General features: G+C 51.1%; 44 protein-coding genes, 1 tRNA gene and 2 pseudogenes. 28 read left to right on the top strand and 19 right to left on the bottom strand.

Translation table 11 applies throughout. The annotated features are described in order from the left end of the window. Nucleotides 1-155: 155 nt before the first annotated feature. Nucleotides 156-246: transfer RNA gene (locus FCL42_RS21060), tRNA-Ser, on the bottom strand. 411 nt (nt 247-657) lie between these two features. Between FCL42_RS21060 and FCL42_RS21055 the strand changes: the two genes are divergently transcribed. The 5 genes from FCL42_RS21055 (at nt 658) to FCL42_RS21035 (ending at nt 2,730) form a co-directional block, all read left to right on the top strand. Next, nucleotides 658-1,317, top strand: a complete 660-nt coding sequence (locus FCL42_RS21055; RefSeq protein ID WP_136865393.1) for a Bax inhibitor-1/YccA family protein — start codon at nt 658-660, stop codon at nt 1,315-1,317. A 61-nt stretch (nt 1,318-1,378) separates the two neighbouring features. Continuing rightward, nucleotides 1,379-1,768: a sulfurtransferase complex subunit TusD gene (tusD, locus tag FCL42_RS21050; protein WP_136865392.1), complete on the top strand. Its 390-nt coding sequence runs from the start codon at nt 1,379-1,381 to the stop codon at nt 1,766-1,768. Beyond that, nucleotides 1,768-2,124, top strand: a complete 357-nt coding sequence (gene tusC / locus FCL42_RS21045; protein ID WP_136865391.1) for a sulfurtransferase complex subunit TusC — start codon at nt 1,768-1,770, stop codon at nt 2,122-2,124. The genes tusD and tusC overlap by 1 nt, the downstream gene beginning before the upstream one ends. Continuing rightward, nucleotides 2,121-2,399, top strand: a complete 279-nt coding sequence (gene tusB / locus FCL42_RS21040) for a sulfurtransferase complex subunit TusB (protein ID WP_136865390.1) — start codon at nt 2,121-2,123, stop codon at nt 2,397-2,399. The genes tusC and tusB overlap by 4 nt, the downstream gene beginning before the upstream one ends. A gap of 1 nt (nt 2,400) precedes the next feature. Next, nucleotides 2,401-2,730 (top strand): TusE/DsrC/DsvC family sulfur relay protein, encoded by a 330-nt coding sequence (locus tag FCL42_RS21035; protein ID WP_136865389.1) that lies wholly within the window; start codon nt 2,401-2,403, stop codon nt 2,728-2,730. 236 nt (nt 2,731-2,966) lie between these two features. On the opposite strand, the gene FCL42_RS21030 is transcribed toward FCL42_RS21035, so the two are convergent. Beyond that, a complete protein-coding gene (locus FCL42_RS21030) occupies nt 2,967-4,394 on the bottom strand; it encodes a glyceraldehyde-3-phosphate dehydrogenase (protein WP_136865388.1) in 1,428 nt (475 codons plus the stop codon). Between the two features lie 223 nt (nt 4,395-4,617). On the opposite strand from FCL42_RS21030, the gene FCL42_RS21025 reads away from it, so the two are divergent. The 3 genes from FCL42_RS21025 to FCL42_RS21015 all read left to right on the top strand — a co-directional run bounded on the left by FCL42_RS21025 (nt 4,618) and on the right by FCL42_RS21015 (nt 8,264). Further along, nucleotides 4,618-5,406 carry a DUF2989 domain-containing protein gene (locus tag FCL42_RS21025; protein WP_136865387.1) on the top strand — a complete coding sequence of 263 codons (789 nt, stop codon included), beginning with the start codon at nt 4,618-4,620 and terminating at the stop codon, nt 5,404-5,406. 237 nt (nt 5,407-5,643) lie between these two features. Beyond that, on the top strand, nt 5,644-6,651 hold the full coding sequence (gene gap, locus FCL42_RS21020) for a type I glyceraldehyde-3-phosphate dehydrogenase (RefSeq protein ID WP_136865386.1): 1,008 nt from the start codon (nt 5,644-5,646) through the stop codon (nt 6,649-6,651). Nucleotides 6,652-7,160: 509 nt separating this feature from the next. After that, entirely contained in the window at nt 7,161-8,264 is a 1,104-nt protein-coding gene (locus tag FCL42_RS21015; RefSeq protein ID WP_136865385.1) for a phosphoribosylaminoimidazolesuccinocarboxamide synthase, read from the top strand. Nucleotides 8,265-8,500: 236 nt separating this feature from the next. Here FCL42_RS21015 and FCL42_RS21010 read toward each other — a convergent pair whose 3' ends face one another. Both FCL42_RS21010 and bioA read right to left on the bottom strand, forming a co-directional pair. After that, nucleotides 8,501-9,670, bottom strand: a complete 1,170-nt coding sequence (locus FCL42_RS21010; RefSeq protein ID WP_136865384.1) for a lysozyme inhibitor LprI family protein — start codon at nt 9,668-9,670, stop codon at nt 8,501-8,503. Nucleotides 9,671-10,151: 481 nt separating this feature from the next. Continuing rightward, nucleotides 10,152-11,417 (bottom strand): adenosylmethionine--8-amino-7-oxononanoate transaminase, encoded by a 1,266-nt coding sequence (gene bioA, locus FCL42_RS21005; RefSeq protein WP_136865383.1) that lies wholly within the window; start codon nt 11,415-11,417, stop codon nt 10,152-10,154. 108 nt (nt 11,418-11,525) lie between these two features. Here bioA and bioB point away from each other — a divergent pair, with 108 nt between their 5' ends. The 4 genes from bioB to bioD are packed head-to-tail and all read left to right on the top strand — an operon-like array spanning nt 11,526 to nt 15,307. Continuing rightward, on the top strand, nt 11,526-12,575 hold the full coding sequence (bioB, locus tag FCL42_RS21000; protein WP_136865382.1) for a biotin synthase BioB: 1,050 nt from the start codon (nt 11,526-11,528) through the stop codon (nt 12,573-12,575). After that, nucleotides 12,562-13,749 (top strand): 8-amino-7-oxononanoate synthase, encoded by a 1,188-nt coding sequence (bioF, locus tag FCL42_RS20995; protein WP_136865381.1) that lies wholly within the window; start codon nt 12,562-12,564, stop codon nt 13,747-13,749. The genes bioB and bioF overlap by 14 nt, the downstream gene beginning before the upstream one ends. A 2-nt stretch (nt 13,750-13,751) precedes the next feature. Further along, nucleotides 13,752-14,576, top strand: coding sequence for a malonyl-ACP O-methyltransferase BioC (bioC, locus tag FCL42_RS20990; RefSeq protein ID WP_136865380.1), 825 nt, complete (start codon nt 13,752-13,754; stop codon nt 14,574-14,576). A 50-nt stretch (nt 14,577-14,626) separates the two neighbouring features. Next, nucleotides 14,627-15,307, top strand: coding sequence for a dethiobiotin synthase (gene bioD / locus FCL42_RS20985; RefSeq protein WP_136865379.1), 681 nt, complete (start codon nt 14,627-14,629; stop codon nt 15,305-15,307). On the opposite strand, the gene FCL42_RS20980 is transcribed toward bioD, so the two are convergent. From FCL42_RS20980 to FCL42_RS20955, 6 genes are all read right to left on the bottom strand, one after another. Further along, nucleotides 15,304-15,576, bottom strand: a complete 273-nt coding sequence (locus FCL42_RS20980) for a DksA/TraR family C4-type zinc finger protein (RefSeq protein WP_136865378.1) — start codon at nt 15,574-15,576, stop codon at nt 15,304-15,306. The genes bioD and FCL42_RS20980 overlap by 4 nt on opposite strands. Nucleotides 15,577-15,642: 66 nt before the next feature. Beyond that, nucleotides 15,643-16,932 carry an NAD(P)/FAD-dependent oxidoreductase gene (locus tag FCL42_RS20975; RefSeq protein WP_136865377.1) on the bottom strand — a complete coding sequence of 430 codons (1,290 nt, stop codon included), beginning with the start codon at nt 16,930-16,932 and terminating at the stop codon, nt 15,643-15,645. Between the two features lie 96 nt (nt 16,933-17,028). Beyond that, nucleotides 17,029-17,355: a DMT family transporter gene (locus FCL42_RS20970; RefSeq protein WP_136865376.1), complete on the bottom strand. Its 327-nt coding sequence runs from the start codon at nt 17,353-17,355 to the stop codon at nt 17,029-17,031. Nucleotides 17,356-17,524: 169 nt separating this feature from the next. After that, the gene (yqfB, locus tag FCL42_RS20965) at nt 17,525-17,839 is read right to left on the bottom strand and encodes a N(4)-acetylcytidine aminohydrolase (protein WP_136865375.1); all 315 of its coding nucleotides are present in this window, start codon (nt 17,837-17,839) and stop codon (nt 17,525-17,527) included. A gap of 515 nt (nt 17,840-18,354) precedes the next feature. Beyond that, on the bottom strand, nt 18,355-19,200 hold the full coding sequence (gene fghA, locus FCL42_RS20960) for an S-formylglutathione hydrolase (RefSeq protein ID WP_136865374.1): 846 nt from the start codon (nt 19,198-19,200) through the stop codon (nt 18,355-18,357). 71 nt (nt 19,201-19,271) lie between these two features. Further along, the gene (locus FCL42_RS20955) at nt 19,272-20,402 is read right to left on the bottom strand and encodes an S-(hydroxymethyl)glutathione dehydrogenase/class III alcohol dehydrogenase (RefSeq protein ID WP_136865373.1); all 1,131 of its coding nucleotides are present in this window, start codon (nt 20,400-20,402) and stop codon (nt 19,272-19,274) included. A 206-nt stretch (nt 20,403-20,608) separates the two neighbouring features. Here FCL42_RS20955 and FCL42_RS20950 point away from each other — a divergent pair, with 206 nt between their 5' ends. The 3 genes from FCL42_RS20950 (at nt 20,609) to FCL42_RS20940 (ending at nt 23,280) form a co-directional block, all read left to right on the top strand. Then, on the top strand, nt 20,609-21,484 hold the full coding sequence (locus FCL42_RS20950; RefSeq protein ID WP_136865372.1) for a LysR family transcriptional regulator: 876 nt from the start codon (nt 20,609-20,611) through the stop codon (nt 21,482-21,484). Nucleotides 21,485-21,665: 181 nt separating this feature from the next. Further along, the gene (locus tag FCL42_RS20945; protein WP_169308475.1) at nt 21,666-22,712 is read left to right on the top strand and encodes a glutathione S-transferase family protein; all 1,047 of its coding nucleotides are present in this window, start codon (nt 21,666-21,668) and stop codon (nt 22,710-22,712) included. A gap of 103 nt (nt 22,713-22,815) precedes the next feature. Beyond that, nucleotides 22,816-23,280 carry a MarR family winged helix-turn-helix transcriptional regulator gene (locus FCL42_RS20940; protein ID WP_205729313.1) on the top strand — a complete coding sequence of 155 codons (465 nt, stop codon included), beginning with the start codon at nt 22,816-22,818 and terminating at the stop codon, nt 23,278-23,280. 21 nt (nt 23,281-23,301) lie between these two features. Here the strand turns inward: FCL42_RS20940 and FCL42_RS20935 are convergent, their stop codons facing one another. Continuing rightward, the gene (locus FCL42_RS20935) at nt 23,302-23,607 is read right to left on the bottom strand and encodes an antibiotic biosynthesis monooxygenase family protein (RefSeq protein WP_136865370.1); all 306 of its coding nucleotides are present in this window, start codon (nt 23,605-23,607) and stop codon (nt 23,302-23,304) included. A gap of 137 nt (nt 23,608-23,744) precedes the next feature. Here FCL42_RS20935 and FCL42_RS20930 point away from each other — a divergent pair, with 137 nt between their 5' ends. Beyond that, entirely contained in the window at nt 23,745-24,152 is a 408-nt protein-coding gene (locus FCL42_RS20930) for a VanZ family protein (protein WP_136865369.1), read from the top strand. Nucleotides 24,153-24,160: 8 nt separating this feature from the next. Here FCL42_RS20930 and FCL42_RS20925 read toward each other — a convergent pair whose 3' ends face one another. Continuing rightward, nucleotides 24,161-25,156, bottom strand: coding sequence for a PDDEXK-like family protein (locus tag FCL42_RS20925; protein WP_136865368.1), 996 nt, complete (start codon nt 25,154-25,156; stop codon nt 24,161-24,163). A 150-nt stretch (nt 25,157-25,306) separates the two neighbouring features. Here FCL42_RS20925 and FCL42_RS20920 point away from each other — a divergent pair, with 150 nt between their 5' ends. The 9 genes from FCL42_RS20920 (at nt 25,307) to FCL42_RS20880 (ending at nt 34,712) form a co-directional block, all read left to right on the top strand. Continuing rightward, nucleotides 25,307-26,257 carry a LysR family transcriptional regulator gene (locus FCL42_RS20920; protein WP_136865367.1) on the top strand — a complete coding sequence of 317 codons (951 nt, stop codon included), beginning with the start codon at nt 25,307-25,309 and terminating at the stop codon, nt 26,255-26,257. Between the two features lie 23 nt (nt 26,258-26,280). Next, nucleotides 26,281-26,634: a TIR domain-containing protein gene (locus FCL42_RS20915; protein ID WP_136865366.1), complete on the top strand. Its 354-nt coding sequence runs from the start codon at nt 26,281-26,283 to the stop codon at nt 26,632-26,634. Then, nucleotides 26,631-27,134 carry a GNAT family N-acetyltransferase gene (locus FCL42_RS20910; protein ID WP_136865365.1) on the top strand — a complete coding sequence of 168 codons (504 nt, stop codon included), beginning with the start codon at nt 26,631-26,633 and terminating at the stop codon, nt 27,132-27,134. The genes FCL42_RS20915 and FCL42_RS20910 overlap by 4 nt, the downstream gene beginning before the upstream one ends. Nucleotides 27,135-27,232: 98 nt before the next feature. After that, nucleotides 27,233-27,802, top strand: coding sequence for a TetR/AcrR family transcriptional regulator (locus FCL42_RS20905; RefSeq protein ID WP_136865364.1), 570 nt, complete (start codon nt 27,233-27,235; stop codon nt 27,800-27,802). A 91-nt stretch (nt 27,803-27,893) separates the two neighbouring features. Continuing rightward, nucleotides 27,894-29,081 (top strand): efflux RND transporter periplasmic adaptor subunit, encoded by a 1,188-nt coding sequence (locus tag FCL42_RS20900; protein WP_136865363.1) that lies wholly within the window; start codon nt 27,894-27,896, stop codon nt 29,079-29,081. After that, complete coding sequence (locus FCL42_RS20895) at nt 29,081-32,212, top strand: efflux RND transporter permease subunit (protein ID WP_136865362.1); 3,132 nt, start codon at nt 29,081-29,083, stop codon at nt 32,210-32,212. Before FCL42_RS20900 ends, FCL42_RS20895 begins: the two co-directional genes overlap by 1 nt. Beyond that, on the top strand, nt 32,202-33,635 hold the full coding sequence (locus FCL42_RS20890) for an efflux transporter outer membrane subunit (RefSeq protein WP_136865361.1): 1,434 nt from the start codon (nt 32,202-32,204) through the stop codon (nt 33,633-33,635). The genes FCL42_RS20895 and FCL42_RS20890 overlap by 11 nt, the downstream gene beginning before the upstream one ends. A gap of 289 nt (nt 33,636-33,924) precedes the next feature. Further along, complete coding sequence (locus FCL42_RS20885) at nt 33,925-34,272, top strand: hypothetical protein (RefSeq protein ID WP_136865360.1); 348 nt, start codon at nt 33,925-33,927, stop codon at nt 34,270-34,272. A gap of 194 nt (nt 34,273-34,466) precedes the next feature. Further along, a complete protein-coding gene (locus FCL42_RS20880) occupies nt 34,467-34,712 on the top strand; it encodes an LPP leucine zipper domain-containing protein (RefSeq protein WP_136865359.1) in 246 nt (81 codons plus the stop codon). A gap of 26 nt (nt 34,713-34,738) precedes the next feature. On the opposite strand, the gene FCL42_RS20875 is transcribed toward FCL42_RS20880, so the two are convergent. Together FCL42_RS20875 and fdhF are read right to left on the bottom strand one after the other, a co-directional pair. Beyond that, the gene (locus tag FCL42_RS20875) at nt 34,739-35,656 is read right to left on the bottom strand and encodes a L,D-transpeptidase family protein (protein WP_136865358.1); all 918 of its coding nucleotides are present in this window, start codon (nt 35,654-35,656) and stop codon (nt 34,739-34,741) included. A gap of 194 nt (nt 35,657-35,850) precedes the next feature. Then, nucleotides 35,851-39,981 carry a formate dehydrogenase subunit alpha gene (gene fdhF, locus FCL42_RS20870; protein WP_136865357.1) on the bottom strand — a complete coding sequence of 1,377 codons (4,131 nt, stop codon included), beginning with the start codon at nt 39,979-39,981 and terminating at the stop codon, nt 35,851-35,853. 278 nt (nt 39,982-40,259) lie between these two features. Here fdhF and lon point away from each other — a divergent pair, with 278 nt between their 5' ends. Continuing rightward, nucleotides 40,260-42,650 carry an endopeptidase La gene (lon, locus tag FCL42_RS20865; protein ID WP_136865356.1) on the top strand — a complete coding sequence of 797 codons (2,391 nt, stop codon included), beginning with the start codon at nt 40,260-40,262 and terminating at the stop codon, nt 42,648-42,650. 190 nt (nt 42,651-42,840) lie between these two features. On the opposite strand, the gene FCL42_RS20860 is transcribed toward lon, so the two are convergent. After that, nucleotides 42,841-43,218, bottom strand: coding sequence for a hypothetical protein (locus FCL42_RS20860; RefSeq protein ID WP_136865355.1), 378 nt, complete (start codon nt 43,216-43,218; stop codon nt 42,841-42,843). A gap of 330 nt (nt 43,219-43,548) precedes the next feature. Here FCL42_RS20860 and FCL42_RS22105 point away from each other — a divergent pair. Then, nucleotides 43,549-44,178, top strand: a pseudogene (locus FCL42_RS22105) (methyl-accepting chemotaxis protein); the annotation flags it as partial. Then, a complete protein-coding gene (locus tag FCL42_RS22100; protein WP_407644385.1) occupies nt 44,164-44,637 on the top strand; it encodes a CZB domain-containing protein in 474 nt (157 codons plus the stop codon). The pseudogene FCL42_RS22105 and the gene FCL42_RS22100, both read left to right, overlap by 15 nt. Nucleotides 44,638-44,759: 122 nt before the next feature. Here the strand turns inward: FCL42_RS22100 and FCL42_RS20850 are convergent, their stop codons facing one another. From FCL42_RS20850 to FCL42_RS21740, 4 genes and pseudogenes are all read right to left on the bottom strand, one after another. Then, entirely contained in the window at nt 44,760-45,146 is a 387-nt protein-coding gene (locus tag FCL42_RS20850) for a ribosomal maturation YjgA family protein (protein ID WP_205729312.1), read from the bottom strand. 293 nt (nt 45,147-45,439) lie between these two features. Then, the gene (locus tag FCL42_RS20845; protein ID WP_136865353.1) at nt 45,440-45,703 is read right to left on the bottom strand and encodes a Txe/YoeB family addiction module toxin; all 264 of its coding nucleotides are present in this window, start codon (nt 45,701-45,703) and stop codon (nt 45,440-45,442) included. Beyond that, entirely contained in the window at nt 45,696-45,950 is a 255-nt protein-coding gene (locus FCL42_RS20840; protein ID WP_136865394.1) for a type II toxin-antitoxin system Phd/YefM family antitoxin, read from the bottom strand. The genes FCL42_RS20845 and FCL42_RS20840 overlap by 8 nt, the downstream gene beginning before the upstream one ends. Before the next feature lie 386 nt (nt 45,951-46,336). Continuing rightward, a pseudogene (locus FCL42_RS21740) lies at nt 46,337-46,863 on the bottom strand (transposase); the annotation flags it as partial.

Genomic DNA, 46,863 nt, shown 5'->3' with positions numbered 1-46,863 from the left:
ATGGCGGAGAGATAGGGATTGATTCCCTCGCTAGCTCGGCCGCCTTCGGCGTTACTCGCTGCGCTCTTTGCAAACCCTAGCCACTAGCGTTTTGCACCCTATCTTCCTCTCTTAGAGCTGGTCTATACATGACTCGAGCTCAAAGAAATTTTAAATGGCGGAGAGATAGGGATTTGAACCCTAGAAGGGCTATTAACCCTTGCCGGTTTTCAAGACCGGTGCTTTCAACCACTCAGCCATCTCTCCAGTGGCGGCAATAATAGGGAAAGCCCAAGTCGCTGTAAAGCCCTCAAAGCCATCAAATGCGAAATTTATTCAGGGCAATCAGCCTCTAACCCCATTAACGCTATTTGGCCATAAAGATCGCAATCTTCTGTTTTTTAGAAGGCATTCATCCAACGCGGGTTACCGAGTAAAGTCGACTCGCCTTACGAAACGCTGGAGAACACCTCGATAAAACCGCTCAAAACACTCGATAAATCAATCCTATGGCTAACATATTGAGAGATAAGCCGTTCTGAATACATTTATTGCAGCCAAACATTGAAAATTCGTTGCGATGAACCTATATCAACTTGTAGAGTAAACCTTTCGGAATTTTGTGGCTCTAAGGTTTATAGACGCACTATGTAACTTTGCCACAACACAGGAGTCATTATGCAGACCCAACAGTTTGAACGAGTCGCCACTCGAAGTGGCGTTGAAATTAACAAGGTGCTTCGCAACACCTACATGTTGCTGGCCATGACCTTAGCGTTTTCCGCCGCGGTTGCCGGCGTTACCATGGCGCTAAACCTGCCTTACCCAGGTATGATCATTACCCTAGTTGGTTTCTACGGACTGCTGTTCTTGGTAAGCAAAACCGCCGACAGCGCCATGGGCTTGGTGTCCGTATTCGCACTGACCGGTTTTATGGGATATACCCTAGGCCCAATTCTGAACATGTACCTAGGTGCAGGCATGGGCGACGTAGTCATTATGGCCCTTGGCGGCACAGCCCTGACCTTCTTCGGTCTGTCGGCTTACGTACTAGTTACCGGTAAGGATATGTCCTTCCTAGGCGGCATGATGATGGCGGGCTTCTGGGTGATAATCGCGGCCTTTGTTGCCAACATATTCCTGCAGATTCCAGCTCTGAGCATGGCGCTAAGCTGCCTGTTCATCCTGTTCTCATCCGGCGCCATCCTGATGCAGACCAGCGCCATCATCCACGGCGGTGAGCGTAACTACATCAATGCGACAGTGACCTTGTTCGTGTCTCTGTACAACATCTTCGTGAGCCTGCTGAGCCTTCTGGGCATGGGCGGCGACGACTAAGCGCAACTTTTGCGTTAGACTAAGGCCCTTCGGGGCCTTTTTTATTGATTACACGTAATTCATGAGTTCATTTGTTGTTGTCGTAAACGGCGAAGCCTACGGCAGTCAATCCGCACTGTCTGCGGTTAAATTCTGCGAAACCCTCATCGAGATGGGCCACCAACTCGAACAGGTCTTTTTCTATCAAAATGGCGTCCTAAACGCCTCTCGTTTGCAGCTACCTGCCGCAGATGAAACCAACCTTCTTAAGCGCTGGCAACGACTGCACACCAGTCACGGTACGCCTCTGGTTAGCTGCGTCTCAGCAGGCCTTCGCCGTGGCATTATCGATGCTGAAGCCGCCGAAGACGCAGAGTTAGACTCTGCCAACTTGGCCAGTGGGTTTATCTTAGGTGGCCTAGGTGAGTTGGTTACTACCATGCAAAATGCGGATCGAGTGGTGCAGTTCTAATGAAAACCCTTGCTATTGTTTTTACTCAAGCCCCTCATGGCAATGCCAGTGGCCGTGAGGCACTGGACCTTGCCCTCCTGAGTGCCAGCTACGACATCCCCACCGAGCTCTACTTTGTTGGCGATGGTGTCTATCAACTTCTGGCCAATCAACAGCCACAATCCATCGACAGTCGAGATTACATCTCTACCTTCAAAGCTCTGCCGATGTACGATGTGGAACAGATCTGGGTATCAGAATCTGATCTCACCGCTCGCGGCCTTCGCGCCGACGATCTGCTGATGTCCGTTGAGCTTGGCACCACAGAGCAATTGGCCACTCGATTAAACGCCATCGAACAGGTACTGACATTTTGACAACTTTGCACACCCTATCGACACTGGCAAAGGCCAGAATGCCAGAGTTGAGCGACCTTATTTTGGCAGATGACGCCATCCTACTGATGCAGGATGCGGTCATCGCAGCGGCCCTACCCCACTGGCCAGCTCAATTCAGCCAGCCAATTTACGCCCTCAAAGACGATCTTGTGGCTCGAGGCTTGTTATCTAAGGCTCCAGCCCCAATACAAATCATCGACTACCAAGGGTTCGTCGAGTTAACCTTGAAATACGACAAAGTACAGGCGAGATAATATGTTCGTTTTTAACGGTCAAGAGATTGAGACCGACAAACAAGGCTATCTGCTGGACGCCAAACAATGGCAGCCAGAGATGGCGCCAATTCTGGCGCAAGAGGAAGGCATTGAGCTGTCCGACAACCACTGGGAAGTGGTCAACTTCGTACGAGACTTCTACCTAGAGTTCAACACCAGCCCGGCCATTCGCGTTCTGGTAAAGGCCATCGGCCAAAAACTGGGCGAAGACAAGGGTAACTCTAAATACCTGTATAAGTTGTTTCCTAAAGGCCCAGCCAAACAAGCCACTAAAATTGCTGGCCTGCCTAAGCCTGCTCGCTGCATTTAGTACCACCCTGAATAAATATCTGGTCATTATTGCTTGCCTAAATCGTTTCACTCTTCGTTGCGAGACTTGTTGTTAGCGCCACTAGCATCGGCGTCTCGCGTCTTGATTGAAACCATTTATTCGACGCACGAGGATAGACCACTTACTTAATCAGAATGGTATGAGCCCAAGCTTTAAGGCTCCAGAAATAACAAAGCCAGCACCAAGGTGCTGGCTTTTTAATGCGTTATCGAAGATTACGCAGGAATCATGTGAGTAGTCAGGCCCAGCATCTTCTTCATTACGCGGATAACCTGACGGCTGTAGCCATACTCGTTGTCATACCATACGTACAGTACGGTGCGGTCGCCATCAACGATGGTGGCTTGGGAATCAACAATACCCGCGTAACGGTTGCCAACCAAGTCAGTCGAAACGATTTCTGTAGACTCGGTGAAATCAACCTGGCTTTGCAGATCTGAGTGCAAAGCCACTTCACGCAGGTACTCATTCATGGTGTCACGGTCGGTTTCCTGACCTAGGTTCAGGTTCATGATCGCCATAGACACGTTTGGCGTAGGTACGCGGATGGCGTTACCGGTCAGCTTGCCTTTCAGCTCAGGAAGGGCTTTGGCAACCGCCTTTGCCGCACCGGTTGAAGTCAGAACCATGTTCAGCGCCGCGCTGCGGCCACGACGGTCGCCCTTGTGGTAGTTGTCGATGAGGTTTTGATCGTTGGTGTAGGAGTGAACGGTCTCAACGTGGCCGTTGTTGATGCCAAACTTATCGTTGATCGCTTTGAGTACCGGCGTAATGGCGTTGGTGGTACAGGAAGCCGCCGAAACAATTAGGTCTTCAGACAGGATATCGCCACCGTTTACACCGTAAACCACGTTCTTGATGTTGCCGCCAGCAGGTGCAGTCAGCAGTACCTTCTCTGCGCCTTTGGATTTAAGGTGCAGACCCAAGCCTTCTTCATCTTTCCAGATACCAGTGTTATCAACCACCAAGGCGTTGTTGATGCCATATTGGGTGTAATCCACCTGATCTGGGCTGTTGGCGTAGATCACCTGGATGTAGGTGCCGTTGGCGATGATGGCGTTGTTCTCTTCGTCCACCTCGATGGAACCGTTAAATGGGCCGTGAATTGAATCACGTCGCAGCAGGCTAGCTCGTTTTTCCAGATCGCCCTCGCGGCCGCCACGAACCACAATGGCTTTCAAGCGCATGTTGTTAGCTGCACCAGTACGTTCGATCATCAGACGTGCCAGCAAGCGGCCAATACGACCGAAGCCGTACAGAACCACATCACGAGGCTCAACGTCAGCATTGGACGCTGGGCCCATCTGCTCGGTAACGTAGGCGTTGATCTCGTTGCCGTCGTTGTGGTTGCGCCAGTAATTTACGGCCAGCTTACCCAAATCAACACGGGCATACTTCACGTCCAGTTCGCCCAGTGCTTCTAGGAATGGGAAACTATCACGCAAACGCAGTTTCTCACCTTCGTGCTTAGCCACCAAACGGTGGAACTTGATGATGTCGATGGTAGAGGCATTCAACAAAGACTTGCCATAAACCAAGACTTCGATGCCTTTGTTGCGATACAGCTTACCGATGATCGGTTGCATCGCCTCGGCCATCTCAAAACGTTCTTGCCAGCTTTTCAGGTGCTTATCAGCGCTCATTGTGAACAGATCCTTTATGGGCACAGTCTTCGCTTAGATGCTTTATAATGGTGACTAAGTTCAAAGACCATGAAATGGGTACAGATTTCGTGGCTACTTGGGCCAACTGGCTGGTATTCTACATGGCAATAATGGAAATACGCTAGTTGACCCATTCCGTAATAAAATTAGAAAAATCAGTCAATTTTGACGGTTTTTCGAAAGTTTTTGGTAAAATTACATAATGCGTGCACTTTTGTTGGTAGCCCTAGCGCTGCCCCTTACCGGTTGTGACAGCCAAATGACTCTTCAAGAGGTTTGCAATACTCATCCGGAATACTGTGAAGATGTCCCTCTAACAGGCTGGTGCGTTAAGGAACGCTCTGAAGTTATCTGGAAGCGTTACGAACACAACGATAAAGACCCCAACTCCATCTACAATGAACTCCTATCGCTAGAAAACTTCGTTAATTGCATTGAAAAAGCAGTTAAAATTGAGAATAGAGAACAAGCTAAAGAGCGCGAGTCAGCTCGCGTTGAAAGCTACATTGCCGCGCAAACTTCACTGACCAACATTCAAGAAAAAACTCAGAATGATGCCTCGCCCTATTTGAGCTTTTATCACTGGACTCGCTTCCACAACCGACAAGCATTGAATCGTTTTCTCGATGCTGAAAGCCAAGGGAAATTAGACAGCGCGACCCTCAAAGGCTTTGCTGCCAGCTATTACAGTCAATCGAATCCCAAACGCGCGACAGGGTACCTGCTAGAAACATTACCCGAATTACCTCAGCCAGCGGTGGATGCCTTTCTTGACCTGTCTAAACTGTTTATGGATCAGAGAAATAATGAGCAGGCTTATATCTTCGCTAAGATGGCGGCCATCTCAAATCCTGAGATGGTGAACCCTCAGAGGCTTAAAATGTTGTCGTTGTCGAGCGGTCAGAAACAATCTCTGCTTGATGAGCAGGCTCAACAAAGATTAACCCAACTTGCAGAAGGAAAATTCAGCGCAAAATCGATAAAAATGTAATTAACTTTCTTTGGAGATTACATCTAAATGCGCAAATTCTGGTCAAGGATGACAAATATGCAACCGACAGTCACAGCACCTACTATTGATAGTTGTACTAGGCTTATTCGGTTAAAAAATTTGACGAGTCGTAAAATTTACTCAATTTTTTCGACAATTTGCGGTTTACCCCTTGACCACTGCCGACCTTGTTGTAAATTAACTACAGTTTCTTAAATTAAGAGTATAGGTAACGCTATGATCAAAGTTGCTATCAATGGATATGGCCGTATCGGCCGCAACGTTGTCCGTGCACTGTATGAAAGCGAAAAAGACTACCCTATCAAAATCGTTGCTATCAACGACCTGGGTGACGCCGCCATCAACGCCCACCTGACCAAGTACGATTCCGTACACGGTCGCTTCAACGCCAAAGTAGAGCAAACCGACGACGCCATCATCATTAACGGCGATGAGATCAAAACTTTCTCTGAGCGTGACCCTTCCAAGCTGCCTTGGGGCGAGCTGGGTGTAGACGTGGTATTTGAGTGTACCGGTATCTTCACTACCAAGCCGACCGCTTCTAAGCACATTGAGGCTGGCGCCAAGAAAGTGATCATCTCCGCACCAGGTAAAGAAGTAGATGCAACCGTTGTTTACGGTGTTAACCACGACGTTATCACCCCAGACATGACCGTTATCTCTAACGCTTCTTGTACCACCAACTGCTTGGCTCCTTTCGCTAAGCCGCTGAACGACGAGTTAGGCATCGAATCCGGCCTGATGACCACCGTTCACGCGTACACCAACGATCAGCGTCTGTCTGACGTTTACCACAGCGACCTACGTCGTGCCCGTGCTGCTGCGATCAACATGATCCCAACCAAAACCGGTGCTGCGGCTGCGGTAGGTCTGGTAGTTCCAGAACTGGCTGGTAAGTTTGACGGCGGTGCCGTTCGTGTTCCGACCGTAAACGTATCTCTGGTTGACCTATCGTTCGTTTCTTCTCGCGATACCACCGTGGAAGAAGTAAACGCCATCATCGAGAAAGCGTGCGCGACTGGTGCCATGAGCGAAGTTCTGGCCGTAAACCACGAGCCGCTGGTTTCTATCGATTTCAACCACAGCCCTTACTCTTCTACTTTTGACGCGACTCAAACCCGCGTTAACGGTCGACTGATTAAAGTAATGGCTTGGTACGACAACGAGTGGGGCTTCTCCAACCGTATGTTGGACAACGCCGTTGTTCTGATGAATGCTAAGTAAGGCCTAGCTTCTCATTCTCAATATTTCTCGCGTCAAAGCCCGCCTCATCAGCGGGCTTTGTTTTATCGTAAAGTTAACCAATATTTCTCGCCCCACACCCACAAACGCCCACCCCATCAGCGGGCTTTGTTTTATCTGAAGTTAAAACCGTCTATCACCAATATTTCTCGTCTCACACCCACAAACGCCCACCCCATCAGCGGGCTTTGTTTTATCTGAAAGACATTTCAAATTAACAATCGATTTCAACCACAGCCAATCGTCCTCTACGTTGTTCGACCTTACCCCCCTCCAGCTGCCAGCTGGCGGTCAATCTCACGCATTAGTCTATTTTTGTGAACTCAGTGTTCTATCCAAATCGAGCAAAATAGCAGCAACCAACCTAGTTTGAACGCCTTAATCTGGTATGATTCCGGCAACTGAAACCGTTAGTTAGCGTCACTATTAAATAAAATTCAGAACGCTGTGTTTTCAGTTTTACCCTACACCTACAACACAGGACAGTTGCAATGAGTCTTGCCGACAAAGTTTTAGCCGTAAACGACGACCTTCCTATTCGCACCGAACAGCCGGTACACAGCGGTAAAGTCCGCAGCGTGTATTGGTTAACCGAAGCCGACAGCGCTCGCCTGATCAAAGAAAAAGGCTATGACGTTGCCGCTGACGCGCCACTGGCAATCATGGTGATCAGCGATCGCATCAGTGCGTTTGACTGCATCTGGAAAGGTGAAAATGGTCTTAACGGCGTTCCAGGTAAAGGCGCCGCACTCAATGCCATCTCCAACCACTGGTTCAAACTGTTCCGTGAACAAGGCTTGGCCGACAGCCACATTTTGGATATCCCTCACCCACTGGTTTGGATTGTTCAAAAAGCGAAGCCAGTTATGATCGAAGCGATCTGCCGTCAATACATCACCGGCTCCATGTGGCGCAGCTACGTTAAAGGTGAACGGGACTTCTGCGGTATCCAACTGCCAGAAGGACTGACCAAAGATCAGAAGCTGCCAGAGCTGCTGATCACCCCATCGACTAAAGGTATCCTAGAAGGGATTCCTGGCGTTCCTGCAGTAGACGACGTCAACATCACCCGCCAGAACATTGTTGATAATTACCAGGCATTTAACTTCAAAAACTTGGACGATATCGATCGCTACGAAGTGCTGCTTCAGCAAGGCTTTGATGTCATTGCCAAGGCGCTTGGCGACTTAGATCAGGTGTTCGTAGATACTAAATTCGAGTTCGGTTACGTCACCGACGCAGCGGGCAACGAAAAGCTCATCTACATGGATGAGGTGGGCACGCCAGACTCTTCACGCATCTGGGACGGCGCTCAATATCGCGACGGTGTGGTTGTAGAGAACTCCAAAGAGGGCTTCCGCCAACTATTGCTGAACCACTTCCCAGATCCAGACATTCTGCTAAACAAAGACCGCATGGTAGAGCGAGCCGCGCTGGCGACTGACAACGAACTGCCAGAGTCTGTACTGATGGCCGTCTCCAAGACCTATGTCGACATCGCAGAAAAGATCACCGGTGAGCCACTAAATTTGTCGGATAACCCAAAAGCAGAGATCATCGAAATCTTAAGCAAAGACTATGGTCTCATCAACTAAAATCGGCTTGAGTGTTAGATGTTGAGTCAAAGCGCCTTTTATTGCGATGACTCAAAACTAGCTTATTCAACGGCACCGCCAGTGGATTTCTAAGCAAAAGCGCGACCTCGTCGCGCTTTTTTCATCACTGCCACCAATAAAGCCAACAACGGTTTTCTCAAAGATCAAAAATGGGCATCACGTTAGACGCGATGCCCAAATTCATCTTCAGCGCTCACAACACGCTGGCTTATCCCTTATTTCGGCCTTACTGCCAGCATCAGCTGACCCTTGAGATCTGCATAGGTCTCACCTTGTATGGAATCTTCATAGAGGATGTAATCATTGCCTTGATAGTGGAACGAAAACGGCGAGCTTGCAGAATGCTCAGGCACAATTTTGTGAAGCTGCTTGCTTGCCAAATCGTACTCCCAAATGCATGCCCAATTGCCAGAGTTATCAAAAAACACCGATTGGTCATCGAAAGACCAAGCCAAGCTGTTGATATACCAGCCGGAAGCAAAAGCATTATCAGAGACGATCTCAGACTGATTCGTTTCAACATCGTAAATCACGATGGAGTTGAGTTTCTTCGCAGCCGCCAGATCGGTCACTTGCTGAGCTTTGGCAAAGTATGGCCCCTCTTTACTAACGATTTGAAAGCGATCGTTGTTCATGGCATTCGCGGTTATCGCCAACTTTCCACGATCATGAGACAACGCCATCTCGTCACCGGAAGGACGATATTCAACATAACGCTCTTCATCATAATGCCTAAATACATTCAGTACACCCGGCGCAAGCTCCGTACCCAACAAGTACTGATGCTCGGTGATGGTTTTTGAATTTATCGAGCCATCTTGTATCGAGAAGAAGTGTAACTTGCCCTCTTCGATGAAATAGGACACCGAAGTCGCGATACGCAAACTGTCATTGGTAATCGCGAAGGTTTTGCCGGTCGCTGGGGAGTACTCAAACAACGTGGCAACCTTATTCACGTTGGCAATGTAATAGATAAACAGCTCGTCATTAACCACCGCGGCCTGAGGTCGAGACAGATAGCCATTGACGGTCAAAAGAGGTTTACGCGGCCAAGGGCGATACTTCTCCTTCACCACTTCTCGAGTCATTCCTGCTAAAGAGAGCTCATCTAGGCTGTTAATGTCTGGCAGGGTCATGCCTTCAGTCAGGTCATGCTGGCCAATGTGTTGACGGTCTATCAGTTGATTAATTCGATCAGCAAACGCTTTTTCACAATAAAAGGGAGTGGTGCAGGCAAAGTTACGTTGCTTTAACCAAGCTCGTTGTTCCTGTTTGATGCTGCTGTCGTGTTTGAGCACATTGAAATACAGGGTATGAACCACCTCATCCATCTGACTGATGGACGGGTTATCACAGATCATCTTTTCAATTTTAGCTTTAGCCAAACTGCAATCAAAACTGGCTGCAAAAGAGTTGGCAGAAAGCAGCATGGAAAGAATTGAGAGTGATGTTAGAGAAATTGTGTTTCTTAGCGGCTTGGCCAGAGAAGGCATACTACGGACAACGCGGTATGGGCTTGTGACTTTGAACATAAGATCTTACTACTGCTTGTTTGAGAGAAATACAGAGCCACTGTTGATACTTAGGAGGTCAATTCTATCTAGCCAATCAACAGGGCAAATTTTGAAAATCATTCGATTACTAGAACCACACCTAATTCACCATAAACGAGGGTTCAGGTATCAACAATATTCTGTAACTATCTGATTTTTATATAATGACAACCATACAGGCTTTAGTAAAAACAAGGTAGAAAAAAGTCTTTAAAATGAAGGCTAATCCACAGGGGATTGCTCATTTTTTATGGCGGCTTTTGGGTGACGTGCAAGTCACTCCCAGTTCAGCCGCCCGTAGCAATACCTCAAGTTAAGCCAATGCGGTCGCGATGGCATTCACCAATTTACCAATTTGCATTTTGCTCATAATGAACGGTGGCATCACGTACACCAAACGGCCAAAAGGTCGAATCCACACCCCTTGAGACACAAAATGACGCTGAATTTTAGCCACATCTACTGGCTCATGGGTCTCGACCACGCCGATGGCCCCCAGCCAACGCACTGACTTCACCGCCGCGATGTCATTCAGGGGCGGCAACGCCTCTGCCAGCGAAGATTCAATATCGGCCACCTGCTGCTGCCAATGGTTTTCCATCACCAACTCCAAACTGGCGTTGGCCACCGCACAGGCAAGGGGGTTGCCCATAAATGTGGGGCCATGCATAAAGCACCCCGCTTGGCCCCCAGACACCGTGTTAGCCACCTCTGTGGTGGTCAGACACGCCGACAGCGTCATATAACCACCGGTCAACGCTTTACCTAAACAGAGAATGTCGGGGCAGACCCCGGCATGCTCAACCGCGAACAACTTACCGGTTCGGCCAAACCCAGTGGCAATTTCATCGCAAATCAGCAAGATACCGGTTTCATCACAGAGCCTACGCACCTCTCGCAAAAACTGCGGGTGATAAAAGCGCATACCGCCCGCCCCCTGCACTATTGGCTCCAAAATCACCGCCGCCAGCTCCCCCTGATGAGACCGTAACTTGGATTCAAAATCGTGAATATCACTTGGGTCCCAAGGGTCAAAAAAGCCCCCTTGAGGGGAATCAGCAAAGACGTGCTCGGGCAAAAAGCCTTTATAGAGGCTGTGCATGGAGTTGTCTGGGTCGGTCACCGACATCGCCGCAAAGGTATCGCCATGGTAGCCGTGACGCAGGGTAAGAAACTTTGAGCGGCGCTCTCCTTTGGCGGCCCAGTACTGCAGCGCCATCTTCAGTGATACCTCCACCGCCACCGAGCCTGAGTCCGCCAGAAATAACTTTTGCAGAGGCTCTGGGGTCATCGCAATCAGCTTTTTCCCTAGTTCCACTGCTGGTTCGTGAGTAATGCCACCAAACATCACGTGTGCCATCTTCTGGCTTTGTGCCACCAGTGCATCATTCAACTTAGGATGGTTGTAACCGTGAATGGCTGCCCACCACGAGGACATGCCATCAAGTAGCACTTCACCGGTCTCTAGGGTGAGCTCAACGCCCTTGGCCGATGCCACCGGATAACAGGGCAATGGATTCAAAGTCGAGGTATAGGGGTGCCAAAGGTGGTTCTGATCGAACTGAAGATCAATGCTCATTTTTTAACCATTAGTAAAGGTCGTGCCAGTGATTCGATTGACAGGTTACCCAATTCAATTAGACTAGCCAAGAATAAACCTATACCAAATCAGTCTTTAGGAACGCCCATGGATATTCGCCACAACTGGACTCGCGCCGAGGCCAGCGCCCTGTTTGACCTGCCATTTATGGAGCTGATGTTTCAGGCTCAGCAGGTTCATCGTCAATACCATGATCCCAATCAGGTTCAAGTAAGTACCCTGCTCTCCATCAAGACTGGTGCTTGCCCTGAAGACTGCAAATACTGCCCCCAGAGCGCCCACTACCGCACCGACGTGGACAAAGAGCGATTGATGGAGGTACAACAGGTACTGGAATCGGCCGCCAAAGCCAAAGCCGCAGGTTCCCAGCGTTTCTGCATGGGTGCCGCTTGGAAAAACCCCAAAGAACGCGACATGCCCTACTTGGTCGAGATGATCAAAGGGGTAAAAGCGATGGGCATGGAGTCCTGCATGACTTTGGGTATGCTCGATGGCGATCAAGCGCGGCGCTTGGCCGATGCCGGTTTGGATTACTACAACCACAACCTAGACACCTCGCCAGAGTTCTATGGCTCAATCATCACCACCCGCACCTATCAGGACCGCCTCGATACCCTGAGTAACGTCCGAGATGCGGGCATGAAAGTGTGTTCCGGCGGCATTATCGGCATGGGCGAAACCTCTGATGACCGCTATGGCCTGTTGGTCGAGCTGGCTAACCTGCCGACCCATCCGGAAAGTGTGCCAATCAATATGCTGGTGAAGGTAAAGGGTACGCCGATGGAGAACGTGGATGACGTTGAATCATTCGACTTCATTCGTCTTATCGCCATCGCTCGCATCATGATGCCAAAATCTGCGGTTCGTTTGTCTGCCGGTCGCGAGAACATGAACGAGCAGATGCAAACCCTATGCTTTATGGCTGGTGCCAACTCCATCTTCTATGGCTGTAAGCTGCTGACCACTCCAAACCCAGCGGAAGATAAAGATCTGCAGCTGTTCAACAAACTAAAAATCAACTCTCAGCATCAGGTACAAAAGCCCGATGCCATCGAGCAGGAGATGCTGGAAAGTCAGGTGGCTCACAACATCGCCTCCCGTCCAAGCGCAGACGATCTGTTCTATGACGCCAGCTGATCCCTTCTTAAGCCGTATCGACGCCGCGCTAGAACAGCGTGCGGCGTCCCACCTTTTGCGTCAGCGCACCTCAGTGCGCCGCCTACCTAAGGCACGCATCGAAGTTGATGGCAAACAGTACCACCATTTTTGCAGCAACGATTACCTCGGACTTGCTGAGCACCCACAGGTACTCAATGCCTGGCAGCAGGGGCTGGTTCAGCACGGCGGCGGCAGCGGCGCCTCGCCTCTGGTCACCGGCCACCACCACGCTCATGCACAGTTAGAGTCCACTTTATGCCAATGGCTGGGCTTTGAGCAGGCGCTGCTGTTCTCCTCAGGCTTTGCCGCCAACCAAGCGGTGCTGCTGGCACTGCTGGATAACGGCGACCTTTTGCTGCAAGACCGCTTAAATCATGCTTCGCTGCAGGAAGCCGGCAGTCTTGGCGACGCCACCATGAAGCGCTTTCGCCATAACGATCTGACCCATCTTGAGACGCTACTTCGTAACAACGCCGACAACGCGCCGACGCTGGTGGTCACCGAAGGGGTGTTCAGCATGGACGGCGACTGTGCGCCACTGGCCGAAATTCAGCATCTATGTCAGGCTCACAATGCTTGGTTGATGGTGGACGATGCCCATGGCCTTGGCGTTTTAGGCCGCCACGGCAAAGGCAGTTGTGATGCCGCCGGCATCCAGCCCGATCTTCTGATCGTAACCTTTGGTAAAGCCCTCGGCGGCAGCGGAGCAGCAGTGCTGTGTAAAAAGCCCATCGCTGATTACCTACTGCAGCGCGCACGCCACCTCATCTACTCCACCGCTCTGCCCCCCGCCCAAGCCGACGCCGTCAGCGCCGCCATTGAGGTGATTAAAAGCGATCCCAAGCCCTATGCGTACATCAGCGAACTCAAAGCTAGATTCCTTGCAAAACTGGACAATGAAATCCCCGTTGCCGCCAGCGACAGCCCAATTCTGCCGTTGATTGTTGGCAGCAGCGAAGCGGCGGTAATGCTGTCAGATAAACTTAAAGACGCCGGATTCTGGGTCAGTGCCATTCGGCCACCGACGGTGCCCAAAGGCAGCGCCCGACTGCGCATTACCCTGTCCGCCAGCCACAGCAACACTCAGGTAGACGCCTTAGCCGATGCCATTAATGCATTGTGGCACTCATTGCCACTTAAGGAGTGTCAGTGATCATGGCCAATCAAACCGAAAATTGGCAGCGTTCTCGCAACCACGCCCAAACTCCAGCGGATAAATCCGCCATCGGTGATGCCTTTGGTAAAGCAGCAGCCAGTTACGATGCCCACGCCGAGCTTCAGCGCCTAAGCGGCAACCGCTTGTTGGAGCTTGCCGGCCCTCTGTCTCTTGGTAGCCTGCTAGATCTTGGCTGTGGCAGCGGCCACTTCACCGAGGTGTTGGCCAAACAGGGGCACGCGCTTACTGGGCTGGATCTCTCCGCAGAGATGATCAAATTCACCCAAGCTCGGGCCGAAACACACGGCTTTAAGGTGCAAACCTTCGTGGGCGACATCGACCAGTTACCCGTTGCCCCAGCCAGTATCGACAAGGTGTTTAGCAATCTGGCTCTGCAGTGGAGTGACGATCTCAGCGCCGCACTGGCGCAGCTTAAGCGTAGCCTTAAGCCCGGAGGTCAACTGCTGTTCACCACCTTAGTCGATGGCTCTCTGCACGAACTGGCGGACGCATGGCAGCACGTGGATGGACGCCCACGCATCAACCGATTTTTAACTCGCGAGCAGATACAGCGAGCCATTGCCAACGCAGGCCTGACTGGCACAGTGCAATTTGAGCCCATCACCCTCTACTTTGACTCGGTGATGGCGGTGATGCGTTCACTAAAAGGGGTGGGTGCAACCCATCTTCATCAGGGACGCAGTCAGGGGCTTACCGGCAAAGGGCAGATTCGTGCTCTGCAAAATGCCTATTCTCGCGCACCACAAGGACGGCCGCTGACCTATCAGCTCTGCTTTGCCATCGTGCGTCCAAACGACGCTTAATGGCTCTCAATTGCCCTACCTAAGGGCTGTGACTGTATTCTGGAAACCTTATGACGCAACACCTTTTTATTACCGGCACCGACACCGACATCGGCAAAACTCTGGCGGCGAAAGCGCTGCTGCAAGCCTTTAATCAGGCCGGTGTCGCCACCGCAGGATTTAAGCCAATCGCCGCCGGCTGTGAAATGACCGACGGCGAGCTTAAAAACTCCGACGCTCTGACACTGCAAAATGCCAGCAGCGTCAAGCTCGACTACAGCGAAGTGAATCCCTTTGCCCTAACAGCACCACTATCCCCGCACTTAGCGGCCAAGCTCGATCACTGCGATATCGATGAGGCTCGCTTAGATGCTGGCCTTGAGAATCTGTCGGCCAAAGCCGAGCTGGTGCTGACCGAAGGGGCTGGTGGTTGGCTGGTGCCGTTGTCCGATACCCGCTCGTTAAATCAGTGGGTGGCTAAGCAGCAGTTGCCGGTGGTTCTGGTGGTGGGCATAAAGCTAGGCTGCCTCAACCACGCCATGCTCAGCAAACGGGTGATTGAAGCCGATGGTTTAAACCTGGTGGGCTGGATTGCCAATCATGTGGATCCTAATGCTGCCTGCCAACAGCAGAACATTGATTACTTAACTGAGCAGCTGGGAGCGCCGCTGCTAGGTCGCATCCCTTTTTTGGATGGGGATAAAAGTCAGCTTGCTCACTACATCGATCTATCAAAACTGGCTCTGTGCTAACGCAGTTGGCTGTCTTTACTCCCGCGGCGATTAAACAGCATGTGGTTTCGCTGCTGTTTATCCAGCTCTGTCTGGCATTGGATGCACAATCGCACCCCAGGCAGAGCCCTGCGCCGAGCCTCTGAGATAGGCTCTCCACACTCATCACACTCGGCGGCGCTTGGACGATTGGGATCCGGCAGTCGATTGTGAATTTGACTCACTGCATCATTGATACTGACGTCTATCTGTTCAGAAACGGCGCCATCTTTACTGAAACCGCCCGCCATAACACTCCTCCTAAATTCAAAACGAATATAAGAAACGAGCTTCCCTGCTCAACGCTAAATAGGTAATTACCACAGTTTCAACTGAGGTCGAAATAGTCGCTGCATTCCATTAAGCACTAATAATAGGCCGCCTTTAATTGGACCATGAAGTGCCAACATGTGGCGGCGGTACAAAGAGGCATACACAAACCGAGCCGGACATCCCGCCAGTGCCAAGCCACCTTTCATAAAGGAGAACATGTTGCCTACCGTATGGAACCGCGCCAAGTTCACAAAGGAACCCAGATCTTTATAGACGTAGCGCTTCAGTTCAACATCGGAGTATTCCTGCAGCAGCATTAAGTTGTCGGCCACCAACAGCGCCAGCTGACGGGCAGTTTGGCCCCGAGCAGGTAAAAAGCTGCCATCAGGTTGAGGCACTGATGCACAGTCCCCAAAGGCGAAAATCGCAGGATCGGTAAGGCTTTGACCGCTGTCGCTAACCGAAAGTTGGTTTTGAGCATTGGTGTGCAGGCCCAAAGTCGAAAGCACCTCAGGTGCCTTAACGCCAGCCGCCCATAACGTCAGGTCAGACTGAATAAATTCTCCAGACGCAGTCATCAAACCCGCTTGCGTCACTTCGGTCACTCGAGTGTCGGTAAGCACAGTAACACCCAGTAGTTCTAGGTTTTCCGCAACCGCGGCACGTAGGTGCGCTTTAGGCAAACCAGGCATTACCGTCGGGCCAGCTTCTATCAAGGTGACCTCAAGCAGATCATCCCCAAGATCAAACCCATAACTTTGCATCATCTCGGTCAAATGGTGCATCTCTGCCGCCATCTCCACTCCGGTGGCGCCGCCGCCAACAATGGCCATCTTGAGTTTGCCATGGCGTAGTCCTTGGCTGTGCTGCAGCATCAGCTTATGGATGCGCTTACGCATGGTCATGGCTTCCGAGGTCAGATCCAATGAGTGGCTGTGTTGTTGGACTCCCGGTATGCCAAAGTCGTTGGTGACTGCGCCGACACCTATGACCAAATAGTCATAATTCAGGGAACGCTCCGGCAACACTTCGTTTCCTTGCTCATCGAAGGTGGCACCAATTCTTAGCTGCTTTTGATCCTTATCCAGACCAACCAAAGGCCCTTGCTCAAAGCGGTAGCCATTTTTAGCGCCATGGCTGCGATAATCCACCGCGTTTAGCCCTTCATCAAGGCTTCCAGTCGCCAGCTCATGCAGCAATGGCTTCCAGATATGAAAGTCGCTCACATCCACAAGGGTAATTTCAGCCTTGCCGGTTTTGCCAAGGCGTTTACCCAATTTCTTCAACAGTTCCATACCGCCAGCGCCGCCGCCGACCACAACAATGCGAGTCATCGCTCTCTCCAAAAACTAAAAATCGATACAAAAATGAGATGAGACCAACGGCTGTTAAAGCGAAACGTTTTGCTAAAACAACCGGGCTACAATGAGTTAGTGGCTGTGACCTTGGCTAAAATTAACCAGCATGACACCCACCATGATGAGAGCCATACCAATCCAAGTGGCGGTGTCCAGATGCTGTTTATAAAGCCAAGCAGAGAGCATGGTTACCACCACAATGGCCAAACCAGCCCACAGCGCATGCACCACGCCAACGGGTAAACCTTTCATGGCATAAGCAAGAAAGAGGAAAGCGCTCAGGTGGCCCAGCACCACCAGCACCAAAGGTCCCGGACGGCTAAAGCCATCGGTGGCTTTCAGTGCCACATGAGACAGGGCTTCAGCCACCACACCCAAAAATAGAAATACCCAACTCATCGCTTTCGCCTTCCGCTGTTTAATTGATGAGGAGCATTATATTGATGCGATAGAAATTGATAATCCGCCGAATTGGCAAATAACTATTACCACTTGGTAATAGTTATTCGGAACGAAGGGAGGGCGAAAATGGAAGTAAAAGCCTTTGAATTCAAGTGGATAATAGCAATCAATTCACGAGTTGAAAGGCAACCACATACAGTGAATCGGTATTTGGGTAGATATCTCGAATCACGGCCTTAAGCTGGGGTAAGGTCATGTTCTCCTGCTCGGCATGGCGCTCTGATAGCTGCTCAAACTCTAAGGCGGTGACCGAGTCGATTCTCAGCTGGCAAAACCTGCGGTTGTCTTCAAAAGTCGATACCTGAACACAGCTACCTGGAGCATAATCCTTCTCGGACGCATCCCGAATGGTGATGGTCTTTTTTCCAGACAAAATATCAGCTTCAAAACGCTCGAAAAAGGTCATTTCGGATAAGCTCATCGCGTCACTCTTTTTATAAATTCAAATCGAGTCAGAGCTTATCTCAAGCTAACCCTTTGCACCAACAAGGCACAGCCAATTCGGTCTCAAAACCGCTGAATATGATGATGCTGTTTGTCTGCCACGGCAAACGAGCTTCCGGTTACAAAGCGCTCAATCAATCTCATCTCTCTAATCCCAGCAAAGAGGTGATACCAATTGCACCAATAATTTGATCATTTCTCTGAAATTAATCGGTTCTCCGGCAAGGCTGTAAAGCCAAACTCTAGTAGCTCTACCGTGAGGTTTACTAACGCTGCATGAGGGCCCATTAAATCAGCCTTCCGGGAAGGGCGTCCAGAGACCCATTGCCTGCTATCTGTCCTGACACAGGCGGTTAGATTCAGAACAAAAAGATCAGTTTGTGGCGCACGAAAGGTCAACAGACCCTAATGTAATTGGTATAAAAGCGACTGTCATGCCATCGATACAAAAACGCCCCGCAAATGCAGGGCGTATAGGGATTCAGCTTCGGTTTACACCAAAAAATTGGCGTGAAACTTTAGATGCTGCTCGATGAAACTGGCGATGAAATAGTAGCTATGGTCATAGCCTTCATGTTGCTCCAAAACCAGCGGATAGCCGTTGTCACGGGCGGCTTGTTTAAGGCGCTGTGGCGTCAATTGCTCGGCAAGAAACTCATCACTCAAGCCTTGGCTTACCAGCATCGGCGTCCGATCATTGGCATCGGCGGCAGCGATCAATTCGCAGCTGTCGTACGCTTTCCAGGCTTCGACATCGTCACCCAAATACGCCGCAAAGGCTTTTTGTCCCCAAGGAACTTGGGTTGGATTCACGATTGGCGAAAACGCCGACGCGCTCAAGTAGCGACCCGGATTCTTCAGAGCTGAGATCAACGCGCCGTGACCGCCCATTGAGTGGCCCGCGATGGAACGCTTGTCGTTCACCGGGAAATTGGCCTCCACCAGCTCAGGCAACTCTTTGGTGATGTAATCGTACATCTGGTAGTGAGACTGCCACGGAGCTTGAGTCGAATTCACGTAAAACCCGGCACCTTGGCCCAGATCATACCCTTCGTCGTTAGCCACCTCTTCACCGCGAGGACTGGTATCTGGTGCCACAATGGCGATGCCCAGCTCTGCCGCCATGCGCTGAGCGCCAGCTTTCTGCATGAAGTTTTCGTCAGTGCAGGTCAGCCCCGACAACCAATACAGCACCGGAACCTTGCGGCTTCCGCTAGCTTGCGGCGGTAAATAGATAGCAAACACCATCTCAGTACCAGTGGTACTGGAGGTGTGACGATAACGTTTGTGCCAACCGCCGAAAGCGCGGTTGCAACTGATGTTCTCTAAAGTGCTCATGTGCGAGAAGCGCTCCCAAAAGCAAAATGAAAAAGAGGTGGGGAACGCGCCCCACCCTTTTAGTTAATCACTTATTTATCAAAGTGGATAACGGTACGAATGCTCTCACCTTTGTGCATCAGTTCGAACGCTTCGTTAACCTCTTCCAGACCCATGGTGTGGGTGATGAAATCATCCAGTTTAAACTCACCATTCATGTAACGCTCAACGTACTCAGGCAGCTCAGAGCGGCCTTTAACGCCGCCGAAGGCAGAGCCTTTCCATACACGGCCGGTCACCAACTGGAATGGACGAGTGGAGATCTCTTGGCCTGCACCAGCAACACCAATGATCACAGATTCACCCCAACCTTTGTGGCAGCACTCTAGAGCACTACGCATCAGGTGTACGTTACCTACACACTCGAAGGAGAAATCCACACCGCCATCGGTCATCTCAACGATCACTTCCTGAATTGGCTTGTCGAACTCTTTCGGGTTCACGCAATCAGTCGCGCCAAGCTTACGAGCAAGATCAAACTTCGACGGGTTGATGTCGATGGCAATAATGCGACCGGCTTTGGCCATCTGTGCGCCAATGATGGCAGACAGACCGATACCACCCAAGCCGAATACGGCAACGGTATCACCAGGCTGAACATCCGCAGTGTTGGTTACCGCCCCCATACCAGTGGTTACGCCACAACCTAGCAGGCAAACCTCTTCCAATGGCGCATCTTTGTTGATCTTCGCCAGAGAGATCTCAGGCAGTACCGTGTATTCAGAGAAGGTTGAGCAACCCATGTAGTGGTAGATTGGCTCACCGTTAATGGAGAAACGAGTAGTGCCATCAGGCATCAGGCCTTTACCTTGAGTTTCGCGAATCTTCTGACACAGGTTGGTTTTACCTGATTTACAGAACTTACACTCGCCACACTCAGGGGTGTACAGAGGAATAACGTGGTCGCCGACTTTAACGCTGGTTACGCCTTCGCCCACAGACTCAACAATACCGCCGCCTTCGTGGCCCAAGATGGATGGGAAAATACCCTCTGGATCATCACCGGAAAGGGTAAATGCATCGGTATGGCACACACCGGTGGCCATCACTTTAATGCGAACTTCACCTGCTTTAGGTGGTGCGACGTCCACGGTTTCCATTTTCAGTGGCTGGCCAGGACCCCAGGCTACAGCGGCTTTTGACTTAATCACTTGAGCGGTCATGCTTCACTCCTAACTAGAGATAACGTAAGAAACAGCAGTGGCTGTTCTGCATTTGATGGCGGCCATTATAATTAGCTCACGAGATGTGATAATCCCTCTAAATCGCAATAAACTTTTACCCAGAAGGAATAATCTTGGCACTGCATCGGGTTTAAAAAGGGTATACTCGGCGCCAAGTTGCTGCTGATTATTTATAGGAGAGCGCATTGGCTAACTGGGAAGGTATCAATGAATTTGTTGCAGTGGTAGAGACAGAGTCATTTACCGCAGCCTCAAAACGCTTGGGGATCTCGACTGCGCAGGTTAGCCGGCAGATCAGTACGTTAGAACAGCGTCTGGCAACCAAACTCTTCTACCGCACCACACGCCGAGTCACGGTAACCGATGCCGGTCAGCTTTTCTATCAGCATACCCGACCACTTCTCGATGGCGTTGAGGAAGCAGAATCTGCACTCAATAGTCTGCAGAGCAACCCAAGGGGTAAACTCAAGCTTACTGCTCCGGTGGCCTTTGGTGAACAACATATCACACCGGTCATCAGCCAATACTGTCTTGAGTACCCAGACCTCAATGTAGAGATGATGCTCACCAATCTACAGGTGGACTTGGTCGATGAAGGGGTCGATCTGGCCATTCGACTAGGACAATTGGCCGACTCCAACATGATGGCCAAACGTCTGGGTAGCCGAACTTTGCACCTTTGTGCCGCCCCAAGCTACCTTGAGCGCAGCGGCGAACCCCACAGCCTGTCAGAGCTTGCCAATCACAACTGCCTATTGGGTACCTTAGATTACTGGCGCTTTAACAATAACAACCGCACCACTCAGCTCAAAGTCTCTGGTTCATTGCGTTGTAACAGCGGCCAAGCACTGCTGGACATGGCGTTAGCCGGCGTTGGCTTAGTGCAACTGCCGAGCAACTATGTATCACAGCCGCTACAAACCGGAGAGCTGGTGGAACTAATGACACAATTTCGCCCGCCAGAAGAAGGGATCTGGGCACTCTACCCCCACAACCGTCAACTGTCTCCTAAAGTCAGCCTGCTGATCGACCGCCTCAAACAAGCCCTGAGCGAGCCCTAGAACCAGCTCCATCCGTGATCAAGTTTACAATTAACACCATGTTCTCAACTTATATATCATGACACCATTAAAATGTGTCATGATACTAAATGACGCGGTTCCGGTGTGTGAATCCTTCTAACCACCACTGGGGCCGCTTTTTTAACCAAATAAGTGTCATGACACACAAGGGCGTATAATGATGACCAAATTAACGCGCTGTGCCGCTGCCATTACCGGTGCTGCAAGTGTGCTACTCTCCTTTGGCTGCGCACAAAACGTGCCACAACTGCAGAGTAGTATCGAGCTTAATCCCGACCTGCCCCCCATCGTATTACACCACACTCAGTACAGCCCCTTCGCCGAAAAAGCGCGCATCATGCTCGGTTACACTCAGCTAAAGTGGTACGCCGTTAACGCGCCCTTACCACCGCGACCGATTCAAGAAGAGTTAGTTGGCGGTTATGCTCGGCGCATCCCTCTCCTCCAAATTGGCGCTGATATCTTCGTCGACTCAGATTTGATTGCTAAAGAGATTGCCGCGCTGTCTCACCAACCCGAATTAGACCGAAGCCAGCAGTCCACTCGCTCGCAGCAGTTGGTCACCTCTCAAGAGCCTGAGCTGTTTTTACCCATATTAAACTCAATGAGTAAACTGCAGTTTCTCAGTGGTTTGCACCATATGATGCCATTTGGGCAGATGGTTCGATTCACCCGAGACCGCCTCGGGGCATTTAGCGATTTTGAACAGCCCACCATGGATCGGGCGCTCGCTCAGCTTAAGCTGGAACAGAAAAACCGAGAATTAGCAGACGCCCTGCAAGGTGGCCCGTACTTATTCGGCCAGAGTGCTCCCACCATTGCCGACTTTAGCGCCTTTCACCTTCGCTGGTATCGAGCGTCCTTAGACTATCCGGTGATCACCGAACAACAACCTGAGTTGATGGACTGGTATCAACGTATGGATGCCATCGACCATGGCCAGCGCACCGACATAGAGCCGAAGCTGGCGTGGACCATCGCTTCCACCTATTCGCCGCGCCCGATTCCTGAGTCTATGACACTCAGTGACCGCATCGGCAAAACTATTTCACTCAAACCCAATGATACGGTGGGTTACGCCACCCCAGCAATTGAGGGCATCCTCGTTGGGGAAAATCAGCAGCGCTACGTTATTCGCAGGCAGACCACACACGCTGGCATAGTGCATATCTACTTCCCTAAACAGGCTTACGGAGCCTGCTTCTAACCCAGCCACCGATTCGGGCATTGCCTCAAGAGTGAATTGCAGTATGATCACGGCTTAGTGTGAGTAACACTAAGCCGATTCATTGAACATATTGAGGTTTCTTGTGGCTAATAAGTCTGCGGTTCATGCGCTTATCCAATCCAATTACCCCACCGATCAAAAGGTCAGTGGCCTGTTGCTGTGCATGGCACAAGAGATGAAAGTCACCATGACGAGGCAGCTGCTTCCCTTTAAAATTTCACCGCCACAACTGATGATGCTGCACGCCCTAGACAAGGGACCCAAAGAGGGGCTAACCGTCGGCCAGCTCAAAGAGGGGATGCTGGAAGATAGCTCAAACGTGTCTCGCAGCTTAAATAAACTGGAAGAGTCTGGATTGGTGGTCAAGCGGCGCGATGATGAGGATCAGCGCATCGTTAAGATTATCATCACCGATGCTGGTCGCCAACTGCACCTTGACGCAGATGAAGCCTTAATGAAAATAGAGGGCGGTCTCGGGCTTAATGAGTCTGAACTTGAAACCCTGTTTGCTCTACTAAAGAAAGCCGTCAACAACGCCATCAACTAAAGCGAGTTGTCGCCCCCGCGATTAATGGCCCATCTGATACTCTCGTTCCACTTTGGCTACGCGAATCCGGTAGGTATCGAACAGGCGCGCTTTTCCCTGCTGCTGTGCCAATTGATGGTTCATCTGAGCTTTCCAGTCAGCAATGGCGGCTTCAGAGTCCCAATACGACAGGCTAAGTAACTTATTTTGCTCAACAAGGCTCTGGAAACGCTCAATAGAGATAAAACCAGGCTGGCCTTCCAACAACGGGCGCAGCTGAGCGGCAAGCTCCAAGTATTCTGCTTTGCCGTCTGCTTTGGGCACCACTTCAAACAACACCGCGTACATGATCTCTCCTTACATTTCAGATTCCTTAATTTGACCCAGCTGTAAGAAAAAGTCTGCGATTTAGCTCTAGATAGTGGCAATTTCCGGATCTGAACGTTAGTGTTTATTGCCCTGTATTACCGCTGCGAACTCACCCAATGAATAAGTTTGTCACTTTCCTGGCTGCCGGATTCTTCTGCTTTATTTTGTGGGTGATCTATCTCGCCAATACTGGACAGCCAAATGTCTTGTTCCAATTGGTAAAAATGATCCCCTATGGGGATAAAGTTGGCCATCTATTGCTGTTTGGCACACTTACCCTGCTTGCTAACTTAGCTTTGGGGTTTCGCGTCCTAAGCGTTAATCGACTGCCCCTCTATTGGGGAACGGCTTTGGTCACTGTTTTTGTGGCTATCGAAGAACTTAGCCAACATTTTATTCCCAGCCGAACTCTGGATATGTTGGACTTTATCGCGGATATAATCGGCATCTTACTCTTCACGGGGCTCTCGAAACTGCTGGCAAATCACTTACGGGGCAGCGCAACAGACAACCGAGCTCATTAAATCTGGCCTTAGATGGACGTCAACAGCCGCTGAGACTGCCTCAACCTCGCCAACGTAGACTCTAAATCGATCCGGCCATCGTCATTCACGACTCGAAAGTCCCCTTTAAACTGATACACCGTCATGCAAGCACCGGTTCCAAATCTTGGCGGCTTACTCCACTGTGCAGGCGCAAAAGTCTTGGCTCGCTCCTTGACGTTCTCATACCAAAACTGTCGAAGCGCTTTTTGCTGCGAAGCTTCAGCGACACCAATCTTAACGCAGAGTTTTTTCTCTTCAATTTGAAGATACTGCTCACAATCATCGTCACCGACAAAATGCCACCAAAACCCCATGAAACCACCGTTTTTATTGGGTACATATCGCCATGTCCCAACCCCGAGCTCTCGTTGAAGATAGAGAAAATACCCTTTCCAAGCTCGCTGGCTCCAGCGTTCTACAGGTTCCGTTATATAACTGTCACTGCGTTGCTGAATATGGGTCAGGTAAGCTCGATAATCCAACACAATGGCGTTATCACCAGGGTAGCGATTTAGCACCTGCAACATCATCGGCCGAGTAAAGGGTTGATACCCTTTTTTTACAACCCGCCGATAACAGCCTTGATCTTCGGTTTTGTAATAAACAGGCAGCACTTTGTCGCGCTCATAACCACGACCACTCACCTCGTTAAGATAATTAACCAGCTGATTAGAATGATCTTCTGTGTGAGTCTTATCTTCAATCAGAATCACATACTCATCGTTAAGCACACACAATACATCGATGTAGTTATCTTGTCGTGTCACCTCAACTCGGCTTATTACCTTCGGCATAGAAACCGAATGCAGATGAAAAATCCGCTCAATAAAGTCCAAAGCAGTGCGATGCAGAAGTGGATCAAGATGGCCATATTCAGGCTTGGCCCAGCTTAACAACCAACATAGAACCGCATCTTGAGATGCTTCACTAGTGGCAAATTGAAACAGGTTAGGCAAAGTCGGCTTACGGGTGAGTTCAGTCATGGCGTGACACACGAGGCAGTTATCATTTGGGGTCGACGCTACTTGCTTTAGAGGTGAGCTTCAAGGATCTCTATGATTTTATTTAGTAATCCACTATTGTTAACCCCAGCTTTGAACCGCGCTATCAAGCGCTCTCTGTAGGACAGCGTCATGTCTATCTCTAACCAACTGGCCCTATTTGTCGATGTGGTAAAGCTTGGCTCCTTTGCAAAGGCCGCCAAATTGCACCAAATGGACAACTCCTCATTGTCCAAACAGATAAAAAAGTTGGAAGCCACCCTTGGGGTCACGCTGCTAAATCGCTCGACACGCTCAATCTCGCTCACCTCCGCTGGGCAAGATATTTTGGCGCAATCGGAACTGATGCTGGAAAACTTAAATCAGATCCATAACATCGCGGATGCCTACCAAAGCCAACCCAAGGGGCGAATTCGCATCGCCGCACCGGTGTTTTTCGGGCAGGTTTATATCCAGCCCGTGGTTACCCAGTTTTTAAAACGCTACCCAGAGATAAAACTGTCGCTGATTCTTGATGACCGCCGTGCCAACATCATCACCGATCATATCGATCTGGCCTTTCGTATTGGCCGCCTCAGTGATTCCAACCTCATCGCCAAAAAGATCGCCAACACCAATTTTGCCCTAGTGGCATCCAAGCAGTTCATTGCTAAGCACGGCACACCTCAGACGCCAGAGCAATTATTGACGCTGCCGGCGGTGATCTATGGCAACGACGACATCCACCTGGATCACCTTCAAATTGCATCATCCCCTGGTAGCAAACAATGGCTCAACCTTAAAATGCGTGGCAACTACGTCGTTAATGATGTGCAATCGATGATCAAAGGCGTACAAGAAGGGCTAGGTTACGCACTGATCGATCTGTTCAATTTGCAATACCCTATCCATGAAATGGGACTGACGCCAATTTTGACCGACTACGCCCTATCAACGCGAGATACCGGCATCTATGCCATCTACCCGCACCGGCAACACACTCCACTAATTGGGGAGTTCATCCAAGCTGCCCAGCAACATATCGGCACTCCGCCCTACTGGGAGAGCCACATACCCAATTATCAACAGATGTACCGCCCCTAACGATTGACATAGGCAAATGGATAATGACCAAGGTATACCTCGCCGGTAGCTTCAAACACTACGGCACGTTACGAAAGATTCAACAACAGTTTATCGACGCCCAGATTGAGTGCTTGCTGTCCTCGCCCGATGCCAACCAAGGCATTGAGGGTTGCCTGCAGCGTATCGACCAATCCGACATCACCTTTATCGTCAACTTCGATGGCTATGTGGGCAAAAGCGTCACCCTAGACATCGGCTACGCCCTGGGAGTAGATAAACCGATATACGCCTTAGAGCCCATTAGCGACCCAGACATCACTCACCTGATTTGTGGCGTCAAATCCGTCAATCAACTCATCGACTTAATTCACTCGAGCGCAAGCACACGACCATGAAATCAAACCCTGTCACCATTCGTCCAATCCAACCAAGCGACGATGCCGAAATTTGCAGAATCATCAAGCAGGTTGGTGCCGAATTCGGTGCCATCGGCGATGGCTTTGGCCCCTCAGATGCGGAAGTGTTGGCCATGAGCGCTCATTATGGCCAAGGCGCTAACGACAACCACAATAGCTGCTATCTGGTGGCGACAATGAATGGCTTGGTGGTCGGCGGTTGCGGCGTAGCGCCGTTTCAAGGCAGCCTTCACACCTGCGAACTCAAAAAGCTGTTTCTGTTGCCACAAGGTCGTGGCCGCGGCATCGGTAAAGCTCTCACTTTGGCCTGCCTCGCCTTTGCCAAAGAGCAAAATTTTCGCCGCTGCTATCTGGATACCCTAAAAACCATGACGACCGCCATTGAGCTCTATCAACAACTGGGATTTACCCACTTAGACGCACCACTGGCCGCCAGCGAACACCGCGGCTGCGATGTGTGGATGATAAAAACGCTGTAAACGGTACAGATGCCGCTCACTGTTCCATTTACGGTAAAAATGGTTGCGGTAAGCACAGGACTCCTTATGCTTGAGGGCCGTTCACAAGAGTCTTGCCCATGACTACCACCTCATCAAAAGTTGCCTTGAAGATCGTCGCTGTATTCCAACAGCAACTGCGCCAGCAAGACTACCGCGACCTTTCCATTAGCGACATCGTCAAACGTGCCGGAGTTGGAAGAACCACCTTCTATCGCCACTTCAATCGAAAGCTGGATCTGTTGTTGGCAATGCACCGGCCATTATTTGATGAGATGTTGTCAGGGCTGGAATCCGCTCAAGATTGGCACCATGCCCAGCCGCGGCCTCAGCTTATCGCGTTTCTAGAACGCATTAGTCGTATCAGTGGTTTCAGGCGCAGCATGCTCTATAAACTCGGCAACGACAAAGACAGCGCGTTTAACCAGCTCCGACAACGTTTTACGGAGCAAATCAACCAACGCTTAGCGGCGCAGTTTGACGAAAATCAATTCAATTTACCGCTGCCACTGATCGCCACCACCATTGCCGCCATCTATTTTGACAACTTGGTGCTCATGGTTGAACAGAAAGGCAGATACTCCAGCGAAGAGATTGCCAAGGTGATTCATCGCCTAAGCCAAGCCTGTTTAAAAGAAGCCATGTCGTAAATAGCAATCAATTTAAAATCAATCTCCTGCCATTTTCAGTTGTTACTATACTTTTCAGTCAATAACAGCATCTCAGAACAGAGGCGGGTTAATGGCTACACAAGATTCTAGATACGCGGTTGGCCGAAGCAGGCTAGCGATTGGCAGTACCTTGGTCGCACTGAGCTTACTGCTCGGGGGCTGCAAACCCGCAGAGCAGCAAGCTCAAAGCGCTCCGCCACCACCTGAGATTCGATTTGTTGAAGTGAAGCTTCAAGCCATCGAACTTAAGGATCAGATGCCAGGGCGCACCGTGGCCTCGTTCATTGCAGAGGTGCGGCCTCAGGTGGGAGGCATCATTCTTAAGCAGCTGTTCACCGAGGGCGCCTTAATCGAAAAAGGCCAACCTCTGTATCAAATTGATCCTGAGCCATTTGAAGTGGCATTTCGAAGCGCCAAATCAGATCTTCAAAAAGCCAATGCCAATCTCGCCACCGCGCAAAATCGCGCCGCGCGTTATGAGCGCCTAGTCAAACAAAATGCGGTATCACGGCAGGACTTTGACGACGCCCTAGCCAACTTCCAGCAAGCGGAGTCCGATGTGGCCATCGCCAAAGCCGCCATCGAAACCGCGCGCATCAACCTAGATTACACCAAAGTAACCTCACCAATTTCTGGCCGAATTGGGCGCTCTACGGTTACAGAGGGTGCTCTGGTTACCGCCAATCAGGCATCGGCGCTGGTCACGGTGCAAACCTACGACCCCATGTACGTGGACATCACCGCATCCAGTAACGAACTGCTGGCCTTTAACCGCGGCTTACAGTCAGGAGCCTTCTCTCGAGAAGAGGGCGAGCTCAGTGACATTCAACTGACCTTAGAAGATGACAGTGTCTATCCTTTTGGCGGTAAGTTCCTGTTCTCTGACGTCAACATCGACCAGACCACCGGCTCATTTGTACTGAGGCTGTCCTTTGAAAACCCCAACAACACCCTACTTCCAGGCATGTTTGTGCGCGCCACCCTGCCGCGAGGCATCGATCATAAAGCGATTCTGATCCCCGCCAAAGCCCTGTCCCGCACGCCAAGGGGACAGGCGCAGGTCAGCGTGATCAACGCCGACAACGTGGTCGAGGTCAGGCCCGTTGAAACTGAGGAGATGATCAACAACCAATGGTTGGTCACCAAAGGCCTCAATGCTGGCGACCGCGTTATTGCCGAGGGCCTGCAGTTTGTTCGCCCCGGTGCGCCGGTAGCCAATCCGGTTCCTTATGTGGCCAAAGCCGCTAAGGAGCAATAATGGCGCTGTTTTTCATTAATCGACCCGTATTTGCATGGGTACTGGCCATCTTAGTGATGTTGGCAGGGGTTTTGTCCATCATCGCTCTGCCTGTGGCTCAATATCCTCCGGTGGCACCACCGGCCATTCAGGTGACGGCTTTCTACCCTGGGGCTTCTGCCAAAACCGCCGAGGACTCTGTGACTCAGGTGATTGAGCAGCAGATGAAAGGGCTGGATAACCTGATGTACATGGCCTCCACCTCGGACTCTTTTGGTAACATCACCACGACGCTAACCTTCGCCAACGGCACCGACCCCGACATCGCTCAGGTTCAGGTGCAAAACAAACTCTCTGCCGCCACACCATTGCTCCCCGTGGAGGTACAAGCCCAAGGGGTTAAAGTAGAGAAAGCCGCCACCTCATTTTTGATGGTACTGGGCTTTGTGTCTGAAGATGGCAGCATGGACAATGCCGATCTGGCGGATTTTATCGCCTCCAGCGTGCTCGATCCCCTAAGCCGAGTCGATGGCGTAGGCCAAACCCAGCTGTTTGGTGCGGAGTACGCCATGCGCATCTGGCTCGACCCGTTCAAGTTGGAAAGCTACAACCTGATGCCCTCGGACGTCATCGCTGCGGTGCAGGAGCAAAACGCTCAGGTTTCCGCAGGTCAACTTGGTGCCTCGCCGGCTCAACCGGGGCAGGAGCTCAACGCCACCATCACCTCGCAATCGCGATTGACTACCGTCAGCCAGTTCAAACAGATCCTGCTCAAGGTGAATACCGATGGCTCGCAAGTGTTACTGGAAGACGTGGCAACAGTAGAGCTTGGCTCCGCCAGCTACCAAACCGAAGCGCACTTTAACAAGTTACCCGCTGCAGGGATGTCCATCAGCTTAGCCACCGGCAAGAACGCCCTGAACACCGCCGAAGCCGTGCGAGCCAAACTGGACGAGCTGCGGCCCTTTTTCCCAGCAGGACTCAAAGTGGTGTACCCCTATGACACCACTCCGTTCATCTCCATCTCCATTGAAGGGGTTGTGCACACCCTGTTTGAAGCGGTGGCACTGGTGTTTCTGGTAATGCTGCTGTTCCTGCAAAACCTTCGCGCCACACTCATTCCTACCATCGCCGTTCCCATTGTGGTGTTAGGCACCCTTGCTGTGCTGTTGGCTCTGGGCTATTCGGTCAACACACTCACCATGTTCGCCCTGGTTTTGGCCATCGGCCTGTTGGTGGACGACGCCATTGTGGTGGTAGAGAACGTCGAACGGATCATGGAGGAGGAAGGGCTGTCCCCCAGAGAAGCCACCATCAAATCGATGCACGAGATCACCAGCGCACTAGTCGGCATTGGTTTGGTGCTGTCGGCGGTGTTTATTCCGATGGCGTTTTTTGCTGGCTCCACCGGTACCATCTACCGACAGTTCTCCATCACCATTGTTACCGCCGTATCCCTGTCGGTGATGGTGGCCATCATTTTGACGCCAACCCTGTGCATCAGCTTGCTAAAAGACAACCATGGGCACGAAGAGAAAAAGGGATTTGCCGGTTGGTTTAACCGTAACTTCGAAAAGCTGACCAACAAGTACGTGGGCGCGGTGGACATCATCTGCAACCGTAAAGTCCGCTTTATGCTGGTCTATCTAGCCATTACCGGCGTGATGGGGCTGCTGTTCCTTCGCTTGCCCACCGGCTTTTTACCCGATGAAGATCAAGGGATCATGATGACCATGATGCAGCTGCCCGCAGGAGCAACTCAGGAGCAAACCCTTGAGGTAATTGGTCAGGTTGAGGACTACTACCTCGAGCAAGAGAAGGAGTTGGTGGAGTCGGTATTCTCCGTCGCTGGCTTCAGTTTTGCTGGCTCAGGAGCCAACACCGGCATGATGTTCCTCACCTTGAAAGACTTCGACAAGCGAGATGAGGTACAAGAGAAGGTCAACGCCATCGTCGGCCGCGCCATGGGAGCATTTTCGCAGATATCGGAAGCCTTCGTGTTCGCCTTTGCCCCGCCTCCGATCATTGAACTGGGTAACGCTGTGGGCTTTGATTTCTATCTGCAAGACCGAGGCGGACTCGGTCACGCGGGCTTGGTGCAAGCAGAACTGCAGTTACTGGGCATGGCCGGGCAAAAACCTAAGCTGGCCAACGTACGTCCCAACGGCCTGTTCGATACTCCACAGTATCAGCTCAAAATTGATCAGTTGAAAGCCCGCGCATTAGGGGTGTCCATCAACGACATCAATGCCACCTTAGCAACCGCCTTTGGTAGTAGCTACATCAACGATTTCGTTGACCGAGGGCGAGTGAAAAAGGTGTACGCGCAATCCCTCAGCAAATACCGAATGAATCCAGAAGACATCATGGACTGGAAAGTGCGCAATGCCGATGGCGAAATGGTTGCAATGCGGGTATTTGCCAGCGGCGAATGGGGCTATGGCTCGCCTCGTCTTGAACGTTATAACGGCGTTTCCGCAGTTCAGATCAATGGTCAACCGGCGCCAGGAATCAGCAGTGGTGAAGCCATGATGGAGATTGAAAAAATCGTCTCCAAACTGCCACCAGGTGTTGCCATCGAATGGACCGGCCTCTCCTATCAAGAGCGTCAAGCTGGCGGTCAAGCGGGCGCATTGTACGCCCTATCCATTCTGGTGGTTTTCCTCGCCTTAGCGGCGCTCTATGAGAACTGGGCCGTTCCATTCTCAGTGATTTTGGTGGTGCCACTGGCCCTGCTGGGCGCCGTTACCGCCACCGGGTTGTTCAATCTGGCTAACGACGTCTACTTCCAAGTGGGTTTATTGACAACCATCGGCCTGGGCTCCAAGAACGCCATTATGATTGTGGAATTTGCCAAAGCGTTCTACGACCAAGGAGACAGCTTAATGAAGGCAACGCTGCACGCGGCGCGGATTCGATTGCGGCCTATCCTCATGACATCACTGGCTTTCGGTATGGGAGTATTGCCACTGGCACTCAATAGCGGTGCAGGCTCTGGCGCCCAGAACGCGGTTGGTACCGGTGTGGTGGGCGGTGTGGTCTCTGCCACCCTATTGGGGGTGCTGTTTGTGCCGCTGTTCTTCGTGGTGGTGATCAGCATCTTTGATCGCAAAAAAGCCGCCAATGCCAAGGAGGTGCCCCATGAAAGCTAAACTTGGCTTAGTCGCTCTTGTCGTCACCTTGTCCGGTTGTAGCTTGCAACCAAACTACGAGCGCCCAGAGATGCCTACCACGGTTTTCTGGCCCACGGAGCCCATGATGGCTGAAGAGGGCTCCATCGCCGTAGGCGACGATTGGCGCAGTTTTATTAACGATCCCAAGTTGGTACAACTGATTGAGCTGGCTCTAAACCACAACCGAGATCTGGAGGTGGCGCTGCTCAATATCCTCAAAGCGGAGGCCCAGCTTGGCATTCAACGGGCAGAGCGGTTACCCAACATCGATCTAAGTGGCGGCTCCAGTAACCAGAGGCTGTCGGAAAACATCAACGGCGGCACCTCCACCATCAGCCGCCAACAAAGCTTAAGCGTCGGCATCACCGCCTTTGAGCTGGATTTTTGGGGCCGAGTTTATAACCTCGAGCAACAAGCCCTATACAGCTATTTGGCCACTGTCGAAGGGCGGAAGAACACCCAGCTGAGTTTGATCAGCAGCGTCATGCAGGCTTATCTAAATCTAGAGACAGACCGCCGATTGCTGCAGCTGGCGAAAGAGACACTAGAGACCCAGCAAAACTCGCTGATCCTCACCCAAACCAGCTTTGATAATGGCGTGGCCTCAGGCCTTGACGTTGCCCAGGCAAAGACCACCGTCGCGACGGCTCTGGTTGACGTAGCCCAATTCACCAGTCGAGTGCAGGTCGACATCAATGCTCTAACTCTATTGGTTGGCACCCCCATCGCCGATGAACTGCTCCCAAGCGCCAACGATCGCACCGAGTTTGCGCCTGTCAGTGCTGGCTTGCCATCGTCGGTGCTGCTGACACGTCCAGATGTGATGTCCGCTGAGCATAACCTTCGAGCCGCCTATGCCAATATCGGCGTGGCCAGAGCCGCTTACTTTCCCAACATCTCTCTCACCGCAACCGGCGGGCTGCTGAGTCGAGACTTAGATGACCTGTTCGATGGTGACAGCAAAAGCTGGGTATTTTCCCCTACCATCAATCTGCCAATCTTTAACTGGGGCAGCTTAGACAGTCAGTTTGATGTGGCGGTGGCCGATCAGCAGATTGCCGAGGCCAATTACGAAAAGACCGTGCAAACGGCTTTTCAGGAGGTTGCGGACGCACTGGCCAATCAAGGCACCTTGGATGACCAGCTAGCAGCGCAAATCATGCTGGTGGAGGCTTACAAGGAGAGTTTCGATCTGGCTCAATTGCGTTTCGATGAAGGCGTTGATAACTACTTTAAGGTGCTCGACTCACAGCGAAACTACTACAGCGCCCAGCAAACTCTGCTTAGCACCGAGCTAAGCTATTGGCTAAATCGAATCGCCCTATTCAAAGCATTGGGTGGCGGCTGGGTAGAAACCGATAAGTCTCTACCAGAATTAACGCTACCGGAGCCCTCAAGCTAACTGCCACCAAACGGGTTTTGGCGCGGTTTCGGCGTCAAAATCCGTTTGCTTAATTTTTATTCATTTCATCAATTGCCCTCCCCCAACTGAGCATTCGCCCTACCTCAAAGCAAAACAGCCAAGCTTATGAATAAGTTAGACACTTACCCCAATTTCTTTCTGGCCGCGGCTCTCTTTTTATAGCCCCAGAATGAGATTCAGAATCTGACTGTTCGGTCACATAACACCCAAATCGCACTTGACTGAGAATAATTCGTAATTAGAATCAGGTTAGTTGGCTGGAGGCAGTATGAACAAGCAGACCAAAAAGCAGATTAAAAAGCAGACTAAATTGCTTGAGAAGTCGGTGAAAAAATCCGTGAAACAGGCGCTGAAAGCAGCCAAAAAGTCTGGTGATGATGTTGTTCATCTAGACAAGAAGGCGCTAAAAGCACTGACCGACAAGCTGGTTGCAGAGGCTCTTCCGCCGAAACCCAAGCTGGCTAAAGTGGTGCAGATCCGCCCGGTAGAGCAAGATCCATTTGCCTTTGCTCGTAAACCACTGAAAAAATCCCCCTGCAAACGTTGCCCGGCGCTTTCCGGCGGCCTATGTGCTTGTGCCATGAAACGAGAGAAAAAACACAGCAAAGTTGCCTAAATTCAAACACATAAAAAAGGGAAGCCAGATGGCTTCCCTTTTTTGTTTATTTACCCGCACGCCGCTTGATGGTTCATATTTTCCGCCACCGGACGAATCACATTCATTTATAAGCAAAACAACCGTGCAAGCGTAAATTCCTGTGCCACACTTGTTGAGTTGAATACAACAATCCTATGGTTGGAGGAAGTACTATGCAGTTGACCATCAAAGCCGCTGTTGCAGCAGCAAGCATCCTATTTGTGAGCGGATGTGCGAATAACGAAGCTTTAGAATCTCAGATGGCCGATCTATCCAATAGGCTGGACAACCTTACCAGCGATCAACAGCGGCAAGATGCCGATATCCAAGCCGCACAGGCAACTGCCGATGCTGCCAATGCCGAAGCGATGCGCGCCCACAAACGCATTGACAACATCAACACCTCCTTCGAAAAATAGCTCGCCGTTGCTGGCCCTTGTGTTTGCTAGGGCCAGCCAACCACTTCAGGTAACCCCAATTGAGTTTGCCGCTGCAGCTCAACCCAATCCACATTGATGTGATTCGCTTCAAGCAATTGCCGCTGAAAACGAGTTAACGGAGTAACTTCACCATCTTCTCGGGTTGCTGGGCTGTGGGTTTCCATCCAAATCTCCCCTGATGGCGCCTGCATCAATTTTTCTGTTTGATTGATCACCCAGACCGGATCGCGCTTTTTCACCATAGAGAACAACTGCTCCACATCCTCAGGCCACATGCGAATGCAGCCCGCACTGGCTCGAAAGCCGACGCCATTGTCTTTATTGGTGCCATGAATCAGATATTGGCCCTGATCAAACCCGAGGCGAATGGCGTGGTTTCCCAATGGATTATCCGGACCCGCAGGCACCACCTTAGGCAAGGTTATGCCCCGCTGTGCATATTGCTCACGAATCGACTCTGGCGGAATCCAAGGCGGGTTTTGCCGCTTCTGAATAACGGACGTTTTCCCCAGGGGCGTGTCATGACCAATACGGCCAATGGCAATGGGAAACACATACACCTGTTGCTGATGAAAGTAATAAAGGCGCAGCTCAGCAAGATTAATGATGATTCCCTTTCGAGGCAGGTCAGGCAAAATCATCTGGGTAGGGATAACCAACCGAGTGCCCACCTCCGGCAAAAACGGATCAACGCCCGGGTTTGAGGCCATCATCGCCAGCATGCCCACCCCGTACTGGCGCGCGATAGGGTCAAAATACTCCCCCTCTTTAACCCAGTGCAATTGAGGCTGACCAATCAGGCTGGAGCCATCCTCTGGCAAAGAGTACACCGTCGCGACAGCGTTTACAGGAAGCGCCGCACTCACCAATAACAGAGCGCCGCGCACCAGAGTGTTTAACAAGCAATACCAGCAGTGAACCATGTTTACCTCACGCCAACGGCCATGGGAAAAATCTAGCTCATAACTCGCCACTCGATAAAGCTCTGCCCCATAAAAACAGCTAAGGCATTATCCTTCCTTGACAACTCACCTCGACTAACTAGGAACGTCCCTTGTCTTGTAAAAAACAGCCCGTCAAAAGACGGGCTGTTAGGATTTACGTTGGTGAAGGGAAATTACGCTGGCTCCAACACCTTATCGATGCGCACCGCGCACACCTTAAACTCAGGGATCTTAGCGTAAGGGTCCAGCGCGGTATTGGTGAGACGGTTCGCCGGGGCTTCCTCAAAGTGGAAAGCGGTAAACACCACCCCGGATTGCATCCGCTTGGTCACAAAGGCTTTAAGCTCAATGGTGCCACGGCGGGTTGTCATGCGAATCATCTCAGAGTTTTCAATCCCTAAACGCTCCGCATCTGCCACCGAAATCATCACCTGCGGCCCCGCTAGGCTATTCAGGCCTTTGGTTTTACGAGTCATGGTTCCCGTGTGGAACTGTTCCAGCAAGCGCCCAGTGGTCAAAGTCAGAGGGTACTCATCATCGGGAAGCTCCGCCGCGTATTTAAACGGAATCGCCACCATCTGAGCTCGCTCACCTCGAGCAAATTTGTCGGTGTGCATGATGGTGGTACCTGGCTGCTGCGCATCCAAGCATGGCCACTGCAGCCCTTGAGTACCAATCCGATCCCAAGTGATGCCAGCGTAACTTGGAACCGCTTGATTGATCTCAGCCCAGATCTGCTGTTCGCTGTCGTAATTCCAATCGGCACCTAGGGCCTGCGCCAATAACTGCAACACTCGCCAATCGCTGCGAGCCTCGCCCGGAGCCTTAACCGCAGGGTTCAACTGCTGCACTCGGCGTTCAGTATTGGTGAAGTGACCGGTCTTCTCGGCAAAACTCATGGCAGGCAATACCACGTCCGCCAGCTGAGCGGTTTCGGTCATGAATAGGTCTTGCACCACCAGCAGGTCCAAGGCTTTTAACGCCTTAATCACGTGGGCTTGATCCGGGTCAGACAATACCGGGTTTTCTCCCATCACGTACAAGGCATCCACGTCATCGGCCAAGATGGCGTCCATCACCTCAGTAACGGTCAAGCCATTGGTTGGCGACAACGATGCGCCCCATAGTTTCTCGTAACGCTTGCGGGTCAGCTCATCTTCGATGTTTTGGTAGCCCGGCAGGTAATCCGGCAGCGCCCCCATGTCACACGCACCTTGAACGTTGGATTGACCACGCAGTGGGTTAATGCCCGCGCCAACCACCCCCAAATTGCCACACAGCAGTTGCAAGTTGGCAATGGCACGAACGTTATCATGCCCAGTAGTATGCTGGGTGATACCCATGGCGTAATACACCGCGGTCTTTTTGGCGGTGCCGATGGTTTTGGCCATCTGCTTGATCTCATCCACCGCAATGCCGGTAACCAAGGCGACATTTTCCAGACTGTATTCCGGCTTCATCACCTCGGCTTCAAACTCAATGAAGCCCTCTACCCGCTTGGCAATGTAGTCGTCATCTTGCCAACCGTTGGCCAAAATCTCTCGAGCCAAGCCATTGAGCAGCATCACGTCGGTACCCGGGCGCTGAGCCACGTATTGCTGAGCGTGCTCAACCATGCCGATGCGCTTAGGGTCCGCCACCAGCAGTCGCGCCCCATGGTGACGTACCGCTTGTTTGATGTGGGACGCGATCACCGGATGGGCCGCCGTGGTGTCTGAGCCGATAACAAAGATGACGTCCGACTCTTTAATGGTCGGAATGTCGTTGGTCATGGCGCCGCTGCCTAGTGCTGCACGCAGGCCGGTTACCGTCGTGGAGTGGCACAAGCGGGCACAATGGTCGATGTTGTTGGTGCCCACCACTGAACGGAACAGCTTCTGGAACAGGTAGTTGTCTTCGTTAGTGGCTTTAGCCGAGGCAAATCCAGCCAGACCATTGGCGCCCTTTTGCTCCTTCACCGCTTCCATTTTGGCGGCGATAAAGGCGATGGCATTGGCCCAGGTGGTCGGTACCAGTTCACCGTCTTTGCGAATAAGAGGCTGAGTCAGGCGCTGCTCGGAACCGATAAAGTCAAAGCCAAATCGGCCCTTCACGCACAGCATGCCTTCGTTGACTGGAGAGCCTTCCACCCCGGTGATCTTCACCACCTTGTTTTCGGCTTCATCAACGTGCATTCGGATGCCACAGCCCACACCACAGTAGGTACAGATGGTATCGACGGTTTTCAGGGTTTGTTTGCGCCCTTGGCTTCGGTCTCGGGCATCGGTTAGGGCGCCTACTGGGCAGGCCTGAATACACGCACCGCACTGGGTACAGTCTGAATTGGCCATCAGCTCACCGCCACTAAAGCAGATGCGCTGCATCATGTCGCCCTCTTTAAAACCGATCACCCCATGCACACCGCGCTCATTACACGCATCGACGCACTGGCCACAACTAATGCAGCGGTTGGCATCGAAGTTGATGAACTCGGAGCTGTGATCAAAGCCCTTTTGCACCGCCCAATCGACGTTCAGATCCTCATCCTTAATGCGGTACTCGGTGGCGTAATCTCGCAAGCCGCAATCGGTATTCACCTGACAGCCACACTCTAAACAACGAGCCGCTTCGGCAATGGCGCTGTCGACGGTAAAGCCGGTCTCAACCTCATCAAAGTTGTGCTCTCGCTCTGTGGGTGACAGCTCTGGCATCTTCACTCGCGCCTGCTTCGGCCAGTGGTCGAAAAAGCGAGCTTCGACCTCTTTTAAGCTCTTGGCTTTGCGAGAGTTAAACTGGGGCGCTTTAATCAGGTTTAGGCCACGGGTTAAAAACTGGTCGATGGCCACGGCGGCTTTTTTACCGTCACCAATGGCTTCTACGGCGGTGGCTGGCCCTAAGCGGAAATCACCAATGGCGAAGATCTTTCCTAGCCCAGAGTGCATGGTGTCCGGATCCACATCGGCGGTGGTCCAGCGGGTCAACTCGATACTCTTGCCACCGACGGTCATGGCATCGGAAGCCAATAGTTCCGCATCCGGCTTTTGCGATACCGCCGAGATCACCGTATCAAACTCCATCCACACGTATTCGCCAGTGGACTCAGGACGGCGGCGGCCAGACTCATCAGGCTCGCCCATCTTCAGGCGCTCTACCTTAACCTTGCTGACGCGGCCATCGTCGTCCGCCACGTTCTCAACGGGCAACGACAGAAACTCGAAGTTAACCCCTTCAACTTCCGCCTCATGAATCTCAAAATCTTCCGCTGGCATGTCCGCCTTAGTCCGGCGGTAGATGATGGTTACCTCTGCGCCTTGGCGAAGTGCGGTTCGGGCGCAATCAATGGCCGTGTTACCGCCGCCAATTACCGCCACTTTTTTGCCAACGGTCACCGCTTCAGTAAGGGTAAACTCCTTCAGGTAATCAACACCTAGCAAGCAGCCTTTTTGACCCGAGCCGGTGTAATTCATCGCCACCGCTTTTTGAGCACCAATGGCTAAACACACCGCATCATAATCGCGATGCAGCTCCTCCATGGTGAAGTCAGTGCCCAGCGCTTTACCGGTTTCAATGCGCATGCCAGCTCGGCACATCAGCGCAATCTCTTTATCTAGGGTCGCTTTCGGCAGCCGGTACTCAGGAATGCCATAGCGCAACCAGCCACCAGCCTGAGGCATCGCCTCAAATACCGTGACCTCGTAACCCTTGTGGCTTAAGAAGTAACCGGCAGACAACCCTCCAGGGCCGGCACCAACAATGGCCACCTTTTTGCCATTAGGCGCAGCGACGGGTGCCAGAGTCTGCTCATCAGAAAGGTCAAGATCCGCCGCATGGCGCTTAAGCTGGCGAATCGCCAATGGCTCATCCACCAAGGAGCGACGACATTCGGTTTCACAAAATGCCGGACATACGCGACCAATTGAGAGCGGCATCGGCAAGGTGTCTTTGATGGTATTGACCGCCTTGGTGTGATCTCCCTGGGCGATATCAAACAGATAACCTTGAATGTCCACATCCGCAGGACATGCGGTTTTACAGGGCGCTTCACAGTCGGCGGTGTGATCCGACAGGATTCGCTTCAGAGCCGCTTGGCGCACCTTAGTCAACCGCTCGCTCTCGGTGATGACCGTCATGCCGTCACTCACCTGCTGCTTACAACTCATCACCAGATTGCCATCCACCTCTACCGTGCACAGGCCACAGGCTTGATGGTTATCGCCACTGCCACACAGAGAGGGAATCGTAATTCCAGCATCACTGCAGGCCTGTTTTAACGATACGCTGGCATCCACTTCAAGGGACTGGTGATTCACTATGATTTGAGTCATAAGGGGTCGCTTCTATTGCTTCGCTCGTAAGCATTGAGAATTCAATTGGCTTGAATTCAGTTCTTAACCAATCAGGCTAGCAATGGCAGCGTGAGCTTTGAAGGAAAATGGCAACGAAGCGTGATCTCAGTCAATTTCACTACAAATGGTCTGACCAAACGAAGAAAAGAACAGCCAAAATTTAAGCAATTAGAGGTATTAAATTGCCACGCCGCATTGTTTTTTTAATCCGTCATCCCCATGTCGTTGTTAATCCGCAGGCGAAAAGATAGCAAGTAATGAATCCAGAAGAGATCGACCTAATCACCGATGCCGTCAACACCGAATTGATGGTATCCGGTGGTGAAAGACCGCAGCAGTTGCACGTCATGCCGGTTCAAAATCGGCCCTTCTTCCCAGCTCAGGTAATGCCGGTGCTCATTAAAAAGAGCGACCGCTGGCATAAGACCCTCGATGAGGTCAAAAACACTGAGCATCGCATGCTGGCGCTGTTCTACAGTGAAGACTTTGACAGCGAAGATCAGAGCTTTAATCTCGCCAACCTGCCTACCATCGGCTGCGCCGTGCGCGTTCACCAGATCAAAGAGACCGAAGATGGTGACCTGCAGTTCATCGCCGAAGGCATCGAACGGGTGCAAATTGACTCTTGGGTCAGTACCGAAGAGCCCTACTTCGCCAACGTCAGCTACCCCATTGAATCCGACGGGGGCGAACCCAAAGAGATCAAAGCCTTTGCCATGGCAATCATCAGTGCCATTAAAGAGCTGCTGCCGATCAATCCACTGCTGTCTGAAGAGCTTAAGGATTATCTCAACCGTTTTGGCCCCAATGAGCCATCGCCACTGACTGACTTCGGTGCCGCTATTACCACCGCCGCACCAGAGCAGTTGCAAGAGGTACTCAATCTGGTGGCACAGCTGCCTCGGATGGAAAAGACCCTCAGCCTGCTGAAAAAAGAGCTGGACGCCGCCCGCCTGCACACGGAGATCGCCGAAGAGGTGAACCGCAAGATCAGCAAGCACGAGCGTGAGTTCTTCCTGCGAGAGCAACTTAAGGTTATTCAAAAAGAACTGGGGGTTGCCAAAGACGACAAAACCGCCGACATGGAGGAGTTTGAATCGCGCCTTAAAGGCAAAACGCTGCCTGAGGCGGTAGAAAAGCGCTTTAACGAAGAGCTGCAAAAGTTCTCTGTGCTGGAATCAGGCTCCCCAGAATACGCCGTCACCCGCAATTACCTAGATTGGGTCAGCCAGTTGCCTTGGGGCCTAATGAGCACCGATAAGCTGGATCTGAAAAAAGCCCGTAAAGTACTGGATAAAGACCACGATGGCCTAGATGACGTCAAAGATCGCATTCTAGAGTTCTTAGCTGTGGGCGCCTTTAAAGGTGAAATCAACGGCTCCATCATCTTGTTGGTTGGCCCTCCAGGTGTGGGCAAAACCTCCATCGGCAAATCCATCGCCCAATGCCTTGAGCGCCCGTTTTACCGCTTTAGTGTGGGCGGCATGCGCGATGAGGCCGAGATCAAAGGCCATCGCCGCACCTACATCGGTGCCATGCCCGGCAAACTGGTGCAGGCACTGAAAGAAGCGGAAGTGATGAATCCGGTGATCATGCTGGACGAAATTGATAAGATGGGCGCCAGTTATCAGGGCGATCCCGCCTCAGCGCTGCTGGAAACTCTGGATCCAGAGCAGAACGTCAACTTCCTAGACCACTATCTGGACCTGCGCCTAGACCTCTCAAAAGTGCTGTTCGTTTGCACGGCCAATACCCTGGACAGCATCCCAGGACCGCTATTGGATCGCATGGACGTAATTCATCTCTCCGGCTACCTCGCCGAAGAGAAGCACGCCATCGCCAAACACCACCTGTGGCCGAAACAGCTTGATAAAGCAGGGGTAAAACGAAGTCAGCTTAAGATCACTGATGCCGCCCTAAAACGAGTGGTACTGGATTACTGCCGCGAAGCTGGGGTGCGAAGCCTAGACAAGACCCTGTCTAAGTTGGTACGAAAGTCGGTGGTGAAACTGCTGTCTGATCCGGAGCAAAAGCTCTCCATCGGTCTTAAGCAGTTGCCTGAACTGCTGGGCCCCGCCAAATTCCGCCAAGAGCAGTTGATGCAAGGCGTAGGCATTGTGACTGGGCTGGCCTGGACCTCCATGGGCGGTGCCACCTTACCAGTGGAAGCCAACGTTGTTCATCGCCAAAGCCGTGGCCTTAAGCTTACCGGCCAACTGGGTGATGTGATGAAAGAGTCTGCGGAGCTGGCCTTTAGCTACATCAGCAGCAATCTTGAACGCTACGGCGCCGATGCCAAAAGCTTCGATAAGGCGTTCGTGCACCTGCACGTCCCGGAGGGAGCAACCCCAAAAGATGGCCCAAGCGCCGGCATTACCATGTCTACCGCCCTGCTCTCTTTGGCTCTAGGCAAAGCGCCGAAGAAAAATCTGGCCATGACCGGCGAGATCACCCTTAACGGTCACGTATTGGCCGTCGGCGGCATTCGCGAAAAGCTGATCTCTGCCAAACGGCAGAACATCACCGAAGTGATTCTGCCTGAGGAGTGCCGCCCCGACTTCGAAGAGCTGCCTGAATACGTTCATGATGGGCTTACCATCCACTTCGCCAGCCATTTCGATCAAGTGGTGAAGTGGGCCTTTGACTAAGCCTCTGCCAACATTCGCAGCCAATTAAATGCAAAAACGCCCTCAAGTTATTGAGGGCGTTTTTGATTACACAGTCTCTGCATCCCAGCTCTTAACAGGCATAACTCGCCGAATTTGCCTTATTGGCTGGCAACCTAGTACCAAATTTCAATGGAAATAAGCCCCATAGCAAAATCAGTGAGGCGCAGAATTAAAGTATGCGTCTTAGACTCACCGAATAACGCCAAACCGCGTTCTGCTCATCAACTAATTCGTAATCGACATCACCACCGAGCTCATCAACCACCATTATCGGCAGTTCCATCTGATAAAAATCATCTTCCTGGTCACAACTCAATTGAGCTTCAAGTTGCACCATTGCGTCCTCCGGCTTAGTCAGCAACACGCTATATCGGCAGTCATCCACAACACTGGTTTCACGTTGGCCCTCAGTCGATATCCGAACCGTAGGAAAAACCAATTTTGAACCAGAGTCGACTACCACGGCATCCACTTCAAAACTGGTTGCCGAAAAAGCACAACAATGAGCCCATAACGTGAGCAAACAGAATATCTTTAACTTCATCACTTCTAGTTTTCCCTTATCGCTAATCCTGCCCAGTACCCCATTTAAGTAACATCGCTAAGCCTAACTGACTCACCATTGCTTCTAGACGCACTCAATCAAAAAGTTAATACCACTAACAACACAAGCCTTCGGCGGAGCTAAAAACCACTCAAAAATCAGCAATTACAAACCAAAAACCACAAAGTGTGACAAATTCAATACATTCAACTGGTCGGCGTCGACATTTTGACAGTCGTCATTTACCCTGCGCTCACAGACAACAATTAGTAATGGTTATCATTTACCAGCCACGCTAATTAATGCAATAACTTTTGGGAAGGATTGGTTTTGATGTACAAGTTTGTTTCTTCAGAGAAGATGCGTCGATTAGAGGAAAAGTTAGCAACTTCAGATGCCGATTTGCAGACCCAGAAACTCGCCTTTGACAGGCAAAGTGACGAACTTGAGCAGCTGCATCTAGAGCATAGCCAGCTGCAGCAAAATGCCGATTTCTACAAAACCATTCTCGGTCGTGTCATCGATACCACCTCGCCGCTCACCCAGATTCGCAGCAGCTTAGCAACGACCGCTGAGCAGACCGATCAATTCTTAAAAGCTTATGATGCGGAAACGCGAGATGGCGTCGCCCTGCTAAAACGTTTTCAAGCGGAGCTGCTCAGCACCAAGGAAGAAACCGTCAGTGCTGGCGAGCAAGTCAACACCCTGAAAATGAACGCTGAGGATATCGCGCGGTTTATTGTCACCATTGATACGGTGTCAGAACAGACCAACTTACTGGCACTGAATGCGGCCATTGAAGCGGCTCGGGCTGGAGAGCATGGCAGAGGCTTTGCGGTGGTTGCCGATGAGGTGCGCGCGCTGGCCAAAACCGCAGGAGAATCGGCTCAGCAGATCAAAGGCGTAGTGGAAGAGATCAGCCACAACACCACGCGATGTGATAACAGCATGGGACAAATTCAATCCCAATTTGAAATGTTGAGCGACCAAGTGGTGGAGCTGGTGGACATCATCACCAACCTGATCAACAACTCAGAAGCGCTCTACCTAACCATTCGAAAAAGCTACAACCTTATCTTCCTGCGCTTGGTGGCATTAGACCACGTGTCTTGGAAGTTGGACGTGTACGACCGCATTCGCAATCACAATACCGACAGCAGTCAAATCGTTGATCATCACCACTGCCGTTTGGGTCAGTGGTACTACCAAGGCTTAGGGCAGGAGCAGTTCTCAAGCTCCTCCATCTTTAAGCGCATAGAGAAACCCCATGAACAGGTACATTGCGCTGGAAAGCAAGCCATCGATGCCCTGAGCGATGGCGATCTCAACGCCGTTTATGCCTGCCTTGAGCAGATGGAAGCCGCCGCTTCTCGTGTTATCGACGAGCTTGAGAACCTAAGCCAGGAAGTGACTGAGAGTTAAAAGCAAACCGGCCATTGCAAGCCAACTCAAACAACTTGGTTGGCTAGCAATGGCAATCGCGGTGCCAACTAAAACCGATTAAGGTCATTCCTTGCTCGAACGGCTTATCAGGTTCACTATGTTCAAGCTTCCCTAGACGTAACCAGAGACATGCTGCGCTCTATGAGCAAAACGCAGCCCCAACCGATTGTATAAGCCAATAGATCTAACCAATCAAAGGTAGCGCCAAATATGATTCTAACTGCATCTATATGTTGCAATCCAAGAATAGAAACTAAGCTGAAGTATTGAGAGGCCTCAACCGCATAAGCAATCAACAGTACAAAATGTGCCAGTTTGGTACGATTGATCGCAATAAACGATTTTAGGAATAGGTATAACCACCCCACTACTATCACATCACCAAGAAAAGGACGAACGAAGTTATCATTCATAAACAGTGCAATAAAAACGAGCACTAAAAATACAAAAACACTACAGAAAAAGTGCTTTTTATTAAAATGGAACACCCTAAAACTCTCTATTGGGGAAATTAACTTGATATCCAAATTGAAATTGCATCTAACAGCGTTTACTGCTTGCTTATTTTTTCTTGTTTGTGGTGTCGCTAGCCCTTCAGATGCTGGGAGCTAAACGTTGACCATCAATAAATAGCTTTCAGTAATATCAGTGTCTTTTTAAGCCACAACGAGGCAACAAGAGCGGGTGAATGTCAGGGTTTTGGCCACTCCAGAGTGACCGCGAAAACGGGTCAACTTCAAAATCCGCCTGCAGTGCATTATTAGCTTCCGCCTCTATATAGCTAGTAATGGTATCGGCAGGAGATGATGGTTATGGCACAGCCATCGACGGCATAAACTAGTCGATTGGTATCATCAATCCGCCTCGACCAGAAGCCTGAAAGATTTTCCTTCAAGGGTTCAGGCTTGCCGATACCGTCGAAAGCAGACCTTTTAACGTCTGTAATTAACTTGTTGATACGTTTCAGCGTTTTCTTATCTTGTGACTGCCAATATACGTAATCCGACCACGCTTCATCTGTCCAGGCCAACAGGCGCTCACTCATCGATTAAGTCCCGCTTTGTAGCTTTCCCCGCCTTAAACTGTGCAATTGAACGATTCAAGTGCTCTGCATTCTTAGGTGAGCGCAGCAGGTGGACTGTTTCCATCAAGCTGTTGTAGTACTCCAGTGACATAACAACAGCATCTTCACTATCTCGACGAGTAATTACGGTAGTATCGGCGTCATTAACAACACCATCCAATACCGCCTTAAGGCCGTTACGTGCCTCTGTAAATGATACTATTCTCATATAGCCTCCACATGTACCAAATTCTGCACAAGTATAGGCGAGAAACCACAACATGTACAGAAAGCTGAACATACATCCTCAAGGAAGGCTAACGCCCTGTTAAGGTCTGAGCAACGCAATGCTGAAGCTCCCGAAACAATGTCTACCAATGTCTACTGTCTACGGACACCCATTTTAATGTCTACGGACACCCATTTTAGTGTGAAACCAATGGCATCAGAAATTGAACAACAGATGACAAATCAAACTATTGGGTTTTTCGTCACTACGATACGGAATACGCTGCTTCTGGACTAAAATCACTAAGTCGCCGCAGTTTTCAGAAACTAGCTGCTTCTCATCGCGCCCGGGCGCGACGAGTTCAAAACGAAAACTGAAGATGAAGGCTAAGCAAGAAGCCGCTTTGCTTGAGGCGCGCCTCGGATTCGGCTCAAGTTGTCAGCTTGTCTGCAGTTACGTATGTTTTGCTCACGCCCTGCAAGATGGCAAAACTGATACTCAAACCCTTGAGTGAGCTCCATCCAGCTTTCAATATCGATTGAAAGCCGAGTCAGTATGTCTTCTGTTCTTTTCGAAATGTGGCCAGTCTTACCTTCCCGAATGGCTCTTCCTGAAAACTCTATCAACTCTAGGTAATCATTTAGATGACAAGGTAGTGCGGTGTACTCGATATCCTTGCTATCAAAGGCTTTTAGGCCTTCTGGCTGCTTTCCTTGAAGCGCTGCCCGAATGCGCATTTGAATGCTAGTGAAATCTGAAGACTCCGGCGTTTTGGCAATATCCGCCCGGATTGGATTAAGGTCAACGTAGGCCATGCACGATAGCAGAGCTTGTTCATCCAACAGAGCTTGAGATTTAAAACGTCCTTCCCAGAAGCGGCCAGTGCACTTGTCTTCTTTATTGGCTTGGCGTG

Source organism: Ferrimonas aestuarii (assembly GCF_005116665.1).
Lineage (GTDB): Bacteria > Pseudomonadota > Gammaproteobacteria > Enterobacterales > Shewanellaceae > Ferrimonas > Ferrimonas aestuarii.
This window is presented reverse-complemented; position numbering and strand designations above follow the sequence as displayed.

What these genes read in the sequence shown, in the direction of transcription:
- FCL42_RS21055 (WP_136865393.1), top strand. Translation starts at nt 658, where the DNA reads ATGCAGACCCAACAGTTTGAACGAGTCGCCACTCGAAGTGGCGTTGAA.
- tusD (WP_136865392.1), top strand. Translation starts at nt 1,379, where the DNA reads ATGAGTTCATTTGTTGTTGTCGTAAACGGCGAAGCCTACGGCAGTCAA.
- tusC (WP_136865391.1), top strand. Translation starts at nt 1,768, where the DNA reads ATGAAAACCCTTGCTATTGTTTTTACTCAAGCCCCTCATGGCAATGCC.
- FCL42_RS21035 (WP_136865389.1), top strand. Translation starts at nt 2,401, where the DNA reads ATGTTCGTTTTTAACGGTCAAGAGATTGAGACCGACAAACAAGGCTAT.
- FCL42_RS21030 (WP_136865388.1), bottom strand. Translation starts at nt 4,394, where the DNA reads ATGAGCGCTGATAAGCACCTGAAAAGCTGGCAAGAACGTTTTGAGATG.
- FCL42_RS21025 (WP_136865387.1), top strand. Translation starts at nt 4,618, where the DNA reads ATGCGTGCACTTTTGTTGGTAGCCCTAGCGCTGCCCCTTACCGGTTGT.
- gap (WP_136865386.1), top strand. Translation starts at nt 5,644, where the DNA reads ATGATCAAAGTTGCTATCAATGGATATGGCCGTATCGGCCGCAACGTT.
- FCL42_RS21015 (WP_136865385.1), top strand. Translation starts at nt 7,161, where the DNA reads ATGAGTCTTGCCGACAAAGTTTTAGCCGTAAACGACGACCTTCCTATT.
- bioA (WP_136865383.1), bottom strand. Translation starts at nt 11,417, where the DNA reads ATGAGCATTGATCTTCAGTTCGATCAGAACCACCTTTGGCACCCCTAT.
- bioB (WP_136865382.1), top strand. Translation starts at nt 11,526, where the DNA reads ATGGATATTCGCCACAACTGGACTCGCGCCGAGGCCAGCGCCCTGTTT.
- bioF (WP_136865381.1), top strand. Translation starts at nt 12,562, where the DNA reads ATGACGCCAGCTGATCCCTTCTTAAGCCGTATCGACGCCGCGCTAGAA.
- bioC (WP_136865380.1), top strand. Translation starts at nt 13,752, where the DNA reads ATGGCCAATCAAACCGAAAATTGGCAGCGTTCTCGCAACCACGCCCAA.
- bioD (WP_136865379.1), top strand. Translation starts at nt 14,627, where the DNA reads ATGACGCAACACCTTTTTATTACCGGCACCGACACCGACATCGGCAAA.
- FCL42_RS20980 (WP_136865378.1), bottom strand. Translation starts at nt 15,576, where the DNA reads ATGGCGGGCGGTTTCAGTAAAGATGGCGCCGTTTCTGAACAGATAGAC.
- FCL42_RS20975 (WP_136865377.1), bottom strand. Translation starts at nt 16,932, where the DNA reads ATGACTCGCATTGTTGTGGTCGGCGGCGGCGCTGGCGGTATGGAACTG.
- FCL42_RS20970 (WP_136865376.1), bottom strand. Translation starts at nt 17,355, where the DNA reads ATGAGTTGGGTATTTCTATTTTTGGGTGTGGTGGCTGAAGCCCTGTCT.
- yqfB (WP_136865375.1), bottom strand. Translation starts at nt 17,839, where the DNA reads ATGAGCTTATCCGAAATGACCTTTTTCGAGCGTTTTGAAGCTGATATT.
- fghA (WP_136865374.1), bottom strand. Translation starts at nt 19,200, where the DNA reads ATGAGCACTTTAGAGAACATCAGTTGCAACCGCGCTTTCGGCGGTTGG.
- FCL42_RS20955 (WP_136865373.1), bottom strand. Translation starts at nt 20,402, where the DNA reads ATGACCGCTCAAGTGATTAAGTCAAAAGCCGCTGTAGCCTGGGGTCCT.
- FCL42_RS20945 (WP_169308475.1), top strand. Translation starts at nt 21,666, where the DNA reads ATGACCAAATTAACGCGCTGTGCCGCTGCCATTACCGGTGCTGCAAGT.
- FCL42_RS20935 (WP_136865370.1), bottom strand. Translation starts at nt 23,607, where the DNA reads ATGTACGCGGTGTTGTTTGAAGTGGTGCCCAAAGCAGACGGCAAAGCA.
- FCL42_RS20930 (WP_136865369.1), top strand. Translation starts at nt 23,745, where the DNA reads ATGAATAAGTTTGTCACTTTCCTGGCTGCCGGATTCTTCTGCTTTATT.
- FCL42_RS20925 (WP_136865368.1), bottom strand. Translation starts at nt 25,156, where the DNA reads ATGACTGAACTCACCCGTAAGCCGACTTTGCCTAACCTGTTTCAATTT.
- FCL42_RS20920 (WP_136865367.1), top strand. Translation starts at nt 25,307, where the DNA reads ATGTCTATCTCTAACCAACTGGCCCTATTTGTCGATGTGGTAAAGCTT.
- FCL42_RS20915 (WP_136865366.1), top strand. Translation starts at nt 26,281, where the DNA reads ATGACCAAGGTATACCTCGCCGGTAGCTTCAAACACTACGGCACGTTA.
- FCL42_RS20910 (WP_136865365.1), top strand. Translation starts at nt 26,631, where the DNA reads ATGAAATCAAACCCTGTCACCATTCGTCCAATCCAACCAAGCGACGAT.
- FCL42_RS20905 (WP_136865364.1), top strand. Translation starts at nt 27,233, where the DNA reads ATGACTACCACCTCATCAAAAGTTGCCTTGAAGATCGTCGCTGTATTC.
- FCL42_RS20900 (WP_136865363.1), top strand. Translation starts at nt 27,894, where the DNA reads ATGGCTACACAAGATTCTAGATACGCGGTTGGCCGAAGCAGGCTAGCG.
- FCL42_RS20895 (WP_136865362.1), top strand. Translation starts at nt 29,081, where the DNA reads ATGGCGCTGTTTTTCATTAATCGACCCGTATTTGCATGGGTACTGGCC.
- FCL42_RS20890 (WP_136865361.1), top strand. Translation starts at nt 32,202, where the DNA reads ATGAAAGCTAAACTTGGCTTAGTCGCTCTTGTCGTCACCTTGTCCGGT.
- FCL42_RS20885 (WP_136865360.1), top strand. Translation starts at nt 33,925, where the DNA reads ATGAACAAGCAGACCAAAAAGCAGATTAAAAAGCAGACTAAATTGCTT.
- FCL42_RS20880 (WP_136865359.1), top strand. Translation starts at nt 34,467, where the DNA reads ATGCAGTTGACCATCAAAGCCGCTGTTGCAGCAGCAAGCATCCTATTT.
- FCL42_RS20875 (WP_136865358.1), bottom strand. Translation starts at nt 35,656, where the DNA reads ATGGTTCACTGCTGGTATTGCTTGTTAAACACTCTGGTGCGCGGCGCT.
- fdhF (WP_136865357.1), bottom strand. Translation starts at nt 39,981, where the DNA reads ATGACTCAAATCATAGTGAATCACCAGTCCCTTGAAGTGGATGCCAGC.
- lon (WP_136865356.1), top strand. Translation starts at nt 40,260, where the DNA reads ATGAATCCAGAAGAGATCGACCTAATCACCGATGCCGTCAACACCGAA.
- FCL42_RS22100 (WP_407644385.1), top strand. Translation starts at nt 44,164, where the DNA reads ATGGGACAAATTCAATCCCAATTTGAAATGTTGAGCGACCAAGTGGTG.
- FCL42_RS20845 (WP_136865353.1), bottom strand. Translation starts at nt 45,703, where the DNA reads ATGAGTGAGCGCCTGTTGGCCTGGACAGATGAAGCGTGGTCGGATTAC.
- FCL42_RS20840 (WP_136865394.1), bottom strand. Translation starts at nt 45,950, where the DNA reads ATGAGAATAGTATCATTTACAGAGGCACGTAACGGCCTTAAGGCGGTA.